At 28.5% G+C, this 57,671-nt stretch carries 56 protein-coding genes and 4 pseudogenes (1 of these 60 running past the window's edge); 4 read left to right on the top strand and 56 right to left on the bottom strand.

Annotated features, from left to right (window positions below):
- From ANHYDRO_RS02895 to nth, 16 genes are all read right to left on the bottom strand, one after another.
- Positions 1-948, bottom strand: partial view of a metallophosphoesterase family protein gene (locus ANHYDRO_RS02895; RefSeq protein ID WP_004813247.1) — the 5' portion only. Its footprint begins 84 nt before the window's first position; only the first 948 of its 1,032 coding nucleotides appear in the window; the start codon lies at positions 946-948; the stop codon falls past the left edge of the window.
- Positions 945-1,514, bottom strand: a complete 570-nt coding sequence (locus ANHYDRO_RS02890) for a histidine phosphatase family protein (RefSeq protein ID WP_004813245.1) — start codon at positions 1,512-1,514, stop codon at positions 945-947. The genes ANHYDRO_RS02895 and ANHYDRO_RS02890 overlap by 4 nt, the downstream gene beginning before the upstream one ends.
- A gap of 51 nt (positions 1,515-1,565) precedes the next feature.
- Positions 1,566-3,761, bottom strand: coding sequence for an ABC transporter permease (locus ANHYDRO_RS10375; protein WP_004813243.1), 2,196 nt, complete (start codon positions 3,759-3,761; stop codon positions 1,566-1,568).
- 326 nt (positions 3,762-4,087) lie between these two features.
- On the bottom strand, positions 4,088-5,065 hold the full coding sequence (locus ANHYDRO_RS10370) for a hypothetical protein (protein WP_004813241.1): 978 nt from the start codon (positions 5,063-5,065) through the stop codon (positions 4,088-4,090).
- Position 5,066: 1 nt separating this feature from the next.
- Positions 5,067-5,768 (bottom strand): ABC transporter ATP-binding protein, encoded by a 702-nt coding sequence (locus ANHYDRO_RS02880; protein WP_004813239.1) that lies wholly within the window; start codon positions 5,766-5,768, stop codon positions 5,067-5,069.
- Between the two features lie 4 nt (positions 5,769-5,772).
- Entirely contained in the window at positions 5,773-6,216 is a 444-nt protein-coding gene (gene smpB, locus ANHYDRO_RS02875) for an SsrA-binding protein SmpB (RefSeq protein ID WP_004813238.1), read from the bottom strand.
- Between the two features lies 1 nt (position 6,217).
- On the bottom strand, positions 6,218-8,320 hold the full coding sequence (gene rnr, locus ANHYDRO_RS02870) for a ribonuclease R (protein ID WP_004813236.1): 2,103 nt from the start codon (positions 8,318-8,320) through the stop codon (positions 6,218-6,220).
- A gap of 77 nt (positions 8,321-8,397) precedes the next feature.
- The gene (secG, locus tag ANHYDRO_RS02865; RefSeq protein WP_004816836.1) at positions 8,398-8,625 is read right to left on the bottom strand and encodes a preprotein translocase subunit SecG; all 228 of its coding nucleotides are present in this window, start codon (positions 8,623-8,625) and stop codon (positions 8,398-8,400) included.
- Positions 8,626-8,734: 109 nt separating this feature from the next.
- On the bottom strand, positions 8,735-10,030 hold the full coding sequence (gene eno / locus ANHYDRO_RS02860; protein WP_004813233.1) for a phosphopyruvate hydratase: 1,296 nt from the start codon (positions 10,028-10,030) through the stop codon (positions 8,735-8,737).
- Positions 10,031-10,051: 21 nt separating this feature from the next.
- Complete coding sequence (tpiA, locus tag ANHYDRO_RS02855) at positions 10,052-10,804, bottom strand: triose-phosphate isomerase (protein ID WP_004813231.1); 753 nt, start codon at positions 10,802-10,804, stop codon at positions 10,052-10,054.
- 9 nt (positions 10,805-10,813) lie between these two features.
- Positions 10,814-12,010, bottom strand: a complete 1,197-nt coding sequence (locus ANHYDRO_RS02850) for a phosphoglycerate kinase (protein WP_004813229.1) — start codon at positions 12,008-12,010, stop codon at positions 10,814-10,816.
- A gap of 47 nt (positions 12,011-12,057) precedes the next feature.
- Positions 12,058-13,065, bottom strand: a complete 1,008-nt coding sequence (gene gap / locus ANHYDRO_RS02845; protein ID WP_004813228.1) for a type I glyceraldehyde-3-phosphate dehydrogenase — start codon at positions 13,063-13,065, stop codon at positions 12,058-12,060.
- 74 nt (positions 13,066-13,139) lie between these two features.
- A complete protein-coding gene (gene trxB / locus ANHYDRO_RS02840) occupies positions 13,140-14,066 on the bottom strand; it encodes a thioredoxin-disulfide reductase (RefSeq protein WP_004813226.1) in 927 nt (308 codons plus the stop codon).
- 12 nt (positions 14,067-14,078) lie between these two features.
- Positions 14,079-14,537, bottom strand: a complete 459-nt coding sequence (locus ANHYDRO_RS02835; protein ID WP_004813224.1) for a tRNA (cytidine(34)-2'-O)-methyltransferase — start codon at positions 14,535-14,537, stop codon at positions 14,079-14,081.
- A complete protein-coding gene (locus ANHYDRO_RS02830; RefSeq protein ID WP_004813223.1) occupies positions 14,530-15,363 on the bottom strand; it encodes a Cof-type HAD-IIB family hydrolase in 834 nt (277 codons plus the stop codon). The genes ANHYDRO_RS02835 and ANHYDRO_RS02830 overlap by 8 nt, the downstream gene beginning before the upstream one ends.
- Positions 15,360-16,025, bottom strand: a complete 666-nt coding sequence (nth, locus tag ANHYDRO_RS02825) for an endonuclease III (protein WP_004813220.1) — start codon at positions 16,023-16,025, stop codon at positions 15,360-15,362. The genes ANHYDRO_RS02830 and nth overlap by 4 nt, the downstream gene beginning before the upstream one ends.
- Positions 16,026-16,103: 78 nt before the next feature.
- Here nth and rodA point away from each other — a divergent pair, with 78 nt between their 5' ends.
- Positions 16,104-17,279, top strand: coding sequence for a rod shape-determining protein RodA (rodA, locus tag ANHYDRO_RS02820; RefSeq protein WP_004813218.1), 1,176 nt, complete (start codon positions 16,104-16,106; stop codon positions 17,277-17,279).
- A 9-nt stretch (positions 17,280-17,288) separates the two neighbouring features.
- Here the strand turns inward: rodA and ANHYDRO_RS02815 are convergent, their stop codons facing one another.
- From ANHYDRO_RS02815 to efp, 28 genes and pseudogenes are all read right to left on the bottom strand, one after another.
- Entirely contained in the window at positions 17,289-17,825 is a 537-nt protein-coding gene (locus ANHYDRO_RS02815; RefSeq protein ID WP_004813217.1) for a TIGR01440 family protein, read from the bottom strand.
- 63 nt (positions 17,826-17,888) lie between these two features.
- The gene (locus ANHYDRO_RS02810) at positions 17,889-18,407 is read right to left on the bottom strand and encodes a V-type ATP synthase subunit D (protein ID WP_004813216.1); all 519 of its coding nucleotides are present in this window, start codon (positions 18,405-18,407) and stop codon (positions 17,889-17,891) included.
- A gap of 99 nt (positions 18,408-18,506) precedes the next feature.
- The gene (locus ANHYDRO_RS02805) at positions 18,507-19,880 is read right to left on the bottom strand and encodes a V-type ATP synthase subunit B (RefSeq protein ID WP_004813215.1); all 1,374 of its coding nucleotides are present in this window, start codon (positions 19,878-19,880) and stop codon (positions 18,507-18,509) included.
- Positions 19,877-21,628: a V-type ATP synthase subunit A gene (locus ANHYDRO_RS02800; protein WP_039913878.1), complete on the bottom strand. Its 1,752-nt coding sequence runs from the start codon at positions 21,626-21,628 to the stop codon at positions 19,877-19,879. The genes ANHYDRO_RS02805 and ANHYDRO_RS02800 overlap by 4 nt, the downstream gene beginning before the upstream one ends.
- Positions 21,612-22,232 carry a hypothetical protein gene (locus ANHYDRO_RS02795; RefSeq protein ID WP_004813210.1) on the bottom strand — a complete coding sequence of 207 codons (621 nt, stop codon included), beginning with the start codon at positions 22,230-22,232 and terminating at the stop codon, positions 21,612-21,614. Before ANHYDRO_RS02795 ends, ANHYDRO_RS02800 begins: the two co-directional genes overlap by 17 nt.
- Before the next feature lie 14 nt (positions 22,233-22,246).
- Entirely contained in the window at positions 22,247-22,483 is a 237-nt protein-coding gene (locus ANHYDRO_RS02790; RefSeq protein ID WP_004813208.1) for a V-type ATP synthase subunit F, read from the bottom strand.
- Between the two features lies 1 nt (position 22,484).
- Positions 22,485-22,910 carry an ATP synthase subunit C gene (locus ANHYDRO_RS02785; protein WP_039913936.1) on the bottom strand — a complete coding sequence of 142 codons (426 nt, stop codon included), beginning with the start codon at positions 22,908-22,910 and terminating at the stop codon, positions 22,485-22,487.
- Between the two features lie 10 nt (positions 22,911-22,920).
- Positions 22,921-24,335 (bottom strand): annotated as a pseudogene (locus ANHYDRO_RS02780) (V-type ATP synthase subunit I).
- Positions 24,336-24,480: 145 nt separating this feature from the next.
- A complete protein-coding gene (locus ANHYDRO_RS02775) occupies positions 24,481-25,224 on the bottom strand; it encodes a V-type ATP synthase subunit I domain-containing protein (RefSeq protein WP_004813201.1) in 744 nt (247 codons plus the stop codon).
- Between the two features lie 4 nt (positions 25,225-25,228).
- Positions 25,229-26,206, bottom strand: coding sequence for a V0D/AC39 family V-type ATPase subunit (locus tag ANHYDRO_RS02770; protein WP_004813199.1), 978 nt, complete (start codon positions 26,204-26,206; stop codon positions 25,229-25,231).
- Positions 26,207-26,226: 20 nt separating this feature from the next.
- Positions 26,227-27,579 carry a tRNA (N6-isopentenyl adenosine(37)-C2)-methylthiotransferase MiaB gene (gene miaB, locus ANHYDRO_RS02765; RefSeq protein WP_004813197.1) on the bottom strand — a complete coding sequence of 451 codons (1,353 nt, stop codon included), beginning with the start codon at positions 27,577-27,579 and terminating at the stop codon, positions 26,227-26,229.
- Positions 27,580-27,649: 70 nt separating this feature from the next.
- On the bottom strand, positions 27,650-29,728 hold the full coding sequence (locus ANHYDRO_RS02760) for a bifunctional 4-hydroxy-3-methylbut-2-enyl diphosphate reductase/30S ribosomal protein S1 (RefSeq protein WP_004813195.1): 2,079 nt from the start codon (positions 29,726-29,728) through the stop codon (positions 27,650-27,652).
- Position 29,729: 1 nt separating this feature from the next.
- A complete protein-coding gene (locus ANHYDRO_RS02755) occupies positions 29,730-30,320 on the bottom strand; it encodes a lysophospholipid acyltransferase family protein (protein WP_004813192.1) in 591 nt (196 codons plus the stop codon).
- The gene (cmk, locus tag ANHYDRO_RS02750) at positions 30,310-30,960 is read right to left on the bottom strand and encodes a (d)CMP kinase (protein WP_004813190.1); all 651 of its coding nucleotides are present in this window, start codon (positions 30,958-30,960) and stop codon (positions 30,310-30,312) included. The genes ANHYDRO_RS02755 and cmk overlap by 11 nt, the downstream gene beginning before the upstream one ends.
- Positions 30,953-32,032: a BaiN/RdsA family NAD(P)/FAD-dependent oxidoreductase gene (locus ANHYDRO_RS02745; protein WP_392389393.1), complete on the bottom strand. Its 1,080-nt coding sequence runs from the start codon at positions 32,030-32,032 to the stop codon at positions 30,953-30,955. Before ANHYDRO_RS02745 ends, cmk begins: the two co-directional genes overlap by 8 nt.
- A gap of 38 nt (positions 32,033-32,070) precedes the next feature.
- Positions 32,071-32,175 carry an FAD-binding protein gene (locus tag ANHYDRO_RS11420; RefSeq protein ID WP_392389392.1) on the bottom strand — a complete coding sequence of 35 codons (105 nt, stop codon included), beginning with the start codon at positions 32,173-32,175 and terminating at the stop codon, positions 32,071-32,073.
- Positions 32,176-32,180: 5 nt separating this feature from the next.
- Positions 32,181-32,876 (bottom strand): pseudouridine synthase, encoded by a 696-nt coding sequence (locus ANHYDRO_RS02740; RefSeq protein WP_004813185.1) that lies wholly within the window; start codon positions 32,874-32,876, stop codon positions 32,181-32,183.
- A complete protein-coding gene (scpB, locus tag ANHYDRO_RS02735; protein WP_004813184.1) occupies positions 32,863-33,402 on the bottom strand; it encodes an SMC-Scp complex subunit ScpB in 540 nt (179 codons plus the stop codon). Before scpB ends, ANHYDRO_RS02740 begins: the two co-directional genes overlap by 14 nt.
- Positions 33,395-34,108 (bottom strand): segregation and condensation protein A, encoded by a 714-nt coding sequence (locus tag ANHYDRO_RS02730; protein ID WP_039913935.1) that lies wholly within the window; start codon positions 34,106-34,108, stop codon positions 33,395-33,397. Before ANHYDRO_RS02730 ends, scpB begins: the two co-directional genes overlap by 8 nt.
- Positions 34,098-34,637 carry an NUDIX hydrolase gene (locus tag ANHYDRO_RS02725; protein ID WP_004813181.1) on the bottom strand — a complete coding sequence of 180 codons (540 nt, stop codon included), beginning with the start codon at positions 34,635-34,637 and terminating at the stop codon, positions 34,098-34,100. Before ANHYDRO_RS02725 ends, ANHYDRO_RS02730 begins: the two co-directional genes overlap by 11 nt.
- 1 nt (position 34,638) lies before the next feature.
- A pseudogene (gene recN, locus ANHYDRO_RS02720) lies at positions 34,639-36,329 on the bottom strand (DNA repair protein RecN).
- Entirely contained in the window at positions 36,330-36,782 is a 453-nt protein-coding gene (locus ANHYDRO_RS02715) for an arginine repressor (protein WP_004813173.1), read from the bottom strand.
- Positions 36,779-37,618, bottom strand: a complete 840-nt coding sequence (locus ANHYDRO_RS02710; protein WP_004813172.1) for a polyprenyl synthetase family protein — start codon at positions 37,616-37,618, stop codon at positions 36,779-36,781. Before ANHYDRO_RS02710 ends, ANHYDRO_RS02715 begins: the two co-directional genes overlap by 4 nt.
- The gene (gene xseB, locus ANHYDRO_RS02705) at positions 37,611-37,796 is read right to left on the bottom strand and encodes an exodeoxyribonuclease VII small subunit (RefSeq protein ID WP_004813171.1); all 186 of its coding nucleotides are present in this window, start codon (positions 37,794-37,796) and stop codon (positions 37,611-37,613) included. The genes ANHYDRO_RS02710 and xseB overlap by 8 nt, the downstream gene beginning before the upstream one ends.
- On the bottom strand, positions 37,786-38,967 hold the full coding sequence (gene xseA, locus ANHYDRO_RS02700) for an exodeoxyribonuclease VII large subunit (RefSeq protein WP_004813170.1): 1,182 nt from the start codon (positions 38,965-38,967) through the stop codon (positions 37,786-37,788). Before xseA ends, xseB begins: the two co-directional genes overlap by 11 nt.
- Positions 38,968-39,357, bottom strand: coding sequence for a transcription antitermination factor NusB (gene nusB / locus ANHYDRO_RS02695; protein WP_004813169.1), 390 nt, complete (start codon positions 39,355-39,357; stop codon positions 38,968-38,970).
- Complete coding sequence (locus ANHYDRO_RS02690; protein ID WP_004813168.1) at positions 39,357-39,671, bottom strand: Asp23/Gls24 family envelope stress response protein; 315 nt, start codon at positions 39,669-39,671, stop codon at positions 39,357-39,359. The genes nusB and ANHYDRO_RS02690 overlap by 1 nt, the downstream gene beginning before the upstream one ends.
- 10 nt (positions 39,672-39,681) lie before the next feature.
- Complete coding sequence (gene efp / locus ANHYDRO_RS02685) at positions 39,682-40,239, bottom strand: elongation factor P (RefSeq protein WP_004813166.1); 558 nt, start codon at positions 40,237-40,239, stop codon at positions 39,682-39,684.
- Between the two features lie 139 nt (positions 40,240-40,378).
- Between efp and ANHYDRO_RS02680 the strand changes: the two genes are divergently transcribed.
- Positions 40,379-41,557 (top strand): nucleotidyltransferase family protein, encoded by a 1,179-nt coding sequence (locus ANHYDRO_RS02680; protein ID WP_039913873.1) that lies wholly within the window; start codon positions 40,379-40,381, stop codon positions 41,555-41,557.
- Between the two features lie 20 nt (positions 41,558-41,577).
- Here the strand turns inward: ANHYDRO_RS02680 and ANHYDRO_RS02675 are convergent, their stop codons facing one another.
- The 11 genes from ANHYDRO_RS02675 to ANHYDRO_RS02630 all read right to left on the bottom strand — a co-directional run bounded on the left by ANHYDRO_RS02675 (position 41,578) and on the right by ANHYDRO_RS02630 (position 55,353).
- Positions 41,578-42,048, bottom strand: a complete 471-nt coding sequence (locus tag ANHYDRO_RS02675; protein ID WP_004813163.1) for an ATP synthase subunit B family protein — start codon at positions 42,046-42,048, stop codon at positions 41,578-41,580.
- Entirely contained in the window at positions 42,048-42,539 is a 492-nt protein-coding gene (gene coaD, locus ANHYDRO_RS02670; RefSeq protein WP_004813161.1) for a pantetheine-phosphate adenylyltransferase, read from the bottom strand. The genes ANHYDRO_RS02675 and coaD overlap by 1 nt, the downstream gene beginning before the upstream one ends.
- Positions 42,517-43,077 carry a 16S rRNA (guanine(966)-N(2))-methyltransferase RsmD gene (rsmD, locus tag ANHYDRO_RS02665; RefSeq protein ID WP_004813159.1) on the bottom strand — a complete coding sequence of 187 codons (561 nt, stop codon included), beginning with the start codon at positions 43,075-43,077 and terminating at the stop codon, positions 42,517-42,519. Before rsmD ends, coaD begins: the two co-directional genes overlap by 23 nt.
- On the bottom strand, positions 43,077-44,351 hold the full coding sequence (locus ANHYDRO_RS10360; protein WP_244261621.1) for a DEAD/DEAH box helicase: 1,275 nt from the start codon (positions 44,349-44,351) through the stop codon (positions 43,077-43,079). The genes rsmD and ANHYDRO_RS10360 overlap by 1 nt, the downstream gene beginning before the upstream one ends.
- Positions 44,352-44,442: 91 nt before the next feature.
- Positions 44,443-45,057 (bottom strand): ATP-dependent DNA helicase RecG, encoded by a 615-nt coding sequence (locus ANHYDRO_RS10355; protein ID WP_004813156.1) that lies wholly within the window; start codon positions 45,055-45,057, stop codon positions 44,443-44,445.
- Between the two features lie 5 nt (positions 45,058-45,062).
- The gene (locus tag ANHYDRO_RS02655) at positions 45,063-46,634 is read right to left on the bottom strand and encodes a DAK2 domain-containing protein (protein ID WP_004813154.1); all 1,572 of its coding nucleotides are present in this window, start codon (positions 46,632-46,634) and stop codon (positions 45,063-45,065) included.
- 7 nt (positions 46,635-46,641) lie between these two features.
- Positions 46,642-46,995 (bottom strand): Asp23/Gls24 family envelope stress response protein, encoded by a 354-nt coding sequence (locus tag ANHYDRO_RS02650; protein ID WP_004816737.1) that lies wholly within the window; start codon positions 46,993-46,995, stop codon positions 46,642-46,644.
- A 163-nt stretch (positions 46,996-47,158) separates the two neighbouring features.
- Positions 47,159-50,689, bottom strand: coding sequence for a pyruvate:ferredoxin (flavodoxin) oxidoreductase (gene nifJ, locus ANHYDRO_RS02645; RefSeq protein ID WP_004813151.1), 3,531 nt, complete (start codon positions 50,687-50,689; stop codon positions 47,159-47,161).
- A gap of 104 nt (positions 50,690-50,793) precedes the next feature.
- Positions 50,794-51,726 (bottom strand): HPr(Ser) kinase/phosphatase, encoded by a 933-nt coding sequence (gene hprK, locus ANHYDRO_RS02640; protein ID WP_004813150.1) that lies wholly within the window; start codon positions 51,724-51,726, stop codon positions 50,794-50,796.
- A gap of 10 nt (positions 51,727-51,736) precedes the next feature.
- Complete coding sequence (gene uvrC, locus ANHYDRO_RS02635; protein ID WP_004813148.1) at positions 51,737-53,584, bottom strand: excinuclease ABC subunit UvrC; 1,848 nt, start codon at positions 53,582-53,584, stop codon at positions 51,737-51,739.
- Positions 53,584-55,353 (bottom strand): aminopeptidase P family protein, encoded by a 1,770-nt coding sequence (locus ANHYDRO_RS02630; protein ID WP_004813147.1) that lies wholly within the window; start codon positions 55,351-55,353, stop codon positions 53,584-53,586. Before ANHYDRO_RS02630 ends, uvrC begins: the two co-directional genes overlap by 1 nt.
- Before the next feature lie 129 nt (positions 55,354-55,482).
- Between ANHYDRO_RS02630 and ychF the strand changes: the two are divergent.
- A pseudogene (gene ychF / locus ANHYDRO_RS02620) lies at positions 55,483-56,581 on the top strand (redox-regulated ATPase YchF).
- Positions 56,582-56,588: 7 nt separating this feature from the next.
- Positions 56,589-57,194, top strand: coding sequence for a thymidine kinase (locus tag ANHYDRO_RS02615; protein WP_039913933.1), 606 nt, complete (start codon positions 56,589-56,591; stop codon positions 57,192-57,194).
- A gap of 313 nt (positions 57,195-57,507) precedes the next feature.
- On the opposite strand, the pseudogene ANHYDRO_RS09570 reads toward ANHYDRO_RS02615, so the two are convergent.
- Positions 57,508-57,666 (bottom strand): annotated as a pseudogene (locus ANHYDRO_RS09570) (acetyl-CoA C-acyltransferase); the annotation flags it as partial.
- Positions 57,667-57,671 lie beyond the last annotated feature (5 nt).

Here is a 57,671-nt window from a genome sequence, read left to right as displayed (position 1 = left end):
AATACTTTCATAAAAATCTGAAAGTAAAGTATTATTATATATTTTTGCCATATTAAAATAATAATCCTTATTTTTTAAAAAATTTATTTTTAAATAGGATAAATTCAACTTATCTTTTAGTTTTTTTTCATTTATAAAAATCTTATCATAATTAGAAAGATTTAAAGTAAGAAAATTATATTTTTTATCTAGTATCTTATCTAAATATATTTCAAAGTCTTGGTAATTTTTATAATCATTTAAATCTAGGTCTAATTCTTTAAAATTCATTTGTGAAAAGTTGATAAACTTCACCCTTCCATCTTCAAAAATATTGTAACCAAATTCACTTTTATCCTTGAAACTAGAAGGTTCTATACTTCCTACATAAAAAATCTTATCAGAAAAAGACTTTCTTTTATGGATATGTCCAAGACCAACATAGTCAAATCCCATTTCCTTAATTTTTTCCAAATCAAGATTCATATATGAAGAGTTTATTTGGTCAAATTCACCATGTCCTAAAAAAATATTAAAATAATCATGGTTTAAATTAATATTATAGTTAAATCTTTTATCAAATATCCTGTCCTTATAAGAAATCCCATAAATTCTTACATTCTTCTGTTCAAAAAATTCTATTCTATGACTAGAAAAAATATGGAGATTGGATGGGATATCTAAGAAAAATATTTCATTTTTTGAGTCAATATAATCATGATTACCACAAATATAGTAAATATCTTTTTTAAAATCTCTAAAAAGATCAAATAATTTTTGGTAGTCTTTCAAAGTAAAAAAATCTCTTTCGTAAAGATCTCCAGAAATTAATAAAAAGTCCTTGTCTTGGTTATCTTTAAGGATTTTTTCAAAACTATCCCATCTAACTTTTCTAATAAGCCTACTATATTTAGAAGAAAAACTTAACTTATCTGCTAGGTGTATATCAGAAATATGGGCAAATTTCATATTAAATTCACGCACTCTATCATTTTTTTATTATCACTTATATCAAACACTGTAAGTGAACCATTGTCTATCCAAAAATTTTTAAAATTATCTAAATCTTTTAAAACTGTAAACAATGAAGACCTAATAGCTATACCATGACTTACACATAATATATTTCCATCAAAAGTTGATTGTTCTTCCATAAAATCATTTAATCTATTAACCAAATCCTCTACACTTTCACCATTGGGATATCTAGTTGTATAAGGATCTTTTTTTAATTTTTCATAGAAATCTTTATATTTTTTTCTAGTATCCAAAACTTTTTGTCCCCTAAAGTCTCCAAAATTTAATTCATTTAATCTCTCATCTTCAATGGATTTATCAAATCCCAAAAATTTTGCAGTTTCCTGACTTCTTATTAATTTTGATGTAAAAACTTTATCTATCTTATATTTTTTTAAATTTTCCCTACTCTTACAAAGGTCAATTCCTGCATTTTTAGCAAGTCTAGTTTCAGGAGTAGAAAATCTCCATTCTTTATTTGATTCTGTTAATCCATGTCTTAAAAATATTATTTTCATATAATCACCTTTACTAATTATAACACATAAAAAAGCAGGCTCGAATGCTTTTTATTCGCCTGCTTTCATTGCTTCCGCCATATTTATTTTTTTTAGTTTAAAATGAACAATTATCATTATTAAAAATGAAGTAAATAGGGTTATAAAGGCTGATATTACATATGATGACAAGTGAGTTTTGTTTGAAATAAAAATCCCATCTGGTGCAACTACATTTAAAACATACCTTAACATTATATATCCTAAAATATAACCAAGAATTATACCTAAGATTGTTAAAATATAAGTTTCTCTGTAAATATAAGCTGTTGTTTCTCTAGGGTAAAATCCTAAAACTTTTGTTGTGGCTAATTCTTTTTTTCTTTCGCTAACATTAATATTAGTTAAATTATATAAAACAACTACCGCAAGTATCATTGAAACTAAGGTTATTATTGCTATTACCAAATTTAAATTTGCCATTAAAGAATCCATTCTTTCATAAAATTTATTTGGCTCTATTAATGCCTGGCTAATTTTATTAGACAAAATTTTATCCTTTGTTTTCTTGTCAGACTTTACTATATCTCCATTAAAACTTACATTCTTGTTAAATATATTTTTATAGGCATCTTTAGACATATAAATATAATCATCTATATAGTTTTCAGAAATATCCTTTACCTTAACTTTTTTTGTCCTATTATCTAAGTCAAATTCTAAATCTTTATCTAAATTAATATTTTTAGATAAATTTTTACTGATTATAACACTTTTATCGTTAAAATCAATTTTATTTTTCTTCTTATCTCTTATATTAATAAATTTATCCACTTTTGATACATCATCAAATACTATTAAGTTAACTTTCATATTTCCCTTTTTTGTGGAAACATCAACTTTCTTATATAAGATTTTTAAAGACTTAGCATCATTTAATATTTTTTGGTAAGATTTTTTATCACTTTCTTTTACATTTTCATCAAAAAGTGAAATGTAATCATATTTAGTAATTTGTCCTCTTTGAATTTTTGAAGTATCTTTCACAGAATCTGTCATTGCAAAACCGAAAAATAAAAGAGCTGTGCACCCACCAATACCAAAAATCGTCATAAACATTCTAGCCTTATACCTAAATAAGTTTCTAAAGGTAATTTTTGTCATAAATGAAAGTCTTGTCCATATAAACTTAATTTTTTCTAAAAATATTCTAGAGCCTTTTTTAGGAGCTTTTGGCCTTAGTAAATCTGCAGTTTGTTCCTTTACTTCACTTATACTTGTAAAATAAACTGTTAAAGAAATTAAAAGAGTAGATAAAAATATAGTAAATAAGGCTATCCAAAAAGAGTTAATAAAATCTAAGGATAAAATATCAAATCCTGATGAATAAGCATTAAATATAATCTTACAAATTAAATATTTTCCAATGATACACCCCAAGATAGAGCCTAAAATTGTAGGAATTAAGGCATAGATAAAAAATTTTCTTCCTATATCAAAATTACTATAACCTAAAGCCTTTAAGGTTCCATTTTGAACTCTTTGTTCTTCAATATATCTTTTTATAGTAGTTAAGGAGACTAAAAGGGCTATAAAATAGAAAAATGTAGGAAAAACTTTAGATAATTCATCCATATTTAAGCTATTTTTATAATAAGTATCGATGGATTTATTTGAAAAGATATCATCAATTTCATAAGTAGGATCAACTAAATTTACAAGATTTTCTCTTGCATCTTTTATTTTTTTATATCCTCCATCTATCTCTTTTCGGGCCTTTTTAGCTTCCTCATCAAATTTTTTATTTGCTTGATCTAATTTTCTCTGATTTTCTAAAAGATTATTAAAATTCTTAGCTAATTGATTTTTTCCATTTTCTTTTTGATAATTAAATTCTCTAAGTCCTTTTTGGTATGAACTTAAAGAATTATTTAATTTCTCTTCATTTTTATCAAGTTCTTTTTTTGCTTGGCTTAATTTTTTAGATGATTGGTCTTTTTCATCATTTAATTTCTTAATAGATGTTTCATAAAGAGATTTTTTCTTATCTAAATCACTTTTTACCTTATCTAACTTTCCTAAATTTTCATTTATTGGTTCCATTGCCTTATTATAAGATAGGTCAAATTCTTCTTTTCCTTTTTTATATTCTGAATTTAAAGCTGAAATCAGTCTCTTACTTTTTTCAATCTTAAAATATAAATTTGATTTTTTTTCATTTAAACTTTCTAACTCATTTTTTAACTTTAATATTTGGTCTTTATTCAAATTATTATCACTAGCGTTAGAAAGTGTTTCTAATTTAATGCTTACATTTTGGATCTTTAAATTTATATCGTCAAGGCTTTTCTCATAATTAGATAAGCTTAAATTTTCATCATCAATTTTTTTTGCTAAATTATCTAAAGAAGTTTTTTTATCTGAAAAACTGTTTTCAATTAAAGACTTATTAGCTATTATTTCATCATAATTTTTATTTACTTCTTTATATCCTTCATCTAATTTTATTTTGGAAACTTCAAGTTTTTTCTCGTTTTCTCCTATATTTTTATTAAATGAATCTAAATTTCTTTTATAGGCTATTTTTCCTTCATTTAATTTTTAAATCCTTGGTCGATTTGATTTTTTGAGCTAGCTAAGGTCCTTTCTCCACCTAGAATTTTTGTTTTATATTCATTTTCTGCCTTATTATAAGCAGAAAGACCATCTAATAATTTTTGATTAGCGTCAATTAACTTATTTTTTTCATCTTTTAATTTTTTCTCATTATCATTTAATTCATCTTCTTTTTTATCAAGTTTTTTATTAGTATCGTCTTTTAATTTCTTTAGTACTTGGCTAGGTCGGTTTTTAAAATCTTCTTTTAAATTCTTTCTCTTATTTTTCACGTAAGTTTTATATTTTTCAGAGAACCTATCCATATTTCTCGTTTTTTTATAAGTAATATCAACTTGGCTAATCTGATCTTTTTTAAAATTATTTTTATTGATATAGGCAAATCCATAGACCATTTCTTTGCCCTTTATAGACATATCTCTTAAATCTTCCATCAAATATTCAGAAGAATTTGCAAAACCAACTACCTTATAAGTTTTATTTTTTAATAAATCATTTATTTTATCATCCTCAAGTGCTTTAAAACTGATATAATCTCCTATTTTATAATCATCTTTATATAATTTATCTAAGATTATTTCCTTATCATTAGATATTTTTTTACCTTCGATGATATTTAATTTTTCTATATCTTTATCAAATGATTTAACTGATACAAGCTTATCTTTTGCGTACAAGTCGAGATTATTTCTATAAGATATCTTATCTATATCCTTATCTTTTTCGATTATTAACTTATCTTCATTTTTTATTCCATAACTTGCCCTTATACTAATATCTGGGTGCTTATTTTTATTTAAAGTTTTTCCTAGAGTTTTTCTCATAGAAGGTCCAGTCATAAAAAGAGCAACCACAACCATAGAAGCTAGCATAATCATTATAAATATAGAAAAAATCTTTCCCTTAGTCTTTTTTATATCCCTAAAAATTGACTTATAATAATTATTTTTTTTCATTTTACCACTCTATATCTTCAACATTTTTTGGATTTTCATTCTTATATGAATTTACTATTCTACCATCCTTAAGCTCATACACCTTATCTGCTATATCTTTTATAGCTCCATTATGGGTTATAATTATAACTGTAGTATTTAGATTTTTAGCTGTATTTTGTAGTAATTTTAAAATTGATTTTCCAGTTTTATAATCTAGTGCTCCGGTTGGCTCATCACATAATAAGAGTTTTGGATTTTTTGCAATAGCCCTTGCTATTGCAACTCTTTGCTGCTCGCCACCAGAAAGTTGTGATGGAAAAGAATCTTTTCTATTTGAAAGTCCTACCTCATCCAAGGCCTTACTCGCATCCATATTATCTTTTGCAATTTCACTTGCAAGCTCAACATTTTCAATACTAGTAAGGTTTGGAATCAAATTATAAAATTGAAAAACAAATCCAACATCATCTCTTCTGTACCTGGTCAAATCTTTTTCATTCATATTAGATAATTCTTTCTTATCTACTATAATCTCTCCTTGGCTTAATGTATCCATTCCACCAATCATATTTAAAAGAGTTGTTTTTCCTGCTCCACTAGCTCCTACTATTATAATCAGTTCCCCTTGTTCAATTGAGAGATTTATATCATTATTAGCAACTATCTTGTTTTTCCCAACTTTAAAATATTTATATACATTTTTTAATTCTATATATGCCATAATATTAATAATTCTTGAGTGCTCTTTCTATTTTTCTTTTAGCATCATTTTTCTTAATTGTTTCTCTCTTGTCATAATTTTTCTTACCCTTGGCAAGGGCAATCTCAGCTTTAATAAGTCCTTCTTTTAAATAAATTTTATTCACAATCATTGTATATCCTGCTTGAGAAACTTTTCCTATAAGCTTATCAATTTCTTTTTTATGAAGTAAAAGTTTTCTAGTTCTAATTGGGTCAATATTTTTTTCGTATGATTGTTTATAAGGAGTGACGTTCATATTGTAGATAAATAATTCGCCCTTATAATCTCCAACATGTGATTCTTTAATTGAAACTTTCCCTTCCCTTATACTTTTGACTTCATTTCCTTTTAGTTCAATTCCAGCTTCATATTTTTCTTCCAAAAAATAATCATGCCTTGCTTTTTTATTGTTTGCTAATATTTTCAAATTATCCCTCCATCAAATCAAAATCAATATTTCTCTTATCTAGATCGACATTTTTAACTTCTATCATTACTTTTTGCCCAATCTTATATCTTTTATTCTTGTCTATATTAATACAGCTTAGTTTATCCTCTATATATTCGAAATGACTATCAGAAAACTTATACATAAAGCAACCTTCGACAGTATTTTCTAATTCTACAAAGATACCAAAATCTGTTATTGATGAAATAATTCCTTCAAATCTTTCTCCAATAAATTTTTTCATGTACTTACACTTATAAAGATCTTCCACATCTCTTTCACAATCTTCACTATTTCTTTCTGTAATAGACAAGTGTTCGGCAAATTTTGAAAGCTTCTTTTCAAGTGAGGTTTGGTTTATAGACTCCAATTTATTATCAATAAAATCTTTAACCAATCTATGGACAATAAGGTCTGGATATCTTCTTATTGGAGCTGTAAAATGTGTATAATATTTTGTGGCAAGACCAAAGTGCATATCTCTATAATTGGTATATTTTGCCTTTCTCATAGTCCTAAGCATCAACATATTAATAAGACTCTCATCATCTTTTCCTTTTATTTGTTTTAAGATATCTTGAAAATCTTTTGGATGAAGTTCTTTTCCCTTAATATTATATCCAAGAGTATTTAAAATATTTTTAAAAGATTCTACCTTCTCTTCTTTTGGCTTCTCATGAATCCTGTAAATTGATGGAAAATCCATGAAGGCAAATAAACTTGCTATAGTCTCATTTGAAACCAACATAAATTCCTCAATCATCTTATTTGCAGATCCTCTTTCAAATAAAGAAATATTTAAAACATCGCCTTGATTACTTACATCGATTTGACTTTCAGTAAAATTAAAATCTATAGACCCTCTTTTCTCTCTTTTTTTCTTTAAAATTTTATATAAGTCATTAAATAAATCCAATTTCTCTAATAAAACTTCATCATCATAAACTTTTTTATTATAATCTAAATAATCATTTACATCGTCATAGACTAATCTATAATTAGACCTTATAAGAGCCTTATATATCTTATAGTCTATTACCTTACCCTTATCATTAATTTTCATCTTTAAACTTAAAGAAAGTCTATTTTCATTAGGATTTAGTGAACAAATACCATTTGATAACTCTTCTGGTAACATTGGGAGTACTAAATTATATAGGTAGGTTGAATTTCCTCTTTGGTAGGCTTCTTTATCAATTTCACTTTTTTCTTTTACATAGTGACTTACATCAGCTATATGTACATAGAGTATATAATCTTCATTATCTTTTTCTATTGATATTGCATCATCAAAATCTTTTGAATCCCTACCATCGATGGTAACTGTAAAAAGATCTCTTAAATCTTCTCTATTTTTAACCTTAGACAAGTCCACATCTTTTTCAATAAAAACCGCTTCTTTTTTTACTTTTTTAGAAAAATTTTCCTTCAGACCATGAGATTTTACAATAGAAATCAAATCCACATTTGCCTCATCTTTGTTTCCTAAAACTTCTATAACCTTACCTTCAGGCGATCCTTTTTTGGGGTAATTTATTATCTCAACAAGAACCTTATCATTGCTTTTGGCTTTTTTTGAATTTTTTTCATCTACGTATATATCAGATGTGATATTATTAGAATCACTTATTACAAAACCAAATCCCTTATTTTTTTGATAAAGTCCAACTATCTTATTTGAATTTCTTTCGATAATTTCAACTACTTTTCCCTCAGCATTTTTACCAAATTCCTTATTTTTTATTATTTTAATCCTAACCCTGTCCAAATTATTGGCAGTATTAAGATTATTGGCTGAAATAAATACATCCTTAAAGTCTTTATTGTCAGAAATAAAAAATCCATATCCACCTTGGGCTAGATTTATTTGACCAATCAAAGACTTATCTTCTGTGCTTAAAGGGTGAATTTTCTTTTTTGAGCTTATTTTAATTTCATTATCTTTAGCAAGCTTTTTTATTATCTTTTTTACATCTTTTTTTATATATTTATCACAATCCAAGTACTTTAACATTTCTTTAATAGTCATTGGTTTGTAATTTTCATCATTAACTATATTTAAAATTAAATCTTTAAAATTCATTTTTTCTCCTATTAAAAAAGAGGCTAGTAAAAGCCTTTTTAACTTGCTTAACAAATTAAAAATTTCTACTAAACCCCTTAGCTTATTGCAAGTAGTATTGTACTTAATAAAAATAAGACAACACCAGCAAAAATTACAACTTTGTCTAACATTTCATTTTTTGATCTGTGAGCGCTTCTACCAAAAACATTTGTTTCTTGACCAGCAAGTGTTCCTAGCCCATCAGTTTTTGGTTCTTGTAAGGTTACAGCTATAACCAAAACTACAGAAGCTATCATCAATAATACTGATAATACTGTTGTCATCTGACACCTCCGTTTTCATACTATTTTATAATATCATAAAAAGATAATTATTACAATAAAAAAGAGGGGCTTAATAATATTTTACCCCTCTATTTACCATTTTATAAAATTATTTGTTAATATTATAGAATGCTTTTAGTCCTTTAAATTGTGCTGTATCAAATAATTCATCTTCTATTCTTAGAAGTTGGTTATATTTTGCAACTCTATCTGTTCTTGATGGAGCTCCTGTTTTAATTTGTCCAGCATTTACAGCTACTACTAAATCAGAAATTGTTGTATCTTCTGTTTCACCAGATCTGTGAGAAACTACTGCAGTATATCCTGCTTCTTTTGCCATTTCAATAGCATTTAGTGTTTCTGTTAATGAACCGATTTGGTTTACTTTTATAAGAATTGAGTTAGCAACTCCTTCTTTGATACCTTTTTCAAGTTTTTTAGTATTTGTTACGAATAAGTCATCACCTACTAATTGAACTTTGTTTCCAAGTCTTTGTGTAAGTTTTGCCCATCCTTCCCAGTCATTTTCATCTAAACCATCTTCGATAGAAATGATTGGATATTTTTCTACTAATTCTTCTAACCAGTCTATCATTTCATCTTCTGTTTTAACTGTACCTTCTCCATCTAAGTGATATTTTCCATCTTCTTTGTTGTAAAATTCACTTGAAGCACAGTCCATAGCTATATAAACATCTTTTCCTGGTTCATATCCAGCTTCTTTTATAGCTTCACAGATAATTTCTAGAGCTTCTTCATTTGATTTTAAGTTTGGAGCAAATCCACCTTCATCACCTACAGCTGTGTTGTAGCCTTTTGATGAAAGAACTTTTTTAAGATTGTGGAATACTTCAGCACCAATTTGTAAAGCGTGAGCAAAGCTTTCAGCTCCAAGTGGGAAAATCATAAATTCTTGAATATCAACTGAGTTATCAGCATGTTCTCCACCATTTAAGATATTCATCATTGGTGTTGGAAGAAGCTTTGCATTTGTTCCTCCGATATAATTATATAATGAAACGCCTTGTTCATCAGCTGCTGCTTTTGCTACTGCTAAAGAAACACCTAGGATTGCATTTGCACCCAATTTTGCTTTATTTTCTGTTCCATCAAGTTCAATCATTGCTCTATCAACACCGATTTGATCAGAAACATCATAAGTGAATTCTAATTCTTCAGCAATAATTTCATTTACATTTTCTACTGCTTTAAGAACTGATTTTCCTAAATAATAATCTTTGTCACCGTCTCTAAGTTCAACAGCTTCCCATTCACCTGTTGATGCACCTGATGGTACACTTGCTCTTCCGAATCCGCCTTCTTCAGTTGTAACTTCAACTTCTACAGTTGGATTTCCTCTTGAATCTAAAATTTGTCTAGCATATACACTTGTAATTAAGCTCATCTTATTCTCCTTATATTTAAATTATTTTTTATGATTAACTAATTTTTCGAAATCTTCTGCCTTAAGGCTTGCTCCACCAATAAGACCACCATCAATATTTTCTTTAGCTAAAAGTTCTTTAACATTATTTGGTTTCATTGATCCACCATATTGAATTCTTATTTTTTGAGAACAATCTTCACAGAAAGCTTCTTTTATATAGTTTCTGATAAATAAACACATATCATCAGCATCTTCAGCTGAGGCAGTTTTTCCAGTTCCTATAGCCCAAATTGGTTCATATGCAATTATTACTTTTGTAATATCTGAACCTTCTATTCCCTTAAGATCTTTTTCAAGTTGATCTTTAACTTTTTCTTCTTGTTTGTTAGCTTCTCTTTCCTCTAAAGTTTCACCAACACAAAGAATTGGAGTTATATCATGATCTAGAGCTGAAAGAACTTTTTTATTAATTAATTCATCGTCTTCTTTGAAATATTCACGTCTTTCTGAATGTCCTAATATTACATAATCAGCTTTAATATCATTTAACATTGTTGGAGAAATTTCTCCTGTGTAAGCTCCACTTTCTTCATAGTGCATATTTTCAGCACCAAATTTTATATCAGAATCTTTTAATATTTCACTAGCTAGTAAAAGGTCAATTGCTGGTACGCAAACACCTTTCTCAACACTTTCATCAAGGTCAAGTTTTACTAACTCTTCTAGCAAAGTTTTTGCTTGGCTAGGTGTCATATTCATTTTCCAGTTTCCTACTATTACTGGTGTACGCATATTTACTCCTTATTTTTCGTCAATACAATCTATTCCTGGTAGAGTTTTTCCTTCTAAAAATTCAAGACTTGCTCCACCACCAGTTGATACGTGAGTGATCTTATCTTTTAGACCTGCAAGTTCAATTGCAAGTGCAGAATCTCCTCCACCTACTATTGTAATTGCATCTGATTCTGCAAGGGCTGCTGCAACCTTATTTGTACCATCTGCGAATTCTTTTATTTCAAATACTCCCATTGGTCCATTCCAAACAACAGTCTTAGCTTCTTTAATTTTTGATGAGAAAAGTTCTGCAGTTTTTGGTCCTATATCTAGGGCTTCTTTATCTTCTGGTATAGAGTCAATATCAACTATCTCAGTTTCAGCACCTGCTTTGATTTCATCTGCTATAACAACATCTACTGGTAGTAGAATTTCTACGTTGTTAGCTTCAGCTTTCTTGATTAATTCAAGTGATAAATCCATCTTATCTTCTTCTAGAAGAGATTTACCTATTTCTTTTCCTTGAGCTTTGAGGAAGGTATAAGCCATTCCTCCACCTATTAGGATTGTATCTACTTTAGTTATTAGATTTTCGATTACCCCAATCTTATCAGATACCTTAGCTCCACCAAGGATTGAAACAAATGGGTGTTCTGGGGCTTCTAGTGCCTTACCCATTACGTCTATTTCTTTTTCTATTAGGAAGCCTACTGCTGAAGGAAGAATGCTTGCTACTCCAACGTTAGATGCGTGTGCTCTGTGGCTTGTTCCAAAGGCATCATTTACATATAGGTCTGCAAGAGATGCTAGCTTTTTAGCAAATTCAGGATCATTTTTTGTTTCACCAGCAACATATCTTGTATTTTCTATTAGGCAAACTTCACCTTCTTTAAGATTTGCTACTTCTTCTTTAACTTTGTCATCAACTACTTCTGGGCTTGGGAAGAAGTGGAATTTATCTTTGTAGTGATTCTCTAGCCAATCTGCTACAGGTTTTAGAGCAAATTCTGGCTTAGCTTCTCCCTTTGGTCTACCTAAGTGGCTCATTAGGATTACCTTAGCATCATTTTCTAGTAGGTAATCAATTGTTGGAAGAGCTGCTCTAATTCTTGTATCATCAGCAATTTCTTCGTTGTTTTCTTTTGATAAAGGAACATTGAAGTCAACTCTTACAAGAACTTTTTTTCCATTTACATTTAAGTCATTTACTGTTTTTTTATTCATAATTCTCCTCTAAAAAAGGCGAGAATAATATCTCGCCCGTTTAACTCTTAAAGATTTGCTAAGTAATCAAGTGTTCTAACTAGGTTAGATACGTATCCCATTTCATTGTCATACCATGCAACAGTTTTAACAACTTGAGTTCCATTTGCTCCTTCAACTATTTTTGTAAGTTGAGAATCAAATACTGAACCTGCTGGGTATCCTACTATATCGCTTGATACAATATCATCTTCTGTATAAGCAAATGCATCTGATGAGTATTTTTTCATAGCTGCATTAACTTCTTCAACAGTAACTTTCTTTTCAAGAACTGAGTAAAGTTCTGTGATTGATCCTGTTATTGTAGGAACTCTTAATGCTGATCCATCAATTTTTCCTTCAACTTCTGGAAGTACTTTACCTACAGCTTTTGCAGCTCCTGTAGATGCTGGAATTGTATTTTGTGCTGCAGCTCTACCACCTCTTAAATCTTTTTTAGTAGCTGGTGTATCTTGGATAGCTTGAGTTGCTGTATAAGCGTGGATTGTTGACATTTGTCCTGAAACAAATCCAAATTCATTTTTCAATACATTAACCATTGGTGCTAAGCAGTTTGTTGTACAGCTTGCTCCTGAAACTACTGTTTCTGATCCATCAAGAATTTCATGGTTTACACCATATACTATTGTTTTTAAGTCACCTTTTCCTGGTGCAGAAATTAGAACTTTTTTAGCTCCAGCTTTGATGTGTGCTTCAGCTTTTTCTTTTTCTGTAAAGAATCCTGTACATTCAAGAACTATATCAACACCTAAGTCTTTCCAAGGTAAATCTTCTGGATTTCTTTCAGCAAATACTTTTATTTCTTTACCATTGATTTTAAATCCATCTTCTGTTAATTCAGCATCTCCGTTGAATCTTCCTTGAGCTGTATCATATTTGAATGCATATAATAAACCTTTTTTATCAATAAGGTCGTTGATTGCAACTACTTCGATATTTTCTTCTACTTCAGAGATTCTTCTTAATGTAAGACGTCCAATTCTTCCAAATCCGTTAATAGCTACTTTTGTTGTCATTATTTCCTCCTAAGTGCTTTTCAATGTGTTTTACAATAATTATTTTACTAATTGTCGTTTTTTTGTCAAGTTGTCTACCACTCGCCATTTTCGATGTACTTGTTTGCCATCTCACTTGCAATACATCCATCACTTGTTGCTGTTACCATTTGTCTAATTTTTTTGACTCTGGTATCTCCAACTGCAAATACTCCCTTAACATTTGTTTTCATATCTTCATCAGTTGGTATATAACCATTTTCAAGTTTTACTTGATCTTTAAACAAATCAGTTTGTGGGATATTGCCTATATATATAAATACCCCAATTGGACTATTATCATCATTTTTTATTGATTTTAATTCTCCATTTTGAGTATTTTTTAAAATTAATTCCTTAACTTCAGTATCTCCCTTGATTTCATTTACTGTATAGTTAAGTAAAAAGTTAATTTTTTCGTTTTCCTTACACCTATCAATCACTGTTTGACTTGCTCTAAGGCCCTCTCTTCTGTGAATTATATTTACACTTTTTCCAAATTTTGTTAAATATAAGGCTTCTTCAAGAGCAGCTTCACCACCACCTACTACATAAATGTCAAGTCCTTGGTAAAATGGTCCATCACATGTTGAGCAGTATGATACTCCTAGATTTGCAAATTCTTTTTCACCTTTTACATTTAATTTCCTGTGACTTGCACCAGTTGATAAGATTACAACTTTTGCTTCATAAACCTCATCTTTTGTGTAAACTTTTTTTATGTCACTAGTTAAATCGACTTTTGTAACTTCTTTATATTTTATATCACAAAATTGCTTTGCTTGCTCTTCCATTCTTTCAGATAAGGCAAGTCCACCAGCACCTTTCATTGATCCTGGATAATTTTCTACATGTTCTGTTGTAGCAATTTGTCCACCTGAAATATCTTTTTCTAAAATCAATGTTTTTAATTTAGCTCTACCTGCATATAAACCTGCAGTAAGTCCAGCAGGACCTGCTCCAATAATTATTACATCTAGCATATAACCACCTCTTTATATTTTAAAATTATTTTGTCTAAGTCCCTCATAAAGTACTATAGCAACAGAATTTGCCAAATTAAGGGACCTATTTAATTTCTTTGTCATTGGAATTGTATAAATTTTTTCCTTATATTTATCCAAAATCTCTTTTTCAATTCCTTCTTTTTCTCTACCAAATATGAAATAATCTCCATCTTTATAGGAAATATCGGCATAATTTTTATCACTGCCTGTTTCAATTAAATAAATATTTTTATCTTTAACATAGGTAAAAAATTCATCTAAGGAATCGTGTACTACTAAATCAAGTTTATCCCAATAATCTATCCCTGCCTTTTTTAAACTTTTATTAGAAAAATCAAATTTAAAGGGTCTTATAAGGTGTAATCTTGATTCTGTCAAAACACAGGTTCTTGAAATATTTCCTACATTTCCCGGGTGTTCTGGTGAAATTAAAACAATATTAAACATTAGAATTTTTCTCCAAAACTATGTTTATGGCTTCTACAAGACCAAAATCATCATTACTTGATACTATATAATCAGATATTTTTTTAACTTCATCAATTGCATTTCCCATAGCAAAAGATAAGCCAACATTAGATAACATAGGAATATCATTGTCTTGGTCACCTATTGCTGCCATTTCTTCTTTACTTATACCCAAAAGATTTCCAATCTCACTTAAACCCCTATACTTATTAACATTATTTTGCATGATTTCTATCATTCCATAGGCTGATGTTGTTGGATAAAGTCCCATATCTGAAACTTTTTCTAGAATTTTTCTTTCTTCCTCAGGTTTTTTTATATCTGGAAATATCTGAAATTTAAAGGCAGAATCTTTTCTTAATTCCAATTCTTTTAAGGGATTGGTAGAAAATGAGAAATTTACTTGAAAGTTCATTCCATATGAAGAATTATTTTCTAAATGATCAAATCTTTCTGGCCATATCCTATTTGAATAGTAAGTATCTTTATCATAAAATTGATAAAAAAACTTGTTGTTTTCGCTAAAATTAATTAATTCTTTAACTTCTTCGTGTTTTAGAGGATTTTCATATATTAAATTTTCTTTATTTATAAAAGCCAAGGCACCGTTATTAGTAACCATGGGATTATCTAGTCCTGTCAAATCCATTAAATATCTAACTGATGGGGTTGCCCTTCCTGATGTAAATACGAATTTTATTCCGTTCTCATCAAGTTTTTTTAAAGCTTTTATTGTTTTTTCTTGTAATATTGAATTACTATCTAGACTTGTTCCATCCAAATCCATAGCAAATAATTTTATCATTTTCTCTCCTTATAATCTTCACATAAATCTCTTAGGTCACATTCTTCACATAGGGGATTTCTTGCCTTACATATTTTTCTTCCATGTGCAATTATTTGATGGTGAAGCTTGGACCATTTTTCTTTAGGTAAATTTTTTCTAAGATCTTTTTCTGTATTTAAAACATCCTTACTGTGGGCAAGGCCTATCCTATTTGAAACTCTTTGAACATGAGTGTCCACAGCTATTGCATCAATTCCAAATGCATTACTCATTACAACATTTGCTGTTTTTCTTCCAACTCCTGGAAGTTTAATGAGATCTTTCATGTTAGAAGGAACTTCTCCATCAAATTCTCGAATTAGCATTATTGATGCATTTTTTATATTTTTTGCCTTATTTTTATATAATCCGCAAGTTTTAATATAATCTTCTATTTCTTTTATATCCATTTTTGAAAAATCTTCTGGCTTATTAGCATATTTGAACATATGGTTTGTAACCTTATTTACCCTTACATCAGTACATTGGGCAGATAAAATTGTAGCAACCAATAGCTCAAATGGTGTCGTAAAGTCAAGAAAACTTTTTTCTAAGTTTGGATATAAATTATCGAGTCTTTCTATTACTTCATTAATTTGCTTCTTATTTAAAATAACTATCACCTCTTTACCGGATATCATTATACCCCTTTATGGAAAAATATTAATTGAAGAATACTTATTTCTATTATATAATTAATTTTGAATTGGAGTGATGAAATGTTTAATTTAAAGAAAAAAGAATTTGAAAAATTTGACTGGCCCTTATTTTTAAGTGTTGCCTTTTTAAGTATTTATGGACTAATTGTCCTTTATTCGGCATTTTCTGGAAATATTTTAAAAATTCGAAGTCAAATATTTGCTTCTATATTAGGATTTATTTTTATAATCTTAATTTGTACTATGGATATGGATGTCATAAAAAAAGCAGCTTATCCGATTTATGGAATTTCGCTAGCCCTTTTGATTTTGACCATATTTTTAGGACAAGGTGAGCAACAATGGGGTTCTAATTCCTGGTTAATTTTAGGACCTATCCAAATACAACCATCCGAAATCACAAAAGTTGGTATAATTTTTGCCCTTTCTGCTTATCTAGAAAAATATAAAGATGATATTAATGACCCTAAAAGATTATTATTTACTATAGTTTTTGCAGGTCTTCCAATTTTATTCATCTTGTTGCAGCCAGATTTTGGAACAGCCATGGTATATATATTTTTTATAGCAGTGATGTTATTTTTAGCTGGTCTTTCTTGGAAATGGATAATCTCCCTCCTCCTTCTTGCAGGAGTATTTGGTTTAATTTTACTATTAAATCTAGAAGGTTATAGGGCTGACAGAATCCATGATTTCTTAGATCCATCAAGAGATACATCAGGAAGTGGTTGGCAACAACAACAAGGGCTAATTGCAATTGGATCAGGTATGTTTACCGGAAGGGGATATATGAAGGGTACCCAAGCCCAATATGGATATATTCCTGAGAAGGAAACTGACTATATTTTTTCAGTTCTTGCAGAAGAGCTAGGCTTTATTGGAGCTGTACTTATGCTAGTAGCTTTTGTTATAATTATTTATAGACTTTTAATTATAAGCAAGAATTCAAAAAATTCTTTTATATCATTTATGGTTTCAGGTATTTGTGCAATGTTTTTTATACATATATTCGAAAATGTTGCGATGACAATTGGTTTAATGCCGGTAACTGGAATACCTCTTCCATTTTTCTCATCTGGAGGAACATTTTTACTAATTTGTTTTGTAAATATTGGACTTGCCCTTTCGGCTTCAATGCAAAAATCATCATATGATATAGAAGATACAAGCGAGTATGAGACAATTAAATTTAATAATATAAAAAAAATAGCTTTGCAAATTGCAAAGCTATTTTAAATTTAAAAATTATTCATATCTTGCCCTTATCCCACCAATTAATTTAGGCCTTGATTTAAGGGCAGTCAAATGAGCTGAACCAATATTTTTTACACTTAACCTAAGAGGAACTTGAACAAATTTTATATGCATACCTATATTTGCATCACCAATATCCATACCAAAATCTCCACTTATATGTTCTATAACAACAGGATCTTTAAAGTTTTTATAAGCTGCTGTAGCAAAAGATCCACCAGCATGAATTTTTGGTACAACTGATACAATTTCATACCTATCTCTTATGGCAAGGTTTTTTTCAACTACAATAGCCCTATTTATATGTTCACATCCTCCAACTGCAAGATAAATTTTTTTCTCATTTAAAATTTTAAGAAGTGTTGTTACAATTATTTCTCCTACTTCTTCTCTAGAATGAGATCCAATATTATAACCTACAACTTCAGAAGAAGAACCGCCAAGAACAAAAACATCTCCTTCTTTTGCATGGCTTTTATCAAGAATTTCAAGACAAGCTGCCTCTATATCATTTTTTATCTTATCCATAAATCCTCCTTATATATCTTTTTTATAAATATACCCAATAAAAAAAGATAAATGATATATCATTTACCTTTTTGAATTTTTTTTATCCTTAACCATTTTTGTTTTAGAAAATTCTTCTCTTTCTCTTTCTTCTATTTGACCTGAAATGGACTTTATTATAGACTTATAATTTGGAATTTGTACTTTCTCTAGAGAATTTACCTTCTTTGAAGTTTTTTTGATTTCAGTATCCAAATTTTTAATAGTTGTATCAAGTTCTGCTAATTTATATACCTTTTCTTTCAAATCATTCAAAGAAATAAGAGCTTCATCAAACAAAGAATTTGTTAGATTTAATGAATATGACAAGTCTAATTTCTTTTCATCAAAACTAATTTCAAAAATTTTTGTTTGCATAAATTTTTTCTCTTTTAAAGATATGGAATTATCTATCGGAACAGATAAGGCTATTGATTTTAGCCTATCTTCCCCAGTAGTAACTATAGCCTTTTTAATATTTTTCTTAACATCTTTAATATAAGAATTTACAATCTTATTTAATTCATTTCTTTGGTTTATTTTTGCATTATACTGACCAATCAAGGCTTTTCTTTTTTATCAAGAATATCATAACCCTCGTTAATCAAGTCAAGTTGACTTTTGGCCTTCATTAAATTTGCCTTTGTTGGAGCAAATTTTGTCTCAGTCATTTTTATCACCCAAGAATTTTTCTTTGTTTTCTGGACTTACCCTATGAATTTCTTCGATTGGTAAAATTTTCAAAATATTCCATCCTAAATCTAAAGATTGTTCAAGACTTCTATTCTCATAAGGATCTTGACTTAAAAACCTACTTTCAAATTCTTTACCAAAATTTAAGTATGCCTTGTCAACATCGGATAAATCATCTTCACCTACAATTTGTGAAATATTTCTAATTTCTTGAACTTTTGAATAAGATTCATAAAGTTGGTTCATAAGATCTTCATGATCTTTTCTTGTATATCCTTCACCAATTCCGTCCTTCATAAGTCTTGATAAAGATGGCAAAACATTAATTGGTGGATAAATTCCTTTTTGGTCAAGCATCCTATCAATTACAATTTGTCCTTCTGTGATATATCCAGTTAAATCAGGAATAGGATGAGTTATATCATCGTTTGGCATGGTTAAAATAGGAATTAAGGTAACTGATCCATTAACTCCTTCAATCATACCAGCTCTTTCATATAAACTTGCAAGATCTGAATATAAATATCCAGGATATCCTTTACGAGAAGGAACTTCTTGTCTAATTGAAGAAACTTCACGAAGAGCTTCTGCGTAAGAAGTTATATCAGTAATTATTACCAAAACATGTTTATTTTTTTCAAAGGCCAAATATTCGGCAGCTGTTAGTGCACATTTAGGTGTTATTAATCTTTCCATAATTGGATCATCAGCCAAATTTTCATACATTACAACCTTATCTTTAACACCGGCCTTTGTGAAGGCATCTTCAAAAAACATAGCTTCATCTTTTTTAATTCCCATTGCTGCAAAAACAAAGCAAAAATCTTCATTAGTTTTTAATTTTGCCTGTCTAACAATTTGAGCTGCAATTTCATTGTGTGGCATACCAGATCCAGAAAAAATTGGTAATTTTTGACCACGAATAAGAGTTGTTAAAATATCGATAGATGAAATACCTGTTTGGATAAAGTTTCTTGGATACTCTCTTGCAACAGGATTTAGCGGATTTCCTTCAACTGAATAAAATTTATCAGAATAAATTTCTCCACCATCATCTATTGGTCTTGCTATACCGTTAAAAGTTCTTCCTAAAATAGATTCATTTAAAGGAATTTCCAATGGTTTTTCTTCAAATTCTACAACTATATCATTTAAAGAAAAATCTTGGGTGTTTCCAAAAACTTCTACAGTTACAGTCTCATCATCAATCTTTACAACTTGACCAATAAAATTTTGACCCAAAGTGTTTATTTTTACAACAGCGTTATAGGCAATATCTTCAACTTTTTCAAGTTCAATAATTGATGCTTCTATTTTTTTAATCCTTGTATATTGCTTTCTCATTCTTCACCTTCTTCTAAAGTTTGAAAATATGAGCGAATATTATTATTTAATTCAACAAATTTTTCAAGTTCATCATTTTTAATATCATATTTCATGGAATTAATTTTTGCTATTAAGCCTTTATTATAAATTTTATTATAGGAAATTCCCTTATCAATAGCTGTGTTTGAAAGTTTATAGTAATTTTTTATAACCTTAAGCATTTGAATTTGTTTATCAAGTGGAACATACTTATCTATATCGTTAAAGGCATTTTGTTGCAAAAATGCAATTTTTAACATACTTGCTACATCTAAAAGATTTTTTTGTTTATTTGATAAAGAATCTTTACCAACTAACATTACAATAGATTGTAGTTTTTCTTCTTCTGTCAAAATTTCCATCATGCTATTTCTTAACAAAACAATATCTTCACCTGTTAAGTCTTCATAATAGCCTGCCATTTGATTTAAATAATTTGAATAAGATGTTAACCAGTTTATAGCAGGATAATGTCTAGAATAAGCAAGGTTTTTATCAAGACCCAAAAATACATTTACACTCCTTCTTGTATTTTCAGTTACAGGTTCTGAAAAATCCCCTCCTGTTGGAGATACTGCTCCAATTAATGTTACAGACCCATGACTTCCATTTAAGTTATCAAAATCCCCAGCTCTTTCGTAAAATTGTGAAAGTCTTGAACCAAGATAAGCTGGATATCCTTCTTCAGCTGGAATCTCTTCAAGTCTTGCAGATATTTCTCTCAAGGCTTCTGCCCACCTTGAAGTAGAATCTGCCATTAAGGCTACATCATAGCCCATATCTCTAAAATATTCTGCCATAGTTATTCCTGTATAAATACTAGCTTCTCTTGCTGCTACTGGCATATTAGAAGTATTAGCTATTAGAATAGTCCTCTCCATTAGACCTCTTCCAGTATTTGGATCAATTAAATCTGGAAAATCTTCTAGAACTTGGGTCATTTCGTTTCCACGTTCTCCACAGCCTATATAAATAATTATATCTGCATTTGAATATTGGGCTAATTGGTGTTGAAGCATTGTCTTTCCTGTTCCAAAACCACCGGGAATAGCAACAGTTCCACCCTTTGCTATTGGAAAGAAAATATCTAATACTCTTTGACCTGTTAACAAAAGTTCACTTAATGGTTTAGATCTTTTTATAGGTCTTTGAACTCTTACTGGCCAATATTGGTAAAGTTTTAAATTTTCTATGCCATTATCTGTTTTCACCTTAACAACTGTATCTTCTAATTTAAATTCTCCATCTTTTTCAACTTCTATTACTTCTCCATCAACAGTTGACATTAACCTATGTTCAATAACTGATGTTTCATCTATTGTGGCATAAATTTGACCTACTTTAATTTTATCTCCATTTTTAACTTTGATTTTAACATCCCAGTTTCTTTCTTCATCTAGGTTTGAAAGTCCAAGTCCAGATGGAATAAAAGATCCGTGCTTGGCCTTGATCTTATCAAGAGGTCTTTGGATACCATCAAACATATTCCCAATCATTCCTGGTCCAAGTCTAACTGATAAGGCCCTGTTTGTTTTTATTATTTCATCATTAACTTTTAAACCAGATGTATCTTCATAAACTTGGATTGTAGCAAGATCTCCATCAATAGATACAACTTCACCAATTAGTTTTAAATCGCCAACTGTAACCATCTCTCTAATTTTTAAAGATGATGCATTTCTCGCTTGAATTACAGGTCCATTTATAGATTTAATTGTTGGAGTCATTTTCATCCTCCATTTCCTTTTCATATTCATCAGAAATTATTTTATAAAATTTACTTCCGATTTCGTATTTATAGTTTTCTAATTTTTTTTCTAAAGAATAATCATATTGATAGGTTAAATCCTTGCTTTTTATTACAAAGCCTCCAATTTTTGAATCATCTATAATATCAGTGTCAAAGTCAAACAGATCTTGATCAGATCTTTTTACACATAAAATTAAATCTTGATTATCCTCTGATAGTTTTTTAAAAACTTTACTTGCTTCACTTTTTAGTTTTTCTTTATATTGTTCACTTTTGCTATATTCAATTAATTCATCTTTGATTTCATCAATTAATTGATTTAACAAAGATTCCTTAAACTTATTATATGAAGTTTTTTTATGTTGAGATATATTTGCTATTTTTTCATTCTTTCTAGAATTAGCAAATTCTTTTCTCTTTTCTATATATTTCCTATAGTTTTTATCTAAACGATCTTTCATTTCATTTAAAGTTTTAGAAGATGAATCTGTAGATTCATATAATTCTTTTTCACTTTTTCTTTTTTCATTTGACCAGACCATTTTTCTAAAACTAGAAATTTTTGCACTTAAATCTAGCATTTAAGTCTCCTTTACTAATCTAAAACTACTACTAAAGGAGTAGCGTTATCTACCCTATAATCTTCAACTTCTTTTTTTATTTTTTCATAACAAAATTTAGAAAAAATAATTAAGGCCAAATCTTTTTCTTTGGCAAGTTTTTGAAAATTTTCAGATATTTCATTTTCTTTTTCTACAATGACACCTTCGATACCTCCAAGCCTAAAGCCTAGAAGTAAAGACATATCATTTGTTATAATTTTTGCTTTCATTTTAAGCAAATAAAATCATTATTGAAATAATTACACCAAAGATTGCAATACCTTCAGCAAGTCCTACGAAAATTATTGTTCTACCAAGAATTGACGCATCTTCTGAAATTGCACCTAAAGCTGCTGATCCTACTTGACCAACTGCATATCCTGTTCCTATTGTTGCAAGTCCTGTTGAAAGTGCTGCACCAATATATTTTAAACCATTTCCGGCATCACTGGCAGATCCTGCTGCTGCAGCTTTTACACCATTTGGTAAAACTAAAACTAATATCATAACCATTATTGGAACAAATGTTGATAAATTAATCTTTAATGCTTTTCTTATTTTATCTTTTGACGCATCTTCGTTATTTTTTAATAGGTATAAACCTGAATAAATTGTCATTACTACACAAGCTAATGCTAATATTGAAACTAAAATCATTTTTTTCTCCTTATAATTTACTAATTGGACTAAATTTTTGTCCATCACCCTTGTAATATTTACTAAACATTTCGTAAAATTCCAGTCTTAAACCTTGAATAAATACGATCATACCTTCAAGACCTATAATTAAAATATTTCCTAAGATTAAAATTATTATCCCAATAAATCCACCACCTACAAGTTTGCTCATTACTTCAAATGCCATATATAAGCCTACGTGGTTTATGGCAAATGCTCCAACTCTTGTAAAAGATACAAGATTTGAAAATACAGATAGTAGAGCCTCTATAATTGAAAAGGAACTCTCTATATAATAATCAGAACTTGACTGGTCATATATTGGATAAATATCTAATAATTTTCTTGAAATAGGTTGTTTAAATACCATCATTACTATTGATAAAATTAATAATATAATTGAAACTGTCATTGGCATAGGATTAACTTTGACTATATTTAAAATTATTAAGATAAATGAAATCATCATCAATAATCCTGCAAATCCTTCTTTGCCAAATACACCTTCTTCAAAATCTTTTTGCTTGTGAAGCTTATTGTAAATTCCTAAAATATAGGCTATTATCATCAATATTACACCAAAAGCAACAGATGCTATCAAAACTTTAATTATATTATCAAAAGGCTTAATTAAAATTGTTGGAATCAAATCTTCTATACCAAAAACAGAACCATACATCAAGCCAAAAAACGATGCTGAAAAACCAATTCTTCTAATTAATTGACCGAAAATTTTACTTTTCTTTTCTATCAAAAAACTAGCTAAAACAAATACTAATCCTTGGCCCAAATCTCCAAACATCATTCCGTATAAGAGCATATAAGTTATAGCAAAAAACCCTGTTGGATCTATTTCGTTATAATTTGGTGCTCCATACATATTTACCAAGAATTCAAAAGGCCTAGTTATTTTATTATTTTTTAACTTTGTAGGTGGATTAGCTATTGTTTGGCTATTTTTTTTTTGGTCGACTAAGCTATCTTCATACTTGTCGACTGTATCTTTAACTAATTGTATTTTAGACTCTGGGACCCACCCTGATAAATAAAAATATTTTCGACCCTTTAACATTTTATCCTTAAGCTTTGATGATTTTTTATAAAAATCTATGGTTTTAGGTAAATTTTTAAGATCATCGATATTATCATCTTTTATTTTTTTAAGTTTATTGTCTATTTCTTTAAGTTTAGACTTATTATCTTCATATTCTTTTTTATTTCATCAATACTTTTGCCATCTGGTATATCCTTGTCAATAAAGCCAAGCGAAGATATAGTCCTATTTACTTCATCTTCTACACTTTTTGGATAAACTAATAGATAATCTTCATTTCCACTTTCTATAGATTGGTCACGATTATTTCTTGACCTATCTTTAAAGCCAAATTTTTCTAATAAATTCATAAAACCTCCTTTCTTTATTATTCAATAATTTTTTTGAAAAATTCCTTAACTAAGTTTTCTTTCTTAGCCTTAAATACTTTTTCACTTTCTACTTTTTGCTTTTCATAGAAACTTTCAATTTCTTTATTCTTATAATCTGCCTCTTTTAATATATCATCATAGAATTTATTAGCATCTTCTTTTGTTTTTTATCGTAATCTTTTGACAATTCTAAGCTTACTTTATTTACATTATCTTTTTCATTTTTTATGATATTATCTGTATCTTTTCTTAGCTTAGAAGTTTCATCATCTATGCTATAAATACTTTTTAAGGCCTCTTTATTTTTTTCTATATCAGGGTCATTTTTTTGTAAATGAATAATTAGTGATGGGATTGATTCATAGTTATTTTTTAAGATAAATCTTCCATCTTTACTAACTTCTCCAAGCCTATAATCGAAATAATTTAAGCTTGTTATTTTATTTATATCAATTTCTTCATTTTCAAGAGCTTGCAAATTGTTTAAATACTCTTCAAGTTTGTCATTTCTTTCTTCTAAAGCTTTTTTCTTTTCAATATTCTCTTCAAATATTTCTAGCAAATTTTTAAGTTTTTCATCATTAATTCTTCTGCCGCCCTTAGAATCATCTAAATTTAGAAAATCTTTTATATCTTCAAGTTTATTTATAAATGAAGTATCTACTTTATCAAAACTTTCAAGATCATTAAAGTCCTCAGTTTTTTCAATATTTTCTTCACTTGCTCTAATCGAAAATTCTCTGTTTTGTATTTGTCTAAAAGCATCAACTTGGTCAAATTCATCAATATCTATTAAATCTTCTAAAAAATCATCAAGATTATCTAGCCTTGCCATAATATTAACCAAGTGCATTTTTTCGACAGCCATATTATCACCTCTTTATTATATAATGTTTCTTTTCATCCTTATCAAATGTTTCATCAAATTCTAATATACTTATAATATTTTTATTTGAAATTGTCATCATATCTACTATATAAATTAAATTTAACAAGTCATATTTAGAACTTGATAATTTCTTTGAATTTTCACTTAACAAATCTTCTTTAGCCTTGTAAAAGTTATAGGTAGAAAGAAATAAGTCTTTATAATTTGTTTTTAAAATCTCATCTTTAAATTTATTAAAATCTAAACTTGATAATTTTTTCAAGTCTTTTGTTCTTAAATATTTACCCCCCTCAATTAAATAATTAAATATTTCATAGTTATTTAGAGAGAAGTTTCTCTTTAACCTATATAACATTTCTATATTAAAAATATCTATTTGCTTACCTACAAAATCTTTTAATTCAAAGCCAATATTCTTTGGTAACTTCTTTGACTCTTCAAGTAATTGTCTATAATATAATTTATTTAAAGAATTTGAAATTAAAAATATAATAGACTTCTTTTCTATGTTTTCATTTAAAAATGGATAAAGAGTCCTATAATACTTACTTGATTTAGACTTTCTTACAAAACTTTCAAAATCATCATCCTTTGAGACATTTATATCATGTGAAAATTTTTCTCTTTTTATAATATCTAAACTGTCATCTAAATGATTGTTAATAATAGCTTGAACTATTAATTGCATAAGTTGTAATTCAAATTTTGAAATATATTTTATGAAAAATTCCTTTTCTTCACCTTTTAAAAATTTCAAAAAAGAATACAAGTCATCGTATAGTTTATTTGAAAGAAAGATTTCTAAATCTTTTTTAGAAGATAAATTAGGTATTTCACTATTATTATTTCTAATTATATCAAACTTTCTTTCCAAACTATCTTCATATAATAAATCTCTACAAGTTTCTTTTTTAGGCAATTTACCAAGTTTAGCTTTTGCTTTAACTACATAAGCCTTCATAGTGCCTTCTTTCTTTTTATTTAAACTAAATGACCAGAAATGGTAAATGATGTGTTATCAGTTATTTTTACTTTTACAATCTGTCCTATTAATTTCTTATCAGCTTCAACATGAACTAGCTTAAAGGTATCTGTCCTTCCAGTAAGTACATTCTTGTTATTTTTACTTTCTGATTCTAATAAAACATCAACAACTTTCCCAACATATTCTTTATTTTTTTCATTAAATACTGGGTATAAGGTATCTAGTAATCTATCAAACCTATCTTGAACTATTTTTTCATCAATCGTCTCAAGTTTTGCTGCTTTTGTTTTTGGTCTTGGTGAATATTTAAATGTAAATGCTGTATCAAAACCAACTTTTCTACAAACATCCAAAGTTTCTTGGAAATCTTCTTCCGTTTCTGTAGGATAGCCTACAATAATATCAGTAGAAATTGCTATATTTGGAATTTCTTCCCTTAATTTTCTAGCCTTTTCTAGATATTGCTCTTTGTTGTATTTTCTATTCATATCTTTAAGAACCTTATCGGAACCTGACTGCATAGGTAGGTGGAAATAATTGCAAATATTATCATTTTCTTTAATTACCCTAATCAAATCATCAGATAAGTCTTTAGGATGGCTTGTTGTAAATCTTAGTCTTTCTAGTCCTTCTATTTGAGCGCATCTTTCTAAAAGTTCTGGAAAAGTTACATTAAAATCAGATTTATTTCCATAAGAATTTACATTTTGCCCAAGTAAGGTTATTTCTTTGTAACCATTATTAACCAAATTTTCTATCTCTTCTATAATATGAGATGGTCTTCTACTTTCTTCTCTTCCTCTTGATTGAGGCACTATACAGTAAGAGCAGAAATTATCGCATCCAGTCATTATATTTACATAAGCTTGGAAATTATTTTTACTGTTGTAATTTACATAATCATCTTTAACATTATCTTCAGATACATCTATAACCCTTTCTCCTGCTTCTAGATATTTAAATAATAAATCTGGTAAGGAATTAATATTTTTTGTACCAAAAATAATATCAACTTCTTTATGTTTTTTCTCAATAACTTCCCTTGCAACACTTGTTTGCATCATGCAGCCTGACACAGCAATTATTTTTTCGGGATTTTCTTCTTTTAATTTTTTTAAACTGCTAACTTGCCCATATAATTTTAGTTCTGCATTTTCTCTTACCAAGCAAGTATTGAATAAAATAAAATCAGCTTCATTTCTATCGTCTGTCAGTGTATAACCTAAATCTTCTAAAATATAAGATATTCTTTCAGAATCATGTTCATTCATCTGGCAACCAAAAGTTGTTATATTATATTTTTTGCCTTTAAAATAATCCTTATACTTTTCATTAATTTTTAATTGCATATATCTCCTTAGAACCAAAAAAGAGATGATTTTACCCATCTCTTTTTGTATAATTGTAATTTATCAAATATTATTCTTCAGTAGAATCTTCGTCTTCTATTTCAATACCTGATAGTACTTCTTCTATAGCAAATCCAATGTTGTTATTTAAATCATTATCACCAAATTCGTTATTTGATTCTTTCTTTTCAGCTCTTCTTTTAGCTTTTGCATTAGATCTGTTTTTGTTTTCTTCGTTATTATTTTTTCTTGGTTTTCTTTCTGTTCTTTCTGGAGCTTCTTTTAAAGCTTTGATAGAAAGACCAATTTTTTCTTCTTCTGGGTCGATGCTTAAGATTTTAACTTCTACTTCGTCACCAACTGTTAGTTCATCTGATGGTTTTTCTACATGTTCCCATGAAATTTCAGAAACGTGGATTAAACCTTCAACACCTTCACTTACTTCTACGAAAGCACCAAAGTCTAATAAGTTAACAACTTTTCCATTTATAACATCACCAACTTCATGATTGTTAGTAAATTCTGCAAATGGTTTTTCTAAAAGTTGTTTTCTTCCTAAAGAAATTCTGTTCTTTTCTTTGTTAAGTTTTAATATTTTAACTTCAATATCATCTCCGATATTTAAAACATCCTTTGGATGTTCTACTCTTGTCCAAGCTATATCTGAAACGTGAAGTAATCCATCAAGACTTCCTATTTCTACGAAAGCACCAAAGTCAGTTAGTCTTGCAACTTTACCTGTGATTACTTGGCCTTCTTCTAATTCATCCCATTGTTCATCAAGTTTTTCTTCAACTATATCTTTTCTTGATAAAACTAGACGATTTTTTCTTTCATCAATTGAAATGATTTTAAGATCCCAATGTTCTCCTACAAATTTTTTGAAGTTTTTAACAAAATATGGTGCAATTTGGCTTGCTGGAACAAAACCGTTGATTCCCATAACTCTTGCTGTTAATCCACCCTTGTTTGATCCAGTAATATCACCTTCTACTGTTTGATCATTTTCAAAAGCTTCTCTTAGGTTTTTCCAATTTTTCATTCCTTCTACTCTTCTAGTAGATAAAGCTACGTTACCTTCGCCATCATCAAGTTTAATTACATAAACTTCGATTTCTTGGCCAACTTCGAAATGATCTTTTGGGTTTTCTTTTTCTTCTTCAGTCATTTCGTCAAGTTTTACGATTCCGTCTGCACGATATTGAATATCTACAAAAACCTCATCATCTTTCACATCAATAATTGTTCCATTTACAACATCTCTTGGATATATTTTTTTCATACTATCTTCAATGCTGTTCATTAATTCTTCATTTGTTAAATCATCCATCCTATTAACTACCTCCTCGATAACCTTATCTGGTGTGGATGCACCAGCGATTACCCCTATTATATTAAAATTTGAGAGCTTTTGCAAAGGTAGATCTTTAACAGTTTCTATTCTTTGAACATTTTTACAATACTTTTGTGCTATTTGATAAAGCTTGTTTGTATTCGAACTATTAAAACCACCAACAACAACCATACAATCAACTTCTTTTGAAAGACTCTTACATGCTTCTTGCCTTAATCTAGTCGCATTGCAGATTGTATTTTCTATTACTACATCATCATTCGTCTTCTCTAACTCATGAGCAATATTCTCAAAAAAATCAATTCTGTTTGTTGTTTGACTAACAACATAAAGTTTTGACATATTTGTAATATTTTTTGCTTCAGTCTCATCTTTTATTATTATACCATCATTTATGTAAGATGCCATAGCTTTTATTTCAGGATGATTTTTATCACCAACAATTACTACCTTATATCCCTCATTTTCTTTCTCTTTTATTTTTTTATATATGTTGATAAGAACAGGGCAAGTTGCATCTATTACATTATTTTGATTTTTTCTTATATTATCTTTTAATTCTTCCCTAACTCCATGGCTTCTTATTACAATTTGGGAATCATTTAATTTTATAACTTCATTTTCATCAATAACTCCAACGCCCTTATCTTCAAGCATTTGAACTTGAGTAGGATTATGGACTAAGGGACCTAGAGTATAAGTTTTTTTATTTTTTTCACTTGCTTTATTTGCAAGGTCTACACTTCTTCTAACTCCATTACAAAATCCAGAATTTTTAGCTACAATTACTTTCATCTTAAACCTTTCTTAGAAATTTATGATTTTCATACATCTTCTCATAAGTTTCATCCATTAATTTTTCCATTGCATCTTTTGATTTATATTTTTTAAAATTTTCAACCTTTACAGGATTTTTTATATATAAGTCTGTTTTGCAAAATGGTTTATAAGAAGAGATAATTTCTATTGTTAATATATCTGTTTTTGATTTAAGTGCAATATATCCTGCCCCATCTTTTATATTTTCTCTTTTTATTTCATTTACTCTAGTTCCTTCAGGAAATATTCCCAAAATTTTTCCTTCTTTTATTAACTTTATAGAATCTCTTAACACACTTAAATCTTTTCCATCTCTTTGGGCAGGTAGGGCTTTTAATTTTTTTAAAATACTTTTTAAAATTGGTATTTCAAATAATTCTTTTTTAGCAATAAAGTGAACCTGTCTGTTTACAGCTAAGGCTACAAAAACAGGGTCAAGTAAAGACTTATGATTTGCACAAATAATATATTTTTGATCTTTTGGTATATTTTCAATACCATGTACTTTTATTCTATAGATAGGCGTTACTATAAGCCTAATCAAAAAATAAATAAACCTATAAAACATCTTCTTTATCCATGTTTTCTATTATCTTATCAATTGTTTGAGAAATTGTTAAATCTGAAGAGTCTATTTCTATTGCATCATCAGCTTTTTTTAAAGGAGAAATTTCCCTATGAGAATCTAAATAATCTCTTTTTTCTATATCTTCTTTAATTTCTTCGAAACTTTTATCTATTTCTTTTTGGTCAAAACGTCTTTTAGCCCTAACGAAGGATGAGGCTGTAAGATAAAATTTATATTTAGCATTTGGAAAAACAACAGTACCAATATCACGTCCATCCAAAATTATTGATTTATTATTTGAAATATTTCTTTGCATTTCCACCAAATATTCCCTAACTTCTGGCATTGATGAAACCCAAGATACATTTTCAGTAACTTCCTTATCTCTTATTTCTTTACTTACATCTTCTCCATTTAAAAATACCTTGTCTTTATTTATATCTATATTTATATTTTCGAGAATATTTTTGTCAAAATCATCAGATTTTTTTATATTATTTTCCAAAAAATAAAGGGTCAGTGCCCTATACATAGAGCCGGTATTTAAATATGAAATTTTTAATTTTTTTGCTAATAAATTTGCAATTGTACTTTTTCCTGATCCACTTGGACCGTCTAAAGCTATTATAAAATTATTCATTAAAACTCCTTAAATCTTCAGCGCAGGCATAGGCTTGCGAAAAGGCAATTTGTAGGTTATATCCGCCTGTTAGAGCATCAACATCTGTTACTTCTCCTACAAAATATAGGCCTGAAACTTTTTTTGATTCCATATTTTTAGGATTTAATTCCTTACAATCAACTCCCCCAGAAGTTACTACTGCATTTTTTACATGGCTTAATCCATTAAACTCTAATTTAAAATGTTTTATTACATCTATTAATTTATATCTTTCATCTTTTGTTATTTGATTTACCTTTTTATGAAAATCTATTTTTGCTCTTTCTAAGATTACTTCTACAAAGGCATTTAGTAAAAGATTTTTTAACACATTTACTATATCCTTGTTTAAATCATTTTCAAAATCTCTAACCAGCCTATTATCAAGCTTTTCAAAATCTAGTGCTGGTTTTAAGTCTATATATAAACCTTTAACTTGGCTTTTATTTATTAATGAAGACATGGTAAGAACTATTGGACCTGTAATAAAATCTTTACCTATAAGCATTTCGCCAAACTCACTAAAATTCATATCTTTTGTTTCAACATTTAATGAAACATTTCTTAAAGAAATTCCATTTAATGAATCTAGGTCCTTATCCTTAAATTTTATTGGACACAAAGCAGGCTTTGTTTCAATAAGATTATGAGAAAATTCTTTGGCAAATTTATATCCATCACCAGTAGATCCAGTTAAAGGATAGGAAAGACCTCCAGTTGCTATAACTAGCTTATCAAAGCTATAAGTATCTTTATTTGTTTTTACTAGAAATTTTCCTTTTTCATCTTTTGTTATTTTCTCTGCTTTTTCGTCTAATTTTAAATCTATATGATTTTTTGTAATTAAATTTTCAAAAAATTTTATTACATCACTTGATTTCTCACTTTTTGGAAATACCCTATCTCCTCTTTGAACTACAAGTTTTAAACCTTTATTTTCTAAATAGTCCATAAGTGCATAGTTATCAAAGTTAGTAAAAGATGAGTACATAAATTTTTTGTTTACAACAATATTATCAAGAAATTCATCAAAAAATTTGGCATTTGTAATATTACACCTGCCCTTTCCTGTTATAAATAATTTTTTACCTATTTGCTTATTTTTTCAATTATGCTTACCTTATTATTTTTGTTTTTAGCATTTATTGCAGTAAATACTCCTGCAGCTCCTGCTCCTATTATTCCTATATCCATATTTCTTATAAACTTTCTAAATACTCTAACTCTTTTTTATTAAGCTTTTTATATTTTCCATCTTCTAGTTTTCCTAGCTCAATTTGTCCAATTTTTATTCTTTTTAAATCTATTACTTTTGATCCAAAGTATAAAAACATCCTTCTTACTTGCCTATTAAATCCTTGATGAATAATAACCTCATATATTTTACTATTTTCATCTATTAAATTTATTTTTGCATCAGATGTCTTTTCATTAACTGATAGTTTTATACCCTTTCTAAAAAGAGCTTCATCGTCTTTATTAAGCAATTTATCAACTTTAACTATATAGGTCTTTTCTATTTTTTTACTTGGATGAATTAATTTATTTGTTATTTTTCCATCATTTGTAATTAACATTAAACCATGGGAGTCCTTATCAAGCCTTCCAGCACAAAAAAATCTATGGTCAATTTTTACTAAACTATTTAAGTCTTTTTTGTTATGAGGATCATAATTTGATGAAATAAAGCCTATAGGTTTGTTTAATTTATAATAAAATTTTTCCTTTATTTCTAAGAGCTTGCCCATAACTTTAACCTGGTCATTTTCCTTAACTTGGTAAGATAAATCATCTAGTTTTTTACCATTTACAAAAACTAAGCCTTTTTTTATATACTCTTCACTTTTTCTTCTTGAAGCAAGCCCTGCTTTTGCTATATATTTATTGATTCTCATCAAACTCTCCCAACACTTCTTGATCAATTTTTGGCAAATCATCAAGAGTCGAAATATTAAAATATTTTAAAAATAAATCAGTTGTGGCATAAATAATTGGTTTTCCAATTTTATCAAGCCTACCATTTTCCTTTATCAACTTTTTTTCAAGTAGATTATCTATTGTTGACTGAGATTTAACCCCTCTTATTTTATCTATTTCTGCCCTTGTTATTGGTTGTTTGTAGGCAATGATTGAAAGAGTTTCTAAGGATGAATTAGATAGTTTTTTATCGGATTTTTTTACAATATTAGATATATATTTTTCGTGTTCAGCCCTTGTAGAAAACTGATACTTATTTTCATATTTTTTTATAAGAAGTCCACTTGATTTTTCATTTCTTTCTGCCATAATTTCATCAAGAGCATTTCTTATTTCAGATTTCTCTGCATCAAAAATTATTTTTGATAAATCATCAATATCTATTGGGTCTCCCCATATATATAAAATTTCTTCAATTATTCCCTTTAAATAATATCTATTCATCTTTTTCCCTTTTTATTATCAAAAATTCATTTATATTTTCCTCTTCCAAATAAATTTCCTTAAGCCTAACTAGCTCAAGGAGAGCCAAAAAAGTTCCGATGCAAGAAGCCTTAGATTTTATTTCATCAATAATTGAATTTAACCTAATTGATGTCGAAAATTTTAATGTATTTCTTATTTTTTTAATATAATCATTTACATCTAGTCTTTTTATTGTCTTAATAAGGTCTGGTTTTTCAATTTTTTCATTTTTGTAGGCCTTAATTAATTTTGTAAATTCATTTTTTAATATATTTACATCTTTACTTATTATTTCATCTTCGTTTTTATATTGGGATAAGTCTTCTTGATATTTAGTATAAAATTTTTTCGATTCTTCTTCCAAAAATTTTAAATCATCCTCAACACTTTTTATCTTTTTATATTCAATTAAATATGAAATAAAATCTTCCTCTATTGTGTCATCTTTTTCTTTTGGCATTAGCTTACTTGATTTTATATACAACAAAATAGAAGATATATAAATAAACTCACTTAATTGTCCAAGAGGTATATCCATTTCTTTGATAGCCTCCATATAAGGGCTTGTTATATCTTCTATTTTAATATCATAAATATCTACTTTTTGTTTTTCTATAAGTTTTAACAAGACATCAAATGGACCTGTGTAAACCTCTAGATCAATATTTAAACTATTATTTTTCATCAATAAATCTTTTTGCATATAAAACTGCAATTATAGTTTTTGCATCAGTAATCTCACCGTTTATAACCATATTATAAACATCATCTACTTTATAAGATTTACTTTCTAAAAATTCATCTTCATCTTCTTCAAGTTTAGACTCTTCTAAATTTTTCGCTAAAAAGAAAGACAATTTATCATTAGTAAATCCAGGAGATGCATGCATATCAAATAAATATTCGATATCTACTGGTTTAAAACCAATTTCTTCTTGCAATTCTCTTTTGGCAGTTTCAATTGGTTTTTCATTCGCTTCAACCAAACCTGCTGGAATTTCTAAGGTGAATTCATCAACTGCTTTTCTATATTGGCGAACCAAATAAATGGAATCTTCTCCATCAAAAGCAATTATTCCTACCCCTTTCATATGGTCAACTATTTCTCTTTTTGAATATTTTTTATCAGACATCTCTACAGTTTCCACCCTTAGGGAAAGAATCTTACCCTCATAAATATTGTCAACTTTTATTGTTTTTTCATAATTATCCATATTAGTTTCCTCTTCTTAAATTCTCTGCCATATCTAGCATTTCTTTAGCAGATTCTATAGTTTTTTCGGTTATGTCAACTCCTGCTAGTAGTCTTGCAATCTCTTTTGTTCTTTCTATATCTTTTATATTCTTTGAATTTGATATTGTCAAATCATCTTGGTCATACTTTTCAATTAAAATATGATTTGTTGATAAAGAAGCAATTTGTGGTAAATGGCTAATTGCAATAATTTGTCTTTTTTTAGAAAGATCTAGTATCTTTTCACCAACAATTTGTGCAGTCCTTCCACTTATACCCTGATCAATTTCATCAAAAATCATAGTATCTATTTTATCATAATCTGCAAATATTTTTTTAAAAGAAAGTACAATCCTAGAAATTTCACCACCAGAAGCTGTTGAAGATAGTGATTTTAAATCATCACCCTTGTTGGTTTTTATTAAAAAATCAATGTTATCAATTCCATCAGAATCTATATTAGTTTTTTCCATAAATAAAACTTTAAAATCTCCATTTTTTATGTTTAAAGATTGGATTTCTTTTTTATTTCTTTTTCTAGATTTATTGATTTTTCTTTTCTGATTGATGATAATTTTTTGGAATATTCTTCCAATTTTGAGTCTATTTTTTCTATATCCTTATTGATATTTTTCTTGAAATCACTTATTTTCTCTAGTTCTTTTAATCTCAAAGAAATTTTTTGATGATATTTTAAAATATCTTCTATTTCGTTGCCATATTTTCTCTTTAAATCAAATATTTTTTGATTTATCATCTCAAGTTCATACAATCTTTCTGGATTTTGATCTAAGCTATCTTTGAATCCATCCAAATCTGAATAAATCTCATTTACTAGGTCTATAACTGTATTTATCTTCTCATTTACATCTTCTATTTCCTTATCGATAGATGAAAATTCTGATAGATTTGAAGAAAGACCTGCCAAAAGAGAACTAATTGTAGCTTGATCATAATCAAAAGATGAAATTAGCTCTTCACTTTTTTCTATACTTTCTCTAAGTTCTGTTACAGAATTTAATTTTTTATATTCTTGATAGATTGCCTCTTCATCTATATTTTCTAAATCAATTTGTTCTATATCATCAAGTTGATAATTTATAAGCTCTTTCTCCCTTAAGACTTCTTCTTGAGATAGGTTAAATTCATCAAATTTTTTAAGAAGTTGATTTTTTTTATTATATAGACTTTTAATTTCTTCTTTTAGAAAAATAGACTGATCATTTTTTTGGTAAGAATCTATAATATTTAAGTAATTATCCTTATCCATAAAAACATTAGAATCACCTTGCTTATAAATGTCAATTAGTAATGATGCTATTTCCTTTACCAAAGAAAGATTAACAGCCCTATTATTTAATCTAATTGAAGAAGATTGCTGTGAAATTGTCCTAGTAATTATAAGCTTATTATCATCAAATATAATATCTTTATTTTCTAATTTTTTTAATGTTTGATCGTCCAATATAAAGACAGCCTCTATTATAGTTTTATCATCAAATTTACCAATTACATCTTTATTAGCTCTTTTCCCCAAAACTATATTTATGGCATCTAAGATTAAACTTTTACCTGAACCAGTTTCTCCAGTAAAAACATTAAATCCCTTATCAAAAAATAAATGATCTCTCTTGATAATTACAAAGTTATTTATAAATAACTCAGCTAACACTTACTTCACCATACTTCTTAAAGTTTCTATTAAATCGTCAATGTCATCAAGATTTTTCGGTGTAATAAAAATTGTATCAAGTCCTGTTACTATTCCACCAATATTTTCAAGCTTTGCATTTGTTATAAAAAGCCCACACACTGTTGCTGTATAAGAAATAGTTTTTATAACAACAAGTTGATAAGATCTTTCAACTGATAAGACTGACTCTTTAAAGATTTTTTCCATTCTTTCATTCAAGGAATCATAAACTGTATCTATAACAGTATATTTGTATTCATAATCGTCAGTTTGAACTTTGGAAATTCTAAGCTCTTTTATATCTCTAGAAATTGTAGCTTGAGTAGCATCAACTCCTTGATCTCTTAGTAATCTTGAAAGTTGACTTTGTGTTTTAACTTCATTATTTTGAATTATATCTAAAATAAGTCTTTGTCTAGTATATTTTTTCATTTGATCCTCTCTGTTAAATAGTCAATTAAATAAATATGAAAATCATTATTATCAAAATCTTTAATATTTTCTTTTGCCTTTCCATTAAAATCTAATAATAATTTTTTAGCTTCATCCATTGAAATACAAGATAAGATATTTAACTCTATTTCATCATATTTGTCTAAAATATCATCTTGTAATTGAAAGGCCATCCCCAAATAATAAGCGTAGTTTTCAAGTTTTGTTAATTTTTCATCGTCTAATTGACAATATAAACCCGCCATCATTAAAGCTGCCATAAATAATCTTGAAGTTTTATTTTTATAAACATCCAAAATGTAAGAAAGATTTTCATTTTTATTTGCTTTTATGTCAAAAATTTGACCCTTAATCATTCCATCTTTTCCACATGCCCTTGCCAAATACCTTGCTGGTTTAAGAAAACGTTGGTCCTCTATACTCAAGTTTAAGATATTTTCAAAGGCAAATGACAAAAGACTATCGCCAACTAGAATAGCTTGGTCTTCTCCAAATTTTTTATGAACTGTAAATTTTCCTCTTCTATAATCATCATTATCCATGCAAGGCATATCATCATGTACTAAGGAGTAAGCATGAACCATTTCAAGTGATAAGGCACAATCAATAATATTTTTATCTAACTTATCTCCTAAAAGCATCCTACAAGTTTCTAAAAATACAATCGGTCTAATTCTTTTGCCAGAATCACTTGCATAAATCAAGGCCTCATTTAAGGGGTTATCATCCACAAATTTTTCCTTCATAGCTTGATCTATAATTTTTTTGTCAGTATTTAATATCCTATCAAATTCTTTTTTGTTCATATTAGTCATTATTTATTACTTCTACCTTTGCTTTGTAGTCATTAATTTTCTCGTTGAGTGTATTATAAATTTCCTTTGCCTCTTTGTAAATTTCAAGGCTCTTATCGAGATTATCCTTGTTTTTTTCTAAATCTTCTAACAAGGATTCCATTTTTTTATAATTTTCTTCAAATGAATTATCCATCATATATCTCAGCTTTCACTTCTCCATCACTAAATACTATTTTAACCTTATCCTTGTTTTTTAAGCTATTTCTAGAATAAATTAACTTATCCTCTAAGTCTTTAATATAAATACTTTTCTTTTTGATTTCTAAAATTGAATTTATAGAATTAAGCCTATATTTTAAAAGTGAAATTTTATTTTCTTTTTGTCTTATATCATTTTCTATAGTTTTATTAAATTTATCAAATAATAGATCTAAATCATTTGATTTTTTTTCTAATAAATTCTCAATTTTATATAATTCTAATTTATCCCCTAGATTTCTTAATTTTAATTCTTTTAAGTCTATATTCCTATTTAAGGTCTTTCTAATATTTATAAACAAGTCATTTATCTTATCCCTAATTTTTTTATAGTTTCTCACTAAATAAGATCCCGCTTCAGTTGGTGTCTGTAAGGACACATCACTTACTAAGTCGGTTAAAGATAAATCTATTTTGTGTCCTATAGCTGATATAATCGGAGATTTAGCCTTGTAAATTTTTTCTACTAGATCTTTTTCATTAAAAACTTTAAGGTCTTCCTTGCTGCCACCACCTCGTGTTATTACTATTGCATCTAATTTTTTTTCATCCAAAATATCAATGGCATTAATAATTTCACTTTTGGCACTAAGACCTTGAACTTTTACAGGGTAAAGATAAATATTTATATCCGATATTTCCTTATTAATAACCGAAATAAAATCAACAATAGCTGCTGATTTATCTGATGTTATAAGTCCTATGTTTTTTGGATAGGAACTTATTGATTTTTTTCTTTCTTGGTCAAAATAACCTTTTTTATAAAAATCTTCTTTAAGTTTTAAAAATTTTATATAGTCTTCAGATAATCCTTTGCTTTCAATATTATTTACAGCAATAGAAATTTTGGAGAAAAAGCTATTATAGATCAAATTACCCTCTACAATAACTTCGTCTCCATTATTATAAACTCCTAAATCCTTATCTTCATAATAGTAAATCGCACAATCTATAATTTCTTCATCTTCTTTTAATGAAAAATAAATATGATTATGAGATATCTTATAATTAGCTATTTCACCTTTTATACTTACATTTTGAAATAAGGGATCAAGTTTTAAAGAAGTCTTTATATATTGGTTAAATTGTTTAACACTCAAAGATTTCAATTAATTACTCTTTTCTGCAATTTTTCCTAAAACACTGTTAATAAATTTATACCCATCGCTTGTTGAATATTTTTTTGAAATATTCACAGCTTCATTTATAGATACACTTACAGGGATATCTAAGTATTTCATTTCATTTACACTTAAAAATAAAATTGCCCTATCAACCTTAGCAAGTCTTTTTAAAGAAGATAAACCTATTTGATTAATAAGTATATCTTCTATATTTTTAAAATTTTCAATATATGATTTTAAAGACTGAAATAAAAAAGAATCTCTTTTTAAGTCTAAGTCATGATTTATAATAGCTTGATCTATATCATCAATATTTTTAATTTGATTTTCAAATATTATTTTAAAGACCCAGTCTCTTTGTTTTGCTCTATTCATTATATTACTAAACTATTCACTTCGACATTAACTCTCTTTACAGATAAGCCAGTCATAGTTTCAACTTGTCTTTTTACATTTTCTTGAACATTTTTTATTGTTTTTCTAACATTTACGTCTGCACTAAGAACAAGATTTAAGTCTATAATTACAAAACCATTTACTACAGAAATTTTTGTATCTTTTTTTGCTTCTTTATTGGATTTTGTATTTGATTCAACTACACCATTAATTTCCTCACAAGCTTTTTTAGCAATAGCTTCAATGGTTTCATTTGCAATCTTTACACTTCCATATTTAAATGCTCTTGTCATTATTTCTCCTTTATACTCTTGATAGATATTCCCCTTTTCTAGTATCTATCTTAATAACGTCACCTTCATTTACAAAAACTGGTACATTTATTACAGCTCCAGTTTCAACTTCTGCAGGTTTTGTTACATTTGTTGCTGTATCTCCCTTAATAGCTGGTTCTGTCTTTACAACTTCAAGCTCTACAAAATTTGGTGCTTCAATAGAGAATGGATTATTTTTATAAAATCTCATTGTAGCTGTATCATTTTCCTTTATGTAAGGAATAGCTTCTGCAACAGCATCCTTGTCTACAGGAATTTGTTCAAATGTTTCTGGATCCATAAAATAATATAATTGTCCATCATTATATAAATATTGCATTTCTTTTGTAGAAATAATTGCTTGTTCAAATTTTTCATTTGGGTTAAAAGTTACATCCTTATTTCCACCTTGCATAACAGACTTAATCTTAGCCCTAACAAAAGCAGCTCCCTTTCCTGGTTTTACGTGTTGGAAATCAATTACTTGGTAAACATCCCCATCGTATTCAAAAGTTATTCCTTTTCTTAAATCATTTGCTGATATCATATGTCCTCCTAATTCGGTCTTTTTATAATATTATACCACTATTAAATAATTTTTTAAATTATTATGTAATAATATGTAATAATTAGAAATAATTTTTCACTTAATTTTCTAATTTGCTATAATGTTCTTAGGTGATTTTATGAAAAAATTAGCAATTATTTCCGAATATAATCCATTTCACAATGGTCACAATTTTATACAAAAAAAAGCAAGAGAGCTAACAAATGCTGACCTTATTATTTCAATAATGAGTGGAGATTTTGTTCAAAGAGGTGAACCTTCTTTGATAGATAAATATAAAAGAGCAGATTCTGCTATGATTTCTGCAGATTTAATTATTGAAATGCCTTCATTTATTTCATTACAATCCGCAAATTTATTTGCTAGAAAAAATATTGAAATCTTAGATAAATTGAAAATTGATTATCTTGCTTTTGGTATAGAAAATATTAGCGAGGAAGATTTTTTTAAATCAGTTGAAAACATACTGAATAATAATGAGAATATAGATAAAAAAACAAAATATTTTTTGGATAAGGGCCTATCATTTTCCAAGGCATCCTATGAGGCTTCAAAAACTTATGCCCTTAATCAAAAATTTTTTTCTGCCAATAATATTTTAGCTCTAGAATATGTAAGAGCTTTAAAAAACTCTAATTCGAAAATTAAGGCCATTCCAATTAAAAGAATTAAGTCAATGAATAAAGATAAAAATTTAGATAAGAAAACATTCGCATCATCTACTGCTATTAGAAATAATATAAATAATTCGAATATAAAATCTTATCTTCCAAAATCATCTTTGGAAAATATAGAAAAATTTAAACACCAATACAATAATTTTCCAGATATGGAAAGATTATATGAACTTTTTAGGTACAAAATATTAATTGAAGATATAAATATGAGCAATATTCTTTGCTATGAAGAAGGTATGGATAACTACTTAAAAAAATTAGCAGAAAAAAACTTTTTATATAATGATTTTATTAATGAAGCAAGTAGTTTAAGGTTTACAAAATCAAGAATAAAAAGACTTATGATAAATTACTTATTGGAAAATACTATAGATTTTAATAATCTAGAAATTAATTTTATAAAAGTTTTAGCCTTTAATAAAAAATCTACTCGATTTTTCAAAGACCAGGCTGTTTCAATTTTAATACAAAAAAAAGATGAAAAAAAATTAAAAGATAATGAAAAAATTATCTATGATCAAATGATAAAGGCATCTAACCTTTATTCTTTCCTAATAAATAGAAATATGAACAGCGATTTTACTCAAAAAATTACAATAAAAAAGTCCTCTAATAAATAGAGGATTTTTTTATTTTTGATTTAGTATATGTTTTCTATTTTTTCCAATGATTGAGCTAGTTGATTAAAATTATCGCATGATTTTGAGAATAATTGATCAACATATTGGTATGATTGTTGTTTGATACTGTTTGCTTGTTGATTTGCTTCTTCTAAAATTCTTTGTGCTTCTTGTCTTGCCTCAGCTGTGATTTGGTGTTCAGAAATCATTCTTTGATATTGACTTTTAGCTTGTTCTTTGAAATTTTTTATCTCATTATTTGCATTATCAACCTTTGACCTAGCTTCATTTTCAGCTTCTTGCAAAATTCTATCTTTTTCATCATTAATCCATTGGGCATTTTTAATTTCTGTTGGTAAAGAATCTCTCATATCCCTAATTATTTCAAAAATTTCATCAGGATCAACTGATACCTTTCTTGAAAATGGAACAGAACTAGCATTGTCCATTATATCTTCAATTTCATCAATAAGTTCATTAATATTTGCCATTATTTTCCTCCTAGTTTATTTTTTTCATATATAGCTTTTTTTACATTTTTTGATACAAATTTAGATACATCTCCACCAAAACTAGCTAGCTCTCTTATTCCACTCGAACTTATAAACGAGAATTTTGGGTTAGAAAGTAAAAATATTGTTTCTAATCCTGGATAAAGGTTGGCATTAAACTGAGCAATATTAATCTCATACTCGTAATCAGTAACAGCCCTTATTCCCCTAACTATTGTCTTAGAATTTTCTTTTTTTGCAAAATCAACCAACAAACCCTCAAATGTTTTTACTTTCACATTTTTTAGTTTATTTTCTTTAATTTCTTCTTCTATTAATTGTTTTCTCTCTTTAATTGAAAAAAGAGAGTGCTTGGCTTCATTTATCAATATAGCAACGACTACCTCGTCGAACATTTGGTCAAGTCTCTTTATTATATCTAAATGTCCGATTGTTATCGGATCGAAGCTACCTGGATATATCACTTTCATAGCAATAAACTTTTACGATCTTCCTTCCATATTTTTTTTCTTTAATTAATTGTAAATTTTCTATGTAAGAAAAATCAATATTCCTATCTGATTCGCTTATTATTATACCATTATTATTTATTAAATGGTAGTCTAATAAAGTCTCAACGCTTATTTTCAAATAATCTTCCTTATAGGGAGGATCTAGGTATATGTAATCAAAAGTTTTGTTTTCCTTATGTAAAATTTCCAAAACTTTCCTAAAATCTCCCCTAATTACATAGGCATTTTTACAAGCAATTTTTTCTATATTTTCTTTTAGTATTTTATAATTTGAATTATTAAGTTCTCCAAAAACAACTTCCCTTGCACCATGTGATAAAAATTCTATGCCCATTTGACCAGTACAGGCAAATAAATCTAGGGCTGTAAAATCATTTTTGTAAGGATAAAGCATAGCTAAAACTGCTTCTTTAACCTTATTATCTGTTGGTCTTGAATTATTTGCCTTTGGAGATTTTAAATTAAATCCTTTATATTTTCCTGCAACTACTCTCATTAATTAAGTACTATCCTTTTATCTATATTAAAATATTTTTCTAAATAAGAAAAATTTACACCTTCAAACTTTATATCTTTAAGGTAGGTAAAAATTTTAAAGCAAAGATCTATTTCATCTTCTTTTAAATTAAAATAATTAATCTCATCTAAGTTTCGCCCATGCTGAATTGTAGATAAAATTTTTCCAGCACCCCTTAATTTTAAGTCTTTTTTAGCAATCTCAAATCCATCATTAGAATTTTTAATTATATTTAATTTACTTCTTTGATCTATCTTTTTACTTACTAAATAGCAAAAAGACTCATGTTCTCCTCTTCCAATTCTTCCTCTTAATTGGTGAAGGGATGATAAGCCAAAATTATTGGCATTATAAATTACCATACAATTAGCGTTTGAGACATCTATTCCAACTTCAATTACAGTTGTAGAAATTAAAACATCAATTTTTCCATCAGAAAATTCTTTTAAAATATTTTCTTTCTCATCTGCCTTTAATTTCCCATGAAGTTTTTCAATTCTTTTATCTGTAAACTTAGTTTTATAGCGTTTATATAAATTTTCTACAGAATTTTCATCTTCACTGTCTATAGAATCACTAACTACATAGACTTGTCTACCTTGATTTAAAAAATTACTAATTTTTGAAAATAAAGAATCTTCCATTGACATAAGTACTAATTCAGTAATAACTTGGCCCCTTCCTTTGGGTAATTCCGTAATTTGTGATAGGCTAAGTAAATTTTTCATTTTTAAAAATAAGGTCCTTGGAATTGGAGTAGCAGTCATGGTAAGATAATTTGCCTTATTTCCCTTTTCATATAAAGCTTGTCTTTGCCTAACCCCAAACCTATGTTGCTCATCAGCAACTATTAACTTCAAATTTTTAAACTCAACATCATCAACAATTAAGGCATGGGTTCCAATTACAATATCAATTTGACCATTTTTAATTTTTTCTTTTACTGAATCTTTATTTTTAGTAGAAGAAGTTAACAATTCTACCCTTAGTCCAAAACTTTCAATCAAATTTTTGTTTTTTTCAAATTGTTGGATAGCCAAAACTTCTGTTGGAACCATCATACAGGCTTGGTAAGAATTAAGTGAGAAAATAATCATTGCAATAAGAGCGACAATTGTCTTTCCACTGCCAACATCTCCACACAAAAGTCTATTCATAATATTAGAACTAGAACAATCATCAAGAATTTCACTAAGAGAATTGTATTGACTTTTAGTAAGTTTAAAATCTAAGCTATTTAAAATTTTATCCAAATCAAATTTTAAATTTAAGTCTTGATACGAATTTTCCTTTTGCATAGCATAGATAAAAATTAATTCTTTTAAAAAATCAATAATTTTAATTTCAGACTTTGCTTTTTTTTAACCTATCAAGACTAGTTGGAAAGTGTATTTCTTTTAAATTAGAAAGCTTATCAGAAAAACTAAATTTATCAAGAATATCTTTATCAAGTAATATTTCATTTTGATCAAAAAAATTTAAGGCTTGGTCAATAAAATCTGACAAATTTTTATTAGTAATAGATTTTGTAAGAGGATAAATTGGCACAATATTTCCAATTCTACCATCATCTATATCAGTAAATTCTGGATTATGACATTCATACTCATATCCATTTTTTACTATCTTTGTATAAAACTTATAAATTTGTCCTAATTTAAGTTTTCTTGGTGAAAATTTATCATTAAAAAATACTATCTTTATTCTTTTATCATTTTCACTTCCATAAAGATATGAAATAGAAAACTTCTTACTGTAATTTGTATATACTTTCGACTCTATCTTCCACTCAAAATAATGTTTATTTCCATCAAGACCATGGGATAAATCATATTTTTTTGACCTATCCTCATACTCTCTTGGATAATAATTATATAAATCTTCTACCTTATAAATAGATAATTTTTCTAAATATTCTTTCTTCTTTTTTCCTAAACCTTTAAGATCTAAAAGATCCATCTAAACTACTCCAAGGTAATTGTATAATAATATAAAGGTTGACCACCATAAATTAATTCAACATCACTATCTTTAAATTTCTTTTGAGCGTATTTTTGAAGTTTTTTTGCGTCCTTATCTTCAACATCTTCTCCATAATAAATTGTAATCAAGGAAGTATCTTCATCAACAGCATTTTTTAAAGTTTCTTTGGCTGTTCTTTCAATTGTATTTTTGCTAGTTACAATTTTGTTATCAACAATTCCAATAAATTCATCTTTTTTAATTTCAACATTGTTTACATTAGTATCCCTAACTGCAATAGTAACTTCCAAAACTCTTACATCCTCTATTGCATCATTGAAATTTTCCATATTTTCATCAAGTGACTCATCTTCATCAAAAGATAAAAGAGCAGAGAATGATTCTGGAATAGACCTAGTCTCAACAACCCTACATGTCCTATCAGACAAATCACAGGCTTGTTTTGCACTCATAATAATATTCTTATTATTTGGGAAAATTATTACATTTTCACTATCAACTTTTTCTATTGCCTTATAAATATCTTCAGTAGAAGGATTCATTGTTTGACCACCAGATATAATCTTATCAACGTTCAAACTTTCAAATACCTTATCATATCCATCCCCTCTAGATACTGCTATAAAACCATATTTTTTAGATGGTTTTTTGTTAAGTTTAATATCATTAAGAACTTCAGGATTTGTATTTTCAACATTCATAGATAAAACTTGTCCAAAATCAATTGCAATATCCATTAGATCTTTTATGTCATCGCAATCAAAAGAAAGTTTTAAAATCCCATTATCAAAATCTTCAGTTAATGATGTAGAAGATTGGTTGATTTTTTCAATTAAATCATCCTTCTTATCTTCATCAACACTTATAGTTAAATCAACATTGAAGTCTTTTGAAGGTAAATCCTCGATTTCAATTTCTGATAAGTCAGTTTCTATGCTTATTTCTCCATTTAATGCCTTAAGAGCACCTTCAAGTAAAAACATTAATCCTTGTCCACCAGAGTCTACAACCTTAGCTTCTTTTAAAACAGGAAGTAAGTTTGGTGTATCAAGCAAAGCTTTATGGCCTGCCCCAATAATTTTATATAAATATTTATCTATATCAATATTATCTTCAAAAGAACTTTCAGCCTCTTCAGCCATAAGTCTTGAAACAGTTAAAATTGTACCTTCTGTAGGTTTCATAACAGCCCTATAAGCTGTTTTGTTAGCTGTCGCAAAAATATCCTTGATTACATTTGCATCAATTATATCTTTGCCCTTTAAAGCTTTAGACATACCCCTACAAAGCTGAGATAAGATAACACCAGAATTTCCCCTAGCTCCCATCAAAGTACCTTGACTTAAGGCCTTAGCTATATCATAACAAGAATCAGACTCAGTCTGTTTTACTTTTTCAACACCAGATTTCATAGTCATAGTCATATTAGTACCAGTATCCCCATCTGGAACTGGAAACACATTTAAACTATCAACGACGTCTCTTTTTTCATTAAGCAGTTCAAAAGCCTTAATAATAAGGCTTTTGAACTTATTACTATCGATTTTTTTCATTTTCCACCTAACTTCTAATTCCTTGAACTAAAATATTAACATTTGATACCCCAACATTAAGAGAATGTTCAACATTGTACTTAACATTTTCTATAATATTTTGACATACAACTGCAATTCTTACACCATAATTTAAAAATAATGATATATCTATACTTACACTTCCATCTATATTTCTAACAACTTTTACGCCCCTATTCATATTTTCTATGCCTAAAAGTTTATATAATCCATCTTTTGTGCTTCTGCTAGCAAGACCTACTACTCCATAGGATTCCATAACAGAAGATGCAGCAATATTTGCAATTACTGTTTCTGATATACTAATTTTACCGTAATTGTTTTTATACTTAATTGCCATAAACTCCTCCATTTTATTTTAAATATATAAATTATTATACCATAAATAGGAAATTATTATAATTTTGTTGAGATTTTAATATTATAATCTTTTTTCATTTTAACATTTGCACAAAAAAAAGGATGAGCAAGCTCATCCTTTAATTTTTTTATATTAATTTATCTTATTTTCCAGCTAATCTCTTATATGTTTCGTATCTATCTTTAGCAGCTTTTTCAGCTTCTTGATATAATTGGTCAGCTGTTTCAGGGAATGATCTCTTAAGTGAAGAGTATCTTACTTCTCCTTGGATAAATTCTTGGAATGATTCCTTAGGTTCTCTTGAATCTAATTGGAATGGATTCTTTCCATCTTCAGCAAGTCTTGGGTCGAATCTCCATAAGTGCCAGTAACCAGCATCAACTGCTTGTTTTTCTCTAAATTGAGATTTACCCATACCAATTCTGATACCGTGGTTGATACATGGTGCATAGCAGATGATTAGAGATGGTCCATCATAAGATTCTGCTTCTTTCATAGCTTTTATTGTTTGGTTTTGGTTAGCACCCATAGCAACTTGTGCTACGTAAACATATCCGTATGAAGTCATCATTAAACCAAGGTCTTTCTTTCTAACCTTTTTACCAGATGCAGCAAATTGTGCTACTGCTGATAATGGTGTAGCTTTAGATGATTGTCCACCTGTATTAGAGTAAACTTCTGTATCAAATACTAAGATATTGATGTTTTCTCCACTAGCAAGTACGTGATCTACTCCACCAAATCCGATATCATAGCTCCATCCGTCACCACCAAAGATCCAAACTGATTTTTTGATCATATAATCTTTTAGTGCATAAATTTTGTGTAATAAGTCTTTAGCTTTTTCATCGCTAACTGCTTTAGCTTTTTCTTCAAGGTTAAGAATCTTAGCTGTTGCTTCTTTTGAAGCCTTAACATCTTCTTTTCCTTCTAACCAAGCTTTAAATGCTTCACTTAATTCTGAATCGCTTCCTAATTCATTAAATTCATTCATGTATGTTTCAAGAAGTAATTTATTTGAATCAGCAGCAAGTTTCATACCATATCCATATTCAGCAGCATCTTCAAATAATGAGTTACCCCAAGCTGGACCTTGTCCACAAGCATTTGTTGTGTATGGTGTTGCTGGTGATGATGCTCCCCAAATTGATGAACAACCTGTAGCATTAGCTATATACATTCTATCACCAAATAATTGAGTAACAAGTTTAGCGTATGGAGTTTCTCCACAACCTGCACAAGCACCTGAGAACTCAAGTAATGGTTGTTTAAATTGAGATCCTTTTAATGTCATTGAATCCATAACATCTTCTTTGTATCCAACTACATCATTTGCATAATCCCAATTATCTTTTTCTTTTTCAACTTCTTCTTCGAAAGGTTTCATTAGAAGAGCTTTCTTTGGAGCTGGACATACATCAGCACAGTTTCCACAACCTGTACAATCAAGTGGTGAAATTTGGATTCTGAAGTCATATCCATCCATTCCCTTACCAATTGCTTTCTTTGTTTCAAATCCTTCTGGTGCATTAGCTTTTTCATCTTCTGTTACTAAGAATGGTCTAATTACAGCATGTGGACAAACATATGAACATTGGTTACATTGGATACAATTATCTATTTGCCATTCAGGTACGTTAAGAGCAATTCCTCTCTTTTCGTATTTTGTTGTACCTGGTTCAAAGTCTCCATTTGTGCTATCTTTGAAAGCTGAAACTGGAAGTTCATCTTCTTTTTGTTCAATCATTGGCTTAACAATGTTTTTAATGAAATCTGGAAGTTCTTTTTCTTCTTTAACTTCATCTTTTGCATCTTTCCATGATTCTGGAACATTAACTTTAACTACTGCATCAATTCCTTGATCTACAGCTTTGTAGTTCATGTTTACAATATCGTCACCCTTGTGACCATAAGATTTAACAATAGAATCTTTTAAATATTTAACAGCTTCATCTATAGGAATTACATTTGCAAGATTGAAGAATGCTGATTGCATGATCATGTTTGTTCTTGATCCAAGTCCTATATTTTCTGCTATGTGTGATGCGTCTATAATGTTGAAATCAATATTGTGTTCAGCAATATATCTTTTCATTTTTGCTGGTAAATGTTCTTCAAGATCTTCTTCTGACCATGGGCAGTTTAGTAAGAATCTACCACCATCTTTTAGTCCATCTAATAAATCATATTGATTAACATATGCTGGTTTTGAACATGAAATAAAGTCAGCTTCATCTAATAGGTATGTTGATCTAATTGGATTTTTACCAAACCTTAAGTGAGATACAGTAAGTCCACCAGATTTTTTAGAATCGTAGTCAAAATAACCTTGAGCATACATGTCTGTATTATCACCGATAATCTTGATAGCTTGTTTATTAGCACCTACAGTTCCGTCTGATCCGAATCCCCAGAATTTACATCTACTTGTTCCTTCTTGTCTGATTCTTAAATCAGTTCTATCAAGAGATTTATGTGTTACATCATCAACTATAGAAATTGTGAAGTCATCTTTCATTTCTCCTTCAAGATTTTTGTATACTGCTTCAATATCTGCAGGTATTGTATCTTTTGATGAAAGACCATATCTACCACCGATTATTTTTGGTTTATCTTCAACATCATAATATGTTGATTTAACATCTAATAATAATGGTTCTCCGATTGAACCTTTTTCTTTTGTTCTATCAAGTACAGCTATTTTCTTAACTGTTTTTGGTATAGCTTTTAATAAGTGTTCTTTTGAGAATGGTCTGTAAAGATGAACTTCAACCATACCAACTTTTTTACCATCTTCTACTAATTTATCAATTGCTTCTTCAGCTGCTTGACAAACAGAACCCATAGCAATGATGATTTCTTCTGCATCATCTGCACCATAATAATTGAATAAACCGTAATTTGTTCCGATCAATTCATTTATTTTGTTCATGTAGTTTTCTGTTATTCCAATAATATCAGTATAAGCTGGGTTTGATGCTTCCATTCTTTGGAAGAAGATATTCTTTTCAGAAGTACCTATTGTTTTTGGTCTTTCTGGATTTAATGATTCATTTTTGAATCTATCTACAGCTTCCATATCTACTAATGGAGCTAAATCATCGTAATCCCATACTTGGATTTTTTGAATTTCGTGACTTGTTCTGAAACCATCAAAGAAGTTACAGAAAGGAATTCTTCCTTCTATTGCTGCTAAGTGAGCAACTGGTGATAAGTCCATTACTTGTTGAACTGAACCTGAGCATAGCATAGCAAATCCTGTTTGTCTTGCTGCCATAACATCAGAGTGGTCACCATATATTGAAAGTGCGTGAGTTGCAAGTGTTCTTGCTGCAACATGGAATACACCTGGTAATCTTTCTCCAGCAATTTTATACATATTAGGGATCATTAATAATAATCCTTGACTTGCTGTGTATGTAGTAGTAAGTGCTCCCGCTGCAAGTGCTCCGTGAACTGCTCCTGCTGCACCAGCTTCTGATTGCATTTCTTTTACTTCAACTGGTCTACCAAAAATATTTTTTCTACCGTTTGCTGCCCAAACATCTACTGCTTCTGGCATTGGTGATGAAGGTGTTATTGGATAGATTGTTGCAACATCTGTAAACGCATATGATACGTGAGCTGCTGCTGTATTACCATCCATAGTCTTCATAGCTCTTTTAATTGTCATTTAAGACCTCCTAAAAATTATATGAATCAATTATCGTTAACACTATATAAAATTATAATCATAATATCGTGATTAGTCAAGCAAATATCAAATATTTTCACAAATTAATTATCATTGCCACTTTCCTTAAATAAATTTTCCGTCATAACTTTTGCTGCATTGTAGCCCATTGATTTTTCTCTTTGGTTCATTGCAGCTACTTCTATAATCATAGCTAAATTTCTTCCAGCTCTTACTGGGATTAAAATTTTTGGAATCTCTACATTTAAAATTTCTGTATAATGATCATCTAGCCCTAGCCTATCGTATTCGTAATCTTCTCTCCAGTGTTCAAGCTCAATTACTAAGTCAACATCTGTAGATACTTTTACTGATCCTGTTCCGTAGAGTCTTCTTACATCTACTATTCCAAGACCTCTTATTTCTGTGTAGTGTCTTATATTTTCAGGAGCTTGGCCTGCTACTTTATTATCATATGAAGCAAGTTCAACAACATCATCAGCTACAAGTCTGTGTCCTCTATTTACAAGATCTAGAGCAGTTTCACTTTTTCCTACTGAACTTTCTCCAAGTATTAGTACACCAACACCAAACACTTCTAATAATTCACCGTGCATTTGGGTTCTATCTGCAAAAATATATTCCAACTCTTCAGAAATTATAGATGTCAATTTTGTTGTAGGAAGCTTTGATCTTAAAATTGTAATATCATAATAATCAGCAAGATCTAGAATATCTTTTGGTAAACCAGCATTATAAGAAAAAATTATTGCTGGCATTTTATAAGATAAAATCCCCCTAAATCTTTCATATTGCATCCTATTATCAAGACTTGTTAAATAAGTATATTCTACACTTCCTATTATTTGCAATCTTTTGTATGGAAATTCTTCCAAGTATCCTGTCAACTGCAGCCCTGGTCTGTTAATATCAGGGCTTTGTATTATAACTTCATCATAATCTGTAGATTTATGGACTATTTCTAAAGCTAGTCTATCAACTACATCCTTTAATTTTACGCTTGTTGTTTTTCCCATTTTTTCCTCTTTAATTGTTTAATTTAAAATATTTTATTATTTCTAGAGCTTGGCTTTTACCTATTAATTCTACTTCCATAAGCTCTTCTAAACTTGCTTTTTTTATATTATTTATTGTTTTAAAATGTCTTAGTAAATTTTCTTTTTTTCTTTTTCCAATTCCATTTATATTATCCAATTCTGATTTTTTCATAGTTTGGCTCATTAATTTTCTATGGTAATTTATGGCAAATCTATGAGCTTCTTCTTGGATTTCATAAATTAGTTTATAAACTGGGTCACGTTTTTTAATTGGTATTTCTTCGTTTTCATAGATAATTGCCCTTGTTGTATGTTTATCATCTTTAACAAGGCCTGCAACTTCTATGGAAAAGTTTAGGTCAGCTAGTACTTTTTTTGCTGATTTTACCTGACCCTTACCTCCATCCATTAGGATTAAATCTGGTAATTTCCCAAATCCTGTATAGGTATTATTGTTTTTGATTTCTTTTTTCGCTCTATTAAATCTTCTTGTTAATACTTCTTCTAAAGAATGATAATCATCAGGTCCTTCAATAGTTTTTATTTTAAATTTTCTATATTCTTTTCTTTCAGCTATTCCATTTTGAAATACAACCATTGATCCAACAGATTGGACTCCTGATGTGTTGGAAATATCATAAGCTTCTATTCTTCCTATAGATTTTAAATTTAAAATTTCTTTTAGACCATTTAGGCCAGAATGTTTTTTTCTTTCTTTTTCTTCTATTCTTTTTTCGTATTTTCTCATCATATCGCTTGCATTTCTGAAAGCCATATCAACAAGTTCTTTTTTCTTACCTAGTTTAGGGCAATTTATGGTAACTTTTCCACCCTTTTTATTTTCTATAAATGATTTTAAGGTATTTAGCTCTGAAGGCAATTTGTGAACCAAAATTTCTTTTGGTACATACATTAAATTTAAGTAGAATTGCTTCATAAATGATGCCATTATATCTGATTCTTTTTCCCTATAGTCATCTTTTATTATAAAATGCTCCCTATCTACAATTTTTCCATCCCTCATAAAAAATACCTGCATAGTTACATAAAATAGGCCTTTAGACATAGCTATTATATCTATATCATCCCCATTTGTTGTAGTGACTTTTTGTTTTTGAGAAATGGTTGATAGGGCCATATGGTAGTCCCTATATTTTGCAGCATTTTCAAAATCTAATATTTGGCTTGCCTTGTTCATTTTTTTAATGACCAAATTTGGTATTTCATTAGATTTATTTTCTAGAAAATCTTTGACCTTTGCCATATTTTCCATGTATTTTTTCTCGTTTTCCCTACCAACACATGGACCCTTACACCTATGAATATAATAGTTTAAACAGGGCCTTTCTAACTTTTGCCCCTTATCAAAATTTAAGTTACAGGTTCTAAAGGGATAAAGATTATGAAATAATTCTATCACATCATTTACTGCATAGGCATCAGGATAGGGACCAAAATAGTAGCCCTTGTCTTTTTTTACATTTCTTACCTTTTGAATCCTAGGATATTTTTCTTTTGTAATTTTAATATAGGGATACTGCTTATCATCTCTTAAAACAATATTATATTTTGGCCTATTTTTTTTGATTAGGTTAGACTCTAATACTAAGGCCTCTACTTCATTTTCTACAATTATATATTCAAATTTATTTATATGACTTACCATAGCCAGTACTTTTCTTCCCTTGTTTTGGTTGTTATCAAAGTACTGACTTACTCTTTTTTTTAGATTGATAGCCTTTCCAACATAGATTATTTCATCTTGGCTATTTCTCATTATATAGACACCAGGTAAGTCTGGTAATTCTTTTAGTTTTTCTTTTATTTGATTATTCATCAAATTTCTTTACAACTTTCTATTAGATATTCAAGATCAGAACCTTCTAAGTATGGAGATAGAACTTCTTGACACTTTTTATTATAGTCATTAATCCATTCTATTTCCCACTTATCAAGCATTGAAATATTGATTGGTCTTGTGTCTAAAGGAACATAGGTTAGGCACTCAAATTTCATAAATTTACCAAATTCATTTTCTATATCTTTTTTTACATAAACTTCACTTTCAATCCTAATCCCATGCTTATCTTTTATATATAAACCAGGTTCTATTGAAGTTGTCATATTTTCTAAAAGTTCGACCTCATTAAATTGAGAAATATTATTTGGTCCTTCATGAACTGTTAGGCAGAAACCTACACCGTGTCCTGTTCCATGGAAGAAGTCTTTTCCTGCCTTCCATAGTGGATATTTTGCAATAGCATCAAGTCTTTGACCCTTTGTTTTTTCTTTAAACCTTGCACTCATCAAGGTAATATGAGATTTTAATACAAGTGTATAATTTTCTTTTTCTTCTTCTGTAAGTTTTCCTAGGGCAACTGTTCTTGTTATATCTGTTGTTCCTTCTTTATAGTGGGCTCCAGAGTCTACCAACAAAAGTGATCTTTCCTCTAAAGTTTTTGATGAAAGTGATGTTGGTTCATAGTGAACAATAGCTCCATTTTCTTTATATCCTGCTATTGTTTCAAAGGAATCTTCTATATATGATTCATTTTCACTTCTTATATCGTGAAGTTTTTTTGAAGCTATAAGCTCTGTTAGTGAGCCTGTGCTAGTTCCCACCTCTACCCAATTGAAAAATTTAACTAGATTAACCCCATCAATGATATAGGCCTTTTTCTCATTTTCTAGTTCTACATCATTTTTAATAGCTTTCATTTGTGTAGAAATATTTATCCCACTTGTAATCCTAACGTTTTGATTTATTGAGTCAAAAATTGCAACATTAGTTCTTTCAGGGTCTATATAGATCCTATTTTTGCCCTTAATATTTTTTAATAAAGTATAAATATAATCATAAGAATGAAGCTTTACCTTATTATCTTTTAAGTAATTTTTAACATCATCATCTAACTTATCTTGGTCTATGCAAAGATGGATTTCATCCATTGATACTAACAAATAAGAAAGTACAACCGGATTGTAGGCAACATCATTTCCCCTGATGTTTAATAAGTAGCAAATATCTTCTGGAGATCCTATAAAGTTATAATCACAATCTTTTTTCTTAAGTTCTTTTCTTAATCTATTTATTTTTGATTCTAAGCTTTCTCCCACATATTTAAGATCGTATACCCAAACTTTTTCCTTTGGAAGACTTGGCCTATCATCCCAAATTTGTGAAATATAATCTATATCATAAACCAAAGCACGAGAAGCCATGTTTTCACTTAAAGACTTATAATCTTTTACAGAATAACAGCTTCCATCAAAACCAATTTTTCCAAATTCTCCAACTTCTTCTAACAAAAACTCTTCCATAGTTGGATCTTCTTCAAAGCCTTGTTTATAAAATTCAAATTCTGAAAATTTCAATTCATTTTCTGCTTGTAAAAAATATCTAGAATCAGTCCAAAGTCTTGCCTTATCTTTTGTAACTACACAAACTCCAGCAGAACCTGTAAAACCGGAAATAAATTCACGAGTTTTATAATAATCACTAATATATTCTGATTGGTGAGGATCAGAAGTATTTATTATATATGCATCAATTTTTCTATCAGCCATTAATTCTCTTAGCTTTTCTAGTTTTTGATCTATATTCATAATTTCTCCTTTATTTTTTGTCTTTTAAACATTATACCATTGTTAGAAAATTTAAAAATTGATTTTTTTTAAGCTCTTTCTATATAATAAATAATGCTAAATAAAGAATAAAAAAGAAAGAGTGATTAAATGAAATTAGGAATAGTTGGCCTACCAAATGTAGGCAAATCAACTTTATTTAATGCAATTACAAAAGCTGGTGCAGAAATTGCAAATTATCCTTTCTGCACAATAGATCCAAATGTTGGACTTGTAAATGTACCAGATTCTAGAGTTGATTATCTTGCAAAAATGCATAATTCAAAAAAAAGTTGTTCCTGCAGCCATAGAATTTTATGATATAGCAGGACTTGTAAAAGGTGCAAGCAAGGGTGAAGGTTTAGGAAATAAATTTTTATCAAATATAAGAGAAACTGATGCTATAGTTGAAGTTTTACGTTGTTTCAACGATCCAAATGTAACTCACGTTGATGGAAAAATTGATCCACTAAGAGATATTGAAACAATAAATTTTGAACTTATCTTATCAGATCTTGAACTTGTAGAAAAAGTTTTGGTAAAAAGAGAAAAAGTTGCAAAATCAGATAAGTCTGCTAGAAGTGAAGTTGAATTATTAAAAAGAATTAAAGAAGTTTTGGAAGAAGGTAAATCTGCTAGGGTTTTAAATTTAAATGATGATGAAAAAGCCCTTTTAAAATCCTACCAACTTCTTTCAACAAAACCAATCATTTATGTATGTAATGTTGACGAAAGTGATGTTGCAAACAATGGAGACGATAATGAATTTGTTCAAAAAGTTAGAGAATTTGCTAAAGATGAAAATGCCCAAGTTTCTGTAGTAAGCGCAAAAATAGAACAAGAAATATCTGAACTTGAAAGTGATGAAGAAAAGAAGGAATTTTTGGAAATGATAGGCCTTGAAGAATCCGGCTGCGATCAAGTTATTAGAGATTCATACAAAACCTTAAATTTAATTTCATTTTTAACAACAGGTGAAGATGAAACAAGGGCTTGGACTATAACAAATGGAACAAAAGCTGTAGATGCTGCTGGAAAAATCCACACTGATATTCAAAGAGGATTTATAAAGGCAGAAATTGTTAGCTTTGATACCTTAAAAGAATATGGTAATATGACAAAAGTAAAAGAACATGGTCAACTTCGTATGGAAGGGAAAGATTATGTTATGAAAGATGGAGATATTACCAATTTTAAATTCAATGTTTAGGAAAAATATGAAAAAAAACGCTAAATTAATTGTTCACACCGGTTCTATGTTTTCTGGGAAAACAACTTCTCTTTGGCGCGAATTATATAGGATGAAAATCGCAGGTTACAAGACTGTTGCATTCAAACCATCTGTTGACTCAAGACATGAGGATGAAAAAATAGTTAGTCATGACAACCTAGAGCTTGACGCTATAAAAATAAATTCAATTAAGGATATTTTTGAATATTCAAAAAACAATCAAATTGATGCAATAGGAATAGATGAGGTACAATTTTTCCCTGACGATCCATCAGAAATTGTTAATTATTTTATTAAGCTTATGAATTCTCATATAACAATTGTAGTATCTGGACTTGATATGGATTATAAGGCAAGGCCTTTTGAAATAGTAAAAGAACTTATGCCAATTGCTGATGAATTAATAAAACACCATGCAATCTGTGCTTCTTGTGGAGAAGATGCCTGGGTTTCATTTAGAAAATCTTATAATGAAGATAGGATAGAAATTGGAGCTCAAGACTCCTACCAACCCTTATGTAGGTCATGCTACAATAGAAAAATGAAAGAACGTGAAAAAACAAAAAATCAAATATCAATAGATCAAATTTAACTACTCATTTTGAGTAGTTTTAGATTGTTGAAAGTATACAAATCCTCATGCTAAGAATATCATACGAAAAATTGATTTGATTTCAAATTTGAAAATTCGTAAAAATCACACTGTTCGAGCGTCAACGAGTTTGCGATTTTAGAATTTTTAATTTAGAAATCAACAATTTTTGGATTTAGATATTCGTGCTTGAGGGTATGTCTACGCTCTGTAACTACTCTTTTTGAGTAGTTTTATTTTTTAAAGTTTTATATTTACAAACAAAAAAGGTTGCTATTTAATCTATAGCAACCTATTTTTATATATAAAATTATTATCTTTCAACTACTAGAGCTGTTCCCATTCCTCCACCTATACAAAGTGTTGCAAGACCTTTTTTAGAATCTCTTTTTTGCATTTCGAATAAAAGTGTAGTAAGAATTCTTGCTCCTGATCCTCCTATTGGGTGACCTATAGCAATTGCACCACCATTTTACA

Origin of the sequence: Anaerococcus hydrogenalis DSM 7454 (assembly GCF_000173355.1) — a bacterium.
Taxonomy (GTDB): Bacteria; Bacillota; Clostridia; order Tissierellales; family Peptoniphilaceae; genus Anaerococcus; species Anaerococcus hydrogenalis.
This window is presented reverse-complemented; position numbering and strand designations above follow the sequence as displayed.

Excerpts from the sequence above, each read along its gene's own strand:
- ANHYDRO_RS02890 (WP_004813245.1), bottom strand. The coding sequence starts at position 1,514 with ATGAAAATAATATTTTTAAGACATGGATTAACAGAATCAAATAAAGAA.
- ANHYDRO_RS10370 (WP_004813241.1), bottom strand. The coding sequence starts at position 5,065 with ATGAAAAAAAATAATTATTATAAGTCAATTTTTAGGGATATAAAAAAG.
- ANHYDRO_RS02880 (WP_004813239.1), bottom strand. The coding sequence starts at position 5,768 with ATGGCATATATAGAATTAAAAAATGTATATAAATATTTTAAAGTTGGG.
- rnr (WP_004813236.1), bottom strand. The coding sequence starts at position 8,320 with ATGAATTTTAAAGATTTAATTTTAAATATAGTTAATGATGAAAATTAC.
- secG (WP_004816836.1), bottom strand. The coding sequence starts at position 8,625 with ATGACAACAGTATTATCAGTATTATTGATGATAGCTTCTGTAGTTTTG.
- eno (WP_004813233.1), bottom strand. The coding sequence starts at position 10,030 with ATGAGCTTAATTACAAGTGTATATGCTAGACAAATTTTAGATTCAAGA.
- tpiA (WP_004813231.1), bottom strand. The coding sequence starts at position 10,804 with ATGCGTACACCAGTAATAGTAGGAAACTGGAAAATGAATATGACACCT.
- ANHYDRO_RS02850 (WP_004813229.1), bottom strand. The coding sequence starts at position 12,010 with ATGAATAAAAAAACAGTAAATGACTTAAATGTAAATGGAAAAAAAGTT.
- gap (WP_004813228.1), bottom strand. The coding sequence starts at position 13,065 with ATGACAACAAAAGTAGCTATTAACGGATTTGGAAGAATTGGACGTCTT.
- trxB (WP_004813226.1), bottom strand. The coding sequence starts at position 14,066 with ATGCTAGATGTAATAATTATTGGAGCAGGTCCTGCTGGACTTACTGCA.
- ANHYDRO_RS02835 (WP_004813224.1), bottom strand. The coding sequence starts at position 14,537 with ATGTTTAATATTGTTTTAATTTCACCAGAACACCCGGGAAATGTAGGA.
- ANHYDRO_RS02830 (WP_004813223.1), bottom strand. The coding sequence starts at position 15,363 with ATGATAAAATTATTTGCTATGGATTTGGATGGAACAAGTCTAGATAGT.
- nth (WP_004813220.1), bottom strand. The coding sequence starts at position 16,025 with ATGATATCCGGTAAAGAGGTGATAGTTATTTTAAATAAGAAGCAAATT.
- rodA (WP_004813218.1), top strand. The coding sequence starts at position 16,104 with ATGTTTAATTTAAAGAAAAAAGAATTTGAAAAATTTGACTGGCCCTTA.
- ANHYDRO_RS02815 (WP_004813217.1), bottom strand. The coding sequence starts at position 17,825 with ATGGATAAGATAAAAAATGATATAGAGGCAGCTTGTCTTGAAATTCTT.
- ANHYDRO_RS02805 (WP_004813215.1), bottom strand. The coding sequence starts at position 19,880 with ATGAGAAAGCAATATACAAGGATTAAAAAAATAGAAGCATCAATTATT.
- ANHYDRO_RS02800 (WP_039913878.1), bottom strand. The coding sequence starts at position 21,628 with ATGACTCCAACAATTAAATCTATAAATGGACCTGTAATTCAAGCGAGA.
- ANHYDRO_RS02795 (WP_004813210.1), bottom strand. The coding sequence starts at position 22,232 with ATGCTAGATTTAAGTGCAAAAATTTCTAGTTTTAGAAAAATGGTCTGG.
- ANHYDRO_RS02790 (WP_004813208.1), bottom strand. The coding sequence starts at position 22,483 with ATGAAAGCAAAAATTATAACAAATGATATGTCTTTACTTCTAGGCTTT.
- ANHYDRO_RS02785 (WP_039913936.1), bottom strand. The coding sequence starts at position 22,910 with ATGATTTTAGTTTCAATATTAGCATTAGCTTGTGTAGTAATGACAATT.
- ANHYDRO_RS02775 (WP_004813201.1), bottom strand. The coding sequence starts at position 25,224 with ATGGCTGTCGAAAAAATGCACTTGGTTAATATTATGGCAAGGCTAGAT.
- ANHYDRO_RS02770 (WP_004813199.1), bottom strand. The coding sequence starts at position 26,206 with ATGAAGGCTTATGTAGTTAAAGCAAAAGCTAAACTTGGTAAATTGCCT.
- miaB (WP_004813197.1), bottom strand. The coding sequence starts at position 27,579 with ATGCAATTAAAAATTAATGAAAAGTATAAGGATTATTTTAAAGGCAAA.
- ANHYDRO_RS02760 (WP_004813195.1), bottom strand. The coding sequence starts at position 29,728 with ATGAAAGTAATTGTAGCTAAAAATTCTGGATTTTGTAATGGAGTTAGA.
- ANHYDRO_RS02755 (WP_004813192.1), bottom strand. The coding sequence starts at position 30,320 with ATGTTTTATAGGTTTATTTATTTTTTGATTAGGCTTATAGTAACGCCT.
- cmk (WP_004813190.1), bottom strand. The coding sequence starts at position 30,960 with ATGAATAATTTTATAATAGCTTTAGACGGTCCAAGTGGATCAGGAAAA.
- ANHYDRO_RS11420 (WP_392389392.1), bottom strand. The coding sequence starts at position 32,175 with ATGGATATAGGAATAATAGGAGCAGGAGCTGCAGGAGTATTTACTGCA.
- ANHYDRO_RS02740 (WP_004813185.1), bottom strand. The coding sequence starts at position 32,876 with ATGAGAATCAATAAATATATAGCAAAAGCAGGGCTTGCTTCAAGAAGA.
- scpB (WP_004813184.1), bottom strand. The coding sequence starts at position 33,402 with ATGAATAGATATTATTTAAAGGGAATAATTGAAGAAATTTTATATATA.
- ANHYDRO_RS02730 (WP_039913935.1), bottom strand. The coding sequence starts at position 34,108 with ATGAAAAATAATAGTTTAAATATTGATCTAGAGGTTTACACAGGTCCA.
- ANHYDRO_RS02725 (WP_004813181.1), bottom strand. The coding sequence starts at position 34,637 with ATGGATAATTATGAAAAAACAATAAAAGTTGACAATATTTATGAGGGT.
- ANHYDRO_RS02715 (WP_004813173.1), bottom strand. The coding sequence starts at position 36,782 with ATGAAAAAATATACTAGACAAAGACTTATTTTAGATATAATTCAAAAT.
- ANHYDRO_RS02710 (WP_004813172.1), bottom strand. The coding sequence starts at position 37,618 with ATGACTAATATGAACAAAAAAGAATTTGATAGGATATTAAATACTGAC.
- xseB (WP_004813171.1), bottom strand. The coding sequence starts at position 37,796 with ATGATGGATAATTCATTTGAAGAAAATTATAAAAAAATGGAATCCTTG.
- nusB (WP_004813169.1), bottom strand. The coding sequence starts at position 39,357 with ATGAATAGAGCAAAACAAAGAGACTGGGTCTTTAAAATAATATTTGAA.
- ANHYDRO_RS02690 (WP_004813168.1), bottom strand. The coding sequence starts at position 39,671 with ATGACAAGAGCATTTAAATATGGAAGTGTAAAGATTGCAAATGAAACC.
- efp (WP_004813166.1), bottom strand. The coding sequence starts at position 40,239 with ATGATATCAGCAAATGATTTAAGAAAAGGAATAACTTTTGAATACGAT.
- ANHYDRO_RS02680 (WP_039913873.1), top strand. The coding sequence starts at position 40,379 with ATGAAAAAATTAGCAATTATTTCCGAATATAATCCATTTCACAATGGT.
- ANHYDRO_RS02675 (WP_004813163.1), bottom strand. The coding sequence starts at position 42,048 with ATGGCAAATATTAATGAACTTATTGATGAAATTGAAGATATAATGGAC.
- coaD (WP_004813161.1), bottom strand. The coding sequence starts at position 42,539 with ATGAAAGTGATATATCCAGGTAGCTTCGATCCGATAACAATCGGACAT.
- rsmD (WP_004813159.1), bottom strand. The coding sequence starts at position 43,077 with ATGAGAGTAGTTGCAGGAAAATATAAAGGATTTAATTTAAAATCTCCA.
- ANHYDRO_RS10355 (WP_004813156.1), bottom strand. The coding sequence starts at position 45,057 with ATGGATCTTTTAGATCTTAAAGGTTTAGGAAAAAAGAAGAAAGAATAT.
- ANHYDRO_RS02655 (WP_004813154.1), bottom strand. The coding sequence starts at position 46,634 with ATGAAAAAAATCGATAGTAATAAGTTCAAAAGCCTTATTATTAAGGCT.
- ANHYDRO_RS02650 (WP_004816737.1), bottom strand. The coding sequence starts at position 46,995 with ATGGCAATTAAGTATAAAAACAATTACGGTAAAATTAGTATATCAGAA.
- nifJ (WP_004813151.1), bottom strand. The coding sequence starts at position 50,689 with ATGACAATTAAAAGAGCTATGAAGACTATGGATGGTAATACAGCAGCA.
- hprK (WP_004813150.1), bottom strand. The coding sequence starts at position 51,726 with ATGGGAAAAACAACAAGCGTAAAATTAAAGGATGTAGTTGATAGACTA.
- uvrC (WP_004813148.1), bottom strand. The coding sequence starts at position 53,584 with ATGAATAATCAAATAAAAGAAAAACTAAAAGAATTACCAGACTTACCT.
- ANHYDRO_RS02630 (WP_004813147.1), bottom strand. The coding sequence starts at position 55,353 with ATGAATATAGATCAAAAACTAGAAAAGCTAAGAGAATTAATGGCTGAT.
- ANHYDRO_RS02615 (WP_039913933.1), top strand. The coding sequence starts at position 56,589 with ATGAAAAAAAACGCTAAATTAATTGTTCACACCGGTTCTATGTTTTCT.